This window comes from Parazoarcus communis (genome assembly GCF_003111665.1).
GTDB lineage: Bacteria > Pseudomonadota > Gammaproteobacteria > Burkholderiales > Rhodocyclaceae > Parazoarcus > Parazoarcus communis_B.
This window is the reverse complement of the sequence record NZ_CP022188.1, coordinates 1016043-1071377: the sequence shown is the minus strand read 5'-3', so window position 1 is coordinate 1071377 and position 55335 is coordinate 1016043. Positions and strand designations below refer to the sequence as shown.

Here is a 55335-nt window from a genome sequence, read left to right as displayed (position 1 = left end):
TGCCGGCAACGAAGGCAAGCAGGGGCTTTGATGAAAGGACCGGCGATCGTCATCTGACGCTTGCCGGTGCCCGCTGCGCATGTGTCGCGCCGGGCTGTGCTCCGGGGATGTGCCCGGAGCCGTGTTTTCCGGCCAGGGGACTCACCTTGGCCCGGCCGTAATTGATTGTTCCGACTTCGCCCTGTTTGGGCGGATGATCCGATGGAGCCTGCAATGAACCGATTGCTGATGCGGCTCGCGCTGCTCTTCGCCACCCTTGTCGCCCTCTCCAGTCCCGCCCGCGCCGCGCTCGATCCTGCGCTGGTCGCCGGCTTTGCCGGTGACTTCTCTAGCCGCATCAGTACGATTGAAGCACTTGGCGTGGATGGCAGCGAGGATGCCCGCCGTGTGGTGAACGCGCTTGAGGCCGGCAATCTGGGCGTGGCAGCTGACAAGGTCGTGATTCTCGATGGCGAGACCGTGCGCGATGCCGCCAGCGGTGAAGCCCTCGAAATCGCCGTCGCCGATGTCGATACCATTACCGTGAATAACCGAGTGCGGCGCTCGATCGCCACCGCGAACGCTGCGTTCGAGCTGGTTTCACCCGATGCAGCAACGCGTCTGGCCAGCGCCAACGTGCTGATCGAGAACGCCAGCGAAGCGCTGTTGCCGCTGTTCGAGCGTACCCTCGCCAGCGAACAGGATGAGGCTGTACGCAGCGTGATCAGCCGCGCCGCAGCCCGGATCAACCTGGGTTCTGCCGATGCGGCCAAGCGCCTGAAGGCGGTCGAGGCCCTCGGCGAATCGTCCGATCCCGCCGTCAAGAACATGCTCGCCGCGCTGCTTGAGAAGCAGGGCGAGGGCAAGCAAGCCACCTGGGTCGAGCCCGACGCCAAGGTCCGTGACGCGGCCGAAGAGGCCATCCGCGCCATCGAGGGCCGCATCGCCACCGCGCAGACGATCGGTACCGTGTTCTCCGGTTTGTCGCTGGGCTCCATCCTGCTGCTTGCGGCGCTGGGCCTCGCCATCACCTACGGCGTGATGGGCATCATCAACATGGCCCATGGCGAGCTGCTGATGGTCGGCGCTTACGCCACCTTCATGGTGCAGGGGCTGTTTCGCAATTATCTTCCTGCCTATGTCGACTGGTACGTGGTCGCGGCCGTCCCCGCAGCCTTCTTCGCTGCTGCACTGGTAGGCATCGCGATGGAGCGCCTGGTGCTGCGCCACCTCTATGGCCGCCCGCTGGAGAGCCTGCTCGCGACCTGGGGTCTGTCGCTGGTGCTGATCCAGGCTGCGCGCGTGATCTTCGGGCCGCAGAACCTCGAGCTGGCCAACCCGAGCTGGATGTCGGGCGGGATCGAGCTCGCAGCCGGCGTGGTGCTGCCGTTCAACCGTATCGTGATCATCGGTTTTGCCGGCTTCGTGCTGGTGCTGATCTGGCTGATGATGCAGAAGACCCGGCTCGGCATGTTCGTCCGCGCCGTGACCCAGAACCGTCCGATGGCGGGTTGTGTCGGGGTGCCGACCGCACGTGTCGATACGCTGGCTTTTGCCATCGGTTCGGGCGTGGCCGGTCTTGGTGGCCTGGCCCTGTCGCAGATTGCCAACGTCGGTCCGGCCATGGGCACGGGCTACATCGTCGATGCTTTCATGGTGGTGGTGCTCGGCGGTGTCGGCCAGCTGGCCGGTGCAGTGTGGGCGGCGCTTGGTCTGGGCATCGTGGCCAAATTCCTCGAAGGCTGGGCGGGCGCGGTGATCGCGAAGATTCTGGTGCTGGTGTTCATCATCATCTTCATCCAGAAGCGGCCTCAGGGGATCTTTGCGCTGAAGGGGCGGTTTGCGGATAGCTGATTCTGGTGCAGTGCCACGAGTGAGAAGGTCGGGTGTATTTGCTCCAGGGCTGCGGAACTCGCTCGTGTCACTCGCTCGGACAGTCCTCGCCCTTACGCAAACACACCCGACCTTCTCCAGCAGTGGAGCATCACCCCGCCCGTCGCAATCGCAGGCACGACCGTCTGCTTGCCGACGGTTTGATTGAAAACTCAAGGAGTCGCTCATGCGCACCCCATTTACCGTAAGACTGATCCAGAGCATGCCGAGAAGCGGCTGGATTGCGCTCGCGATCTTCGCCGCCATCACCTGGATCGGCATTCCGGCAGCTCACCTGATGCTGCCCGAATCGAGTCCGCTGCATCTCTCGGCCTATACCATCAGCCTGCTCGGCAAGATCCTGTGCTACATGGTAGTTGCCGTGGCGATGGACCTGATCTGGGGGTATGCGGGCATCCTCAGCCTCGGTCACGGGCTGTTCTTCGCCCTCGGTGGTTACGCCTTCGGCATGTACCTGATGCGCCAGATCGGTCGTGACGGCAGTTACGGCTCCGATCTGCCCGACTTCATGGTCTTTCTCGACTGGAAGGAACTGCCCTGGTACTGGGCCGGTTCGGATTCCTTCCTGTGGGCCATCTTCCTTGCCATGGCGCTGCCCGGCGTGGTCGCCTTCATCTTTGGCTACTTTGCCTTCCGCTCGCGCATCAAGGGGGTGTATTTCTCCATCATCACCCAGGCGCTCACCTACGCCGCGATGCTGCTCTTCTTCCGCAATGAAACCGGCTTTGGTGGCAACAACGGCTTTACCGACTTCAAGCGCATCCTCGGCTACAGCATCACCTCCCCGGAAATGCGCGTCACCCTTTTCGCGTTGTCGGCCGCACTGCTGGTCGCCTGCCTGATCCTCGGCCGCTACCTGGTGAGTTCGCGGTTCGGCCGCGTGCTTGCCGCGATTCGCGATGCCGAATCCCGCGTCATGTTCATCGGCTACAACCCGCTGCACTACAAGCTCTTCATCTGGACGCTGTCGGCCGTGCTGTGCGGTCTGGCCGGTGCGCTGTATGTGCCGCAGGTGGGCATCATCAACCCGTCGGAGATGAGCCCGGCCAACTCCATCGAGCTGGCAGTCTGGGTGGCTGTAGGCGGGCGCGGCACGCTGATCGGTGCGGTGCTCGGCGCGGGTATCGTCAATCTGGCCAAGAGTTACTTCACCGTCACCGTCCCGGAATACTGGCCGTTCTTCCTCGGTTTCCTCTTCATCGCAGTCACGCTCTACCTGCCGGATGGCGTGGTCGGTCTGTGGCGCAAGCTGCGCGCGCGAAAGGGGCCGGACAGCGCGGTGGCGAGTGAAGCGGCCGTTCGCCCGCAGACTGAAACCGATCACACCACGCCGGCCAATTCCTCAGCCAAGGGAGCAAGGGCATGATGCCGACCACCGATATCGAGCGCGCCGCAAACGAAGCCACGGCCAACGCAGGCAACCTTCGCGAGCAATGGGAGAGCGAGGCAACGACCAGTCACCTGGTGACCGGCGAGCTCGATCTTTCGCACAACGTCATCCTGTATCTGGACGACATCACGGTCAGTTTTGATGGCTTTCGGGCGCTGAACAAGCTCTCGCTCACCATCGATGCCGGCGAGCTGCGCTGCATCATCGGCCCCAATGGCGCGGGCAAGACCACGATGATGGATGTGATCACCGGCAAGACGCGGCCGGACGAGGGCAAGGCGTTCTTTGGCCAGACCATCGACCTGACGCGCATGACCGAGCCGCAGATCGCGCACGCCGGTATTGGCCGGAAGTTCCAGAAACCAACGATTTTTGAGAAGCATACCGCGTTCGAGAACCTCGAACTGGCGATGAAGGCGGACAAGCGCGTGCGCCGCAGCCTGTTCGCGAGTCTGTTCGACGACGAGCGCGACCGTATCAGCGATGTGCTGAAGCAGATCCGGCTGGACAAGGAGGCCGACCGCAGCGCCGGCCTGCTCTCGCACGGTCAGAAGCAGTGGCTGGAGATCGGCATGCTGCTGATGCAGGAGCCGCGCCTCCTGTTGCTGGACGAGCCGGTCGCCGGCATGACCGACGATGAAACCGAACGCACCGCCGAGCTCTTTGTCAGCCTCGCAGGCAAGCACTCGCTGATGGTGGTCGAGCACGACATGGCCTTCGTCGAGGCACTGGGCGGCAAGGTCACCGTGTTGTGTGAAGGCTCTGTGCTGGCTGAGGGCGACTTGGCTACCGTGCAGGCGGATCCGCGGGTGATTGAGGTTTATCTGGGGCGTTAGTGTTCTGTTTCTGTTTTGGTGTGTGTGGAGTGTGCTGCTAACGGCGGTCACGCGGGGTATTTCTTCCATGGGCTGCGGAACTCGCTCGTGTCACTCGCTCGGACAGTCCTCGCCCACTGCACAAACACCCGGCATAGCTGGCGTTAGTAGCACGGCCGGCATCCAACCAAGAATTTATTTTGAATCCAGAAAACCGCGCCCGATTCTTGCTAATAAAACCCTGACCCAAGGCCCCAGGCCATAAGCCAGGAAGCGCCGAAAGGAAAATATCATGCTGAAAGTCGACAACCTGAATCAGTACTACGGTGGCAGTCACATCCTGCGCGGTCTCTCGTTTGAGGTCCCGGTGGGCAAGGTGACGACCCTGCTTGGGCGCAACGGTGTGGGCAAAACCACGCTGCTCAAGACACTGATGGGCCTCGTCCCGGCAGCCAGCGGTTCGATCCACTTTGGTGCGCAGGACATCACCCGCGCACCATCGTATAACCGCGTGCGCGCCGGCATCGGCTATGTACCCCAGGGCCGCGAGATCTTTCCGCGCCTCACCGTCGAAGAAAACCTGCACATGGGGCTGGCCACCCGCCCCAGCGGCGAAAGCATTCCCGCGCGCATCTTCGACATGTTTCCGGTCCTCAAGCAGATGATGGGCCGGCGCGGCGGCGACCTCTCCGGTGGTCAGCAACAACAGCTTGCCATCGGCCGGGCGCTTGCCTTCGGCCCCAAACTGCTCATCCTTGACGAGCCTACAGAGGGCATTCAGCCCTCCATCATCAAGGATATCGAACGCGCCATCCGCAGCCTGGCCGCCACCGGCGAAATGGCCATCCTGCTGGTGGAACAGTATTACGATTTTGCACGTGCGCTGTCCGACCAGTATCTTGTCATGGAACGTGGCGAAATCGTCATGCGTGGCGCGGGTGAAAACATGGACGTCGACGGCGTGCGCGAGGCGCTCGCCGTCTAACACCGGGCCCAGGTGGCCCGTACAGGAGAATCACTATGGCCAACGGATGCACCTGGGATTCACTCGACGCACACCTGCTGCGCGTACTGCATGTACTGCTCACCGAAGGCAGCGTGTCGCGCGCCGCGCGCCGTCTCAACCTGTCGCAACCGGCGGTCAGCACCGCACTCAAGCGCCTGCGTGACATCACCGGCGACCCGCTGCTGGTGCGCTCGCGTGGCGGCATGACGCCGACCGAGCGCGGCGCCGAACTGCTCGAGCCGATCCGCATCGTGCTCGAACAGATCGAGCGCATCGCCGAAGGCCCGACCGGATTCGACCCCGCGAGCACCCGCCGCAGCTTCAACGTGGCCACCCCTGACTACCTCAACGCCATGCTGCTGGGCGAAGTCGTCACCGACGTGCACAAGCTGGCGCCCAAGGCGCAGATTGCCTTCCACTCGATGACGCAAAACTCGGACTACCCGCGTGCGCTCGAATCCGGCGAGCTCGACCTCGTCATTGGCAACTGGCCCAACCCCCCCGATCACCTGCGCACGGCCCCGCTGTTTGAAGACCGCATGGTGGTGATGATGCGCACCGGCCATCCGCTCGCCACCGGCCAGCTCAGCATGTCCGACTGGCTGGGGGCGGATCATGTCGTGCCCACGCCGTATTCGGTCGGGCAGCGTGGCGTGGTCGATGTTTTCCTCGCGCGCGAGCGTATGCGTCGCAACGTGGTGGCCCATGTGCCGTAGTTTCACATGGCGCCCTTCATGCTGATCAACTCCGACCTGATCTTCACCGCACCCGCGCGCTTCGCCGAGCACTACACCACCATGCTGCCGCTCAGCATCGTGCCCGCGCCGGTCGAACTACCGTCGATGGCTTACTACCTGTTGTGGCACGACCGCACCCAGCACTCCGCCGAATGCCGCTGGTTCCGCGAACGGATCGTGCGTGCGGCCCGTGCGGCACCGGCAACCCCTAGCTTGCGGCGCGTGGCCTGAGCTCAGGGCGTGTTGCCCCTGAAGCGACGGAAATGATTCTTGCCCGTGCGCTTCACTGCATACATGCTCTGATCCGCGTGTTCCAGCAGCGTCTGGGCCGGCACGTCGTCGTCCGGGTACACGGTGAACCCGATGCTCGCGCCGATGCCATCCACAGTGCCCGCCTTCAATGCGTATGGATGCCTGACCGTATCCAGAATGCGACGGAGGATCTCGTCGAAGTTGCCGGATGAGGGGAGCCCGGGGAGCAGAATCGCAAATTCGTCGCCCCCAAGCCGGCCAACCGTGTCGCTCCCCCGCACGGCCGCCACCAATCTGTTCGCCGCTTCGACCAGAACGTCATCTCCTGCCTGATGCCCGAGCCGGTCATTGACCTCCTTGAAACCGTCAAGGTCGAGATAACAAACGGCCAAGGGTGAAGCGTTCTGCCGCGCTTGCGTCATGGCCTGATTCAGACGCTCGAGAAACAGTCGCCGGTTGGGCAGGCCGGTCAGCGCATCGTGCTCGGACAGCGAGCGCAGATGCGCGCCCTGACGGGCTTCCTCGGTTACGTCGCGCACGTCCGTCATCAGAAAACGTTTCCCGCAGACGTCGATGGTCCTGCCCGTGAGCACGACTTGTGCGACGCTGCCGTCCCGGCGCAATGCCTCGCCTTCGAACCTGACCGTCTCGCCCATGGCCGCTTCAGCCGCGGCACGATACTGTGCGCGTTGGCCGAGATCGGACCAGAACTTTAGTCCGTCCGGCCCCGTGCGCTTGCCGACCATCTCCGCCGGTCGATAGCCGAAGAAGTCGGCAAAGCTTCGGCTGACCTTCAGCAAGGTGGCGTCTTGCATCGACGACAGGGCGACCGGATTGGGCATCAGGTCGAAAATTGCCTGAAACAGGGCATTGGATTCATCCAGCGCCCGGTTTGTGGTTTCAAGCCTGTGCAGTGCGGCGCGGAGTTCCTGTGTGCGACTGCGTACCTGGTCTTCGAGCAGCAAGGTGGCCTGGAAAACCCCGAAATCGGAGTTCGTGAGATCGGACGCGTTTTCGGCGCGTGCAACCAGTGCTGCAACCACTTTCTTGAGACGGGCCACTTCGCCCTGAAGGGCAACGAGTTCACTGGCGTTGGGATCGCTATGCATCGCACTTGACCTCCGTCTTGCCAATCGCGACCCCGGTCATGGTCTGATTGACGTGAATGCCCATGAACTGCTCCCCGTAGCTGCTGAACCCGACGACGTGATTGTCCATGAACAGCTTCTCGATCGCGCCATGGAACTCACCGACCTGTGCTTCGAGCTTGCAGTGAAGACAGTCGAATCCCAGCACCATCGAAGGTTCGCCCACGTGTTGCCGCAGTTCTTCAAACAAGGCCCGGCGAATCTCCGTCATTCCCACGCTGTGGGCGACGCGCAGGACCACGCCGGGTTCGATGGCGCTGAACAGCTGCAAGCTGCCGTCGGCATTGACTCTGCCGACCGCCCGTACATAGTCGTTGCCCCTGATTCGCACGACCAGCGGCGTCCGCACAAAGCGCGTCGTGTTCAGATCGGCGGTACCGAGGCCTGCCGCGCGTGCGTACTCGGCAGCGGCGGGGAGGCCATTGATCTCGCTGACGATGCGCCGTTCGGCGTCGGCTTCGGTCACGACGAGCGCTTCGTCGCCCCCTGCAAAATGATGGCTGCGAAACACCTTGAACGGCAGTGATGTCCTCAGCACAACGAATGCAGCGGAGTCGCTTCTGAACGCTCCGTCGGCGAACACGTGGGTCGCAGCCAGGCGCTGGTCGTCACCGGCCGAAGCGCCAACCATCGGAACGTCACCGAGTGCGGCCTGAAACGCGTGGGCGATGGGCTCTTCGCGACCGGACAAGCCGTCTGTCAGGAGCAGGGCAAAGCTGTTCCCGCGGCCATTGCCGACTTGCTCGCGCAGTTCGGTAGCGACCGCCTCGATCTGCTCGGGCACGACCGCTTTCAGGCCGTCAATGTGCGCGCTGCCGGCAACGAAGGACGCCGACGAAAAACTGGCGCCACTCAGGCTGCCTTCACAAATGCCTGCCGGGCCGATTTCGCCCGCGGTGGTGCAGCCGATGACGGGAGTGTCGCCAAAATGATGATTGATCGCGGTGGCAAGCTCATCGAGTTCGAAACGGCTGGAGCAGAAGAACAGAACCAGTGCCATGTCTGGCTGCGCAATCGCTCGATGCAGCTCCCGCACTGCCTGAAGCGGGTCGGACGAAGTGGATTGACCTGTGCGCAGACTCACGATCTTTTGTCCCGGGGCAAAGGGTGATTCAACCGATCACGCTTTTACCAAAGGATAGTTTAAGACGATCGACTTGCGGGCATTATCGGTCCGGGTTCGTGACGTATGCCGGATTGGGTATTCTTTCGCTCGGTGAGATCACCGGGTTTGCGGAGGACTGCAGGTTCCGGTCGCCCCCGATGGCCGGGGGCGACTAAGCGACGTCATGCGGATTACATTGCCCCGTTCGGATTGCGGTGCGCCCACCCGGTGAGCTTGCGTTCGACCAGTGCAAACAGTTCGTACATCACCACGCCCATGATGCCGATCACGATCAGGCCGGCGAATACCAACGCCATGTCCATTGACGAACTCGCCGCCATCATCAGATAGCCAATGCCAAGGTTGGAGGCGACCGTCTCCGAGATCACCGAGCCGACGAAGGCGAGCGTGATCGCGACCTTCAACGAGGCGAAGAAGTAGGGCATGGCACGCGGCAGGCCGACCTTCTTCAGGATATCGAGGCGGGATGCGCCCAGCGAGCGCAGTACATCCTCCATCTCGGGCTCCAGCGTCGCCAGGCCGGTGGCCACGTTCACCACCACCGGGAAGAAGGAGATCAGGAAGGCAGTGAGGATCGCTGGAATGGTGCCGATGCCGAACCACACTACCAGCACCGGTACGAAGGCGACCTTGGGAATCGAGTTGAAGCCCACCAGCAGGGGGTAGAGCGCCTTGTAAATGATGGGCGAGGAGCCCACCGCGGCACCGACCACGAGCCCGAATACCACCGCGATGGCGAAACCGGCCAGGGTGGTGAGGAAGGTCTGGGTGGCGTGCATCATGATCGGGTCCCAGTGCATCACCGTTGAATGCCAGACGGAAGATACCGAGGGAAACAGGAACTCCGGCACATCGAAGGCAACGACGATGCCTTCCCACAACAGGCCGAAGAACAGCACGACCAGCCAGGGGGCGAGCCGGATCAGGGTTTTCTGTGACAGCATGAAGGCCTCCCGGCTCAGGATTCGCGAATGTGGCCGATGTGCTCGCGCAGTTCGTGCACGTAGTTGGCAAAAGGCTCGGTGTAGGTCACGTCGAGGTCACGTGGGCGCGGCAGGTCGATTTCGCGTCGTACCAGGATGCGGCCCGGGCGCTTGCTCATCACGTACACCGTGTCGGCCAGAAACACCGCTTCGCGCAGGTCGTGGGTGACCAGCACCACGGTGAACGGCTCTTCCTGCCACAGGTCGCGCACCATGCACCACAACTCTTCGCGGGTGAAGGCATCGAGCGCGCCGAACGGCTCGTCGAGCATCAGCAGGCGTGGCTTGTGAATCAGGGCGCGGCAGATCGAGGCGCGCTGCTGCATGCCACCGGAGAGCTCCCACGGGAATTTGTCCTCGAAACCTGCGAGGCCGACACGCTTGATCAGGGCACGTGCCTGCTCCTCGTATTCGGCACGCTTCGCACGCAGCGTGGAACGATAGGGTTCGACGATCTCCATCGGCAGCATCACGTTCTGCAAGGTGGTGCGCCAGGGCAGCAGGTTCGAGGCCTGGAAGGCCATGCCGACGCACTTCTGCGGTCCGCCGACCTCGCGCCCGTCGACATAGACATAGCCCTTCGAGGGGGGCTTGAGGCCAGTGACCAGCTTCATCACCGTCGACTTGCCGCAGCCTGAGGGGCCGACCAGCGAGATGAACTCGTTTTCGCGGATCGACAGGCTGACATCTTCGATCGCAAACGGACTGCCGGGCTGGTAGGCCAGGCTCACATCTTCAAAGCGGACGAAGTCCATGAATTTTCCGGCGGGCAACGACGAATGGTCGCCGCCCGCACACTCCTTGGTACGGTACTTACTTGATTGCGCGGTCGGCTGCGGACGGCAGGTAGGCGGAGGTGAACAGCGCGCCGGCATCAGGCGTGGCGGGCAGACCGAAAGCAGTGGCCGCTTCTGCCACCGAGCGCTTCAGGCGTTCGGGATTGACTGCGCCCAAACCGATCGAACGGGTTTCGGGCGTGATCACCACAGAGTTGATAGCGAGCTTCAGACGCTGGCTTTCGAGCGCCACATTGATCAGCGGATCGCGCTCCTTCACAGCCAGCACGGCGGTGTCGGGGTCAGCGATGGTGTCCTTCAGCGCCTTGTTGAAGGCACGCACGAAACCTTCGACGGCCTTGGGCTGTTCGCTCAGCATCTTCGGGCTGGCGATCAGGGTGTTGCCGTAGAACTCGACGCCGTGGTCGGGGTACTTCAGTGCGACGATCTGGTCGGCCGGGACGCCGCGTGCCTGGAGATTGAGGAGGCTGGTGAAGTAGAAGCCGGTAATGCCGTCGACATCGCCGCGTGCAAGCAGGGTTTCACGAATGGCAGGTTCGACCGTCTGCCACTTCACTGCGTCGAGCGCCAGGCCGTTGGCCTTGGCGAAGGCCGGCCATGCCTTGCGTCCTGCGTCGAAGATCGGGGCGGCCAAGGTCTTGCCGGCGAGATCGGCGGGCTTGGTGATCCCGGACTTCTTCAGTACGAATACTGCGGCGGGCGTCGAGTTGTAGGCCATGTAGATGCCCTGGATCTTTGAGCCCGGCGTCTTCGCGTCGTATTCGACCAGCGCGTTGAAATCGGCAAAGCCCATGTCGTAGGCACCGGTCACAACCCGCGTCACCGCCCCGGCCGAGCCATTACCGGCATCGATCTCGACGTCGAGGCCTTCGGCTGCGAAATAGCCCTTGCTTTTGGCAAGAAGGAAAGGCGCGGAGGGGCCTTCGAAGCGCCAGTCGAGTGTGAACTTGATCTTCACCGGGTCTGCGGCCTGGGCTTGTCCCAGACCGAGCGCGCAGGCCGTCACGAGCAAGGCGCCGAGAACGCGGCGGCGGCTGCTCTGGGTGATCGATACGTCTTTACGGGTGTGAAACATGGACTGCTCCTGTGTGTCGTTGCAACACACATGGCAAGCGCCATGCCATGCCCGTTTAGCCCGGAAAACAGGCTTTGGCCGCGTTATGCGGTGCATTGGGCACCAAAACGGGGCGACATGTTTCGTGAGTGGATCTCAGAGCCTTGAAAATTATCGTTTTTGCGGCGCACAAATATTGTGCGTCATGGGGGTGAGTAGCGCGAATGTGGTGCTATTTCCGATCGTGCATCAATTGTTTAATACGCTTCATAAACAATAGCTTAGATAGGTGTTCAGTATATCCATTGCGTAATAATCCATATTGATCAAAATCACCGCGAGTCCTGTTAGCTTGAAAAAAACGCGGCGATTCATGTTGCGTTGAATCAATCAATTTTTCCCGTTCAGGAGCCCTCGCATCATGTATCCCACCACCTCGCGAATCATCACCACTGCAGTGCTTGGCGCCTGTCTGGCTGCGCCGATCTCGGCCTCGGCCGCCAACTGGAGCGACACGTCCATCTCCTACCGTTATGGCGAAAAGTTCAACGAACCGGCCATTTCGGACGATGTGTCGAAAGACATCGTTGGCTTTACCCATGTGAGTGGCTATGACTACGGACAGAACTTCCTGAACGTGGATATCCTGATGTCGGACAGCAAGGACCCGGCCAAAGGCGGCGATACCGGCGCGCAGGAAATCTATGTGGTGTATGCCCATCAGCTCTACCTGGGCAAGGTCTTCGACAAGAACCTGTCCTTTGGGCCGGTGAAGGAAGTCGCGCTGACGACCGGTCTCGACTGGAACTCCAAGGACACGGCATTTGCGCCGAAGGTGCGCAAGATTCTGGTTGGTCCGACGCTGAAGTTCGATATTCCCAAGGGCTTCTTCGACGTGAGCTTGCTGTACTACAAGGAGTGGAACAACAACGGCATCGTCGGCAAATCGGTTGAATTCGATCCGACCTACCGTATTGCGATGGCCTGGGGCATTCCCTTCAACGTCGGCTCGGTGCCCCTGTCCTTCGAAGGTTTCCTGAACTACACCGGCAAGAAGGGCAAGGACGGCTTCGGCGTGAAGACCGACCCCGAGACCTGGACTGACATGTTCATCATGGCCGACGTCGGCCAGATGCTGATGGGCAAGCCGCGCACCCTGCGTGCAGGCATCGGCTACGAGTACATCAACAACAAGTTCGGTTCGAAGGAAGGCAGCACCGGCTCTGAAACCTCCACGCCGATGATCAAGGTGCAGTGGCACTTCTGAGTTTGCTGATTGAGGTCTGAGCTTCGGGAAGGGCGGCATGGCCGCCCTTTTTTTTCGTTCACTGCCGTCTGTCTGCCTCTGCTTTCTCATCCCGCTGTGCGGGATTTCTATCGGGCATCGTTATTGCTTTCGTATACAACGAAGGCGCGTGGCAGACCCGCTTGCGCCATTCTTGTCAGGCGGTTCGCATCAACACGCCTGTGTGAAGACAGTCCTGTCCCAGGAGGAGGTGTGCGGTGTTGTATACAGCAAGCCATATAAGAACCGGTGATCGTCGTCGTGCCGCAGACAGCGGCGAGCAGCCCTGGTGGGGTCGCTTACCGATGGAGTGGCGCGACATGGTGGTGGTGCCCCTGTCCTTTGATCTGTTTCGCGAGGCCGAACTCGATGCCGAGCGGGTCTTCGGCTACGACCCTGACGGGGACGCCTGCTACTACGCACACCGCTACGTATTGCGCGAGCCGCGCTCGGATGACGGCGAAGAGTTCTATGCGGCAGCGGCTTACGCGGAGTCAGTCGCGGCCTGGCGCTTGCGCGACCAGCGCTGGCTGATCCACCGCACCGTGCAGCCCGGTCAGGACTGCGCCGGGCAGTCCTTCTACAGCTTCAGCGAAAGCATGCCGCGCTGAGTTCCTGCAGCGACACGAATGTCCCTGCGTGCACGTTCAGGCGGGGACCCCAAGAATGACGTTCGACGCCTTGATGACTGCGGTGACCGGAACGCCGGGCCTGAGTCCCAGCTCTGCGGCTGCTTCCTTGGTCACGACTGACGCGACCTCGCTGCCGCCCGGAAGACTGATGGTGACCTCGGCGTTGACGGTGCCGACCTCGACCGATTTGACCGTGCCGGTCAGGCTGTTGCGCGCTGACAGGCGGATGTCGCTGCCTTCGCTCATCAGCATGACCCAGGGCGCCTTCACCAGCGCGACGACGTCCTTCCCCATCTTGAGTTCAAGGGTGTTGAGGCTTTCCATTGTGACGACGGCGACGAGCGTGTCGTTTCCGCCAATCGAAACCGCGACCTCTGCATTCACGATGCCGGTCTTGATTGCACTGATGGGGCCTTTGAAGATGTTGCGGGCACTGACTTTCATGCTGTTCTCCAGAACGATTTTGCAATTGAAGGAAAAGAAACACGTTGTAGCTTTAGCTACATATAATTGTCAGGTAATCAACAAATGTCCCCGGGGTGCACTGTAGTTTCAAGGGTTATTCCTATGCAACCATAGTAAATGCCGCCTGGCATGGTTTTGGCTTTATATAAAACGGAATACATAATGCCTTCTCAGACGATGACAGCTACCCGTTTCCTCGCCCGCATGTCGCTCGAAACCGAGATCGGTGCAGCGCTATCCGATACGCGTATCCGGTTGCTGGAAGAGATCGGGCACAAGGGCTCGATCAACCAGGCGGCGAAAGCGGTACCCCTGTCGTACAAGGCGGCCTGGGACGCGATCGACACCATGAACAATCTGGCGCCCGAGCCCTTGGTCGTTCGTGTCACCGGCGGACGACAGGGTGGAGGCACCCAGCTCACCGAATACGGCCAGAAGATGGTGGCGATGTATCGCGCGCTGGAAATCGAGTATCAGGCCGCGCTCGACCGCCTGTCCGAACGATTGAACCAGGCGGGTGGGTGCGACATTCGCGGCTTCCAGAAGCTGATGCACCGGATGAGCCTGAAGACCAGTGCCCGAAACCAGTTTTCCGGGTCGATTACGGGCTTGCGCGATGGTGGGGTCGATTACGAGGTGCGGGTGCGCATCGATGAAGAAACCGAGATCGCCGCCATCATCACCAAGGCCAGCGCCGAGAATCTCGGGCTGACGATCGGCAAGGAGGTCTTTGCACTGGTGAAGTCGTCCTCAGTGATGTTGTCGGTCGATCAGACGATGCGGCTCACCGCGCGCAACCAGCTGTGGGGCAAGGTCGCCGAAGTGCATGCAGGGCCGGTGAACAACGAGGTCACGCTGGTGCTGCCATCGGGTCGCAGTGTGACCTGCGTGGTGACCGGCGAGAGCTGCAAGGCATTGGGTATTGAGGTCGGCGTGCCGGCCTGTGCCTTTTTCAAGTCATCCAGCGTCATTCTTGCGATCTACGACTGAGGCTGGCCTTTTTCGTCATCATCTACTGGAGTTGAATCATGAAGCCGCCCGTTTCCTGCCTTGTCATTGCACTCAGTCTTGGTGTGTTCGCCACTGGCGCGAACGCGGCCGACGTTCAGGTCGCCGTTGCCGCCAACTTCACCGCGCCCATCAAGGAGATCGCACTGCAGTTCGAGAAGGATACGGGGCACAAGGTGCTGGCGGCATTCGGCCCGACCGGTGGGCTTTACACCCAGATCAGGAACGGTGCGCCTTTCGAGGTCTTCCTTGCCGCAGACAGCACGACGCCGGCCAGGCTTGAGGCGGAAGGCGAGATCGTGCCGGGTTCGCGTTTCACTTATGCGGTGGGCAAGCTTGTGCTGTGGTCGGCTACCGCAGGCTATGTGGATGATCAGGGAGAGGTGCTGAAGAAGAACGCATTCAAGCACTTGTCGATCGCCAACCCGAAGATTGCCGCGTACGGACTCGCGGGAACCCAGGTGCTCGACAGGCTCGGCCTGACGGCCGCGGTTGGACCGAAACTGGTCGAGGGCACCAACATTACGCAGAGTTTCCAGTTCGTTTCCACCGGCAATGCAGAGCTCGGATTCGTGGCCCTGTCGCAGGTGTTCAAGGACGGCGCGATCACCTCGGGTTCTGCCTGGATGGTGCCTGCTGCGCTGTATGACCCGATCCGTCAGGATGCAGTGATCCTTAAAAAGGGCAAAGACAGCGAGGCAGCGAAGGTGCTGGTCGATTACCTCAAGGGGCCGAAGGCTGCGGCGGTGATCCGCGCCTACGGCTACGATCTATAAGGAGCGGGGCGGGCATGTCACTCACTGCGCTCGATCTCTCGGCAATCTGGCTCACGCTGGAGCTGGCGGGCCTGACCACGGTGTTGCTGTTGCTGATTGGTACGCCAATCGCCTGGTGGCTGGCACGCACGCGTTCGTGGCTCAAGGGACCGATCGGGGCGGTGGTGGCATTGCCGCTGGTGTTGCCGCCGACGGTGATCGGCTTCTACCTGCTGGTGACCATGGGTCCGCATGGCCCGATTGGTCAGATGACGACCGCGCTGGGTCTGGGCACGCTGCCCTTCACCTTTGCCGGACTCGTCGTCGGTTCGGTGTTCTACTCCATGCCCTTCGTCATTCAGCCCTTGCAGAACGCCTTCGAAGCGATTGGAGAGCGCCCGCTGGAAGTCGCCGCCACCCTGCGCGCCAGTCCGTGGGACACCTTCTTTTCGGTGGTGCTGCCGCTGGCGCGACCGGGCTTCGTCACCGCGTCGATTCTGGGGTTCGCACATACCGTGGGCGAGTTTGGCGTGGTGCTGATGATCGGCGGCAATATTCCAGGTAGCACGCGCACGGTGTCGGTGCAGATCTTCGATCACGTCGAGGCCATGGAGTACGCACAGGCGCACTGGCTCGCCGGCGGCATGGTCGTATTCTCCTTCTTCGTCCTGCTCGCGCTGTACACCAGTCGCCGCTTCAAGCCGGGGATGGGCACATGACGGCAGAAGGCATACAGGCCCGCTTTCGCCTCGACTACAGTGGTTTTTCACTCGACGTCGATCTGCAACTGCCCGGGCGCGGCGTCACCGCACTGTTCGGTCATTCGGGGTCGGGCAAGACGACCTGCCTGCGCTGCGTCGCCGGTCTTGAGCGCGCACCGCTGGGCCGGCTCATCGTCAATGGCGAGCACTGGCAGGATGCCGACGCCGGGATCTTCGTGCCGACGCACGAGCGTGCGATCGGCTATGTCTTCCAGGAGGCCAGTCTGTTTCCGCATCTGTCGGTGCGGCGCAATCTCGAGTTCGGCATGAAGCGGGTCGCAGCAGCAACGCGACGCGTGGCCTGGGATCAGGCCGTCGAGCTGCTGGGGATCGGCCATCTGCTGGACCGCATGCCGGAGCGCCTGTCGGGCGGCGAGCGGCAGAGAGTGGGCATGGCGCGGGCGCTGCTGACCAGCCCGCGACTGCTGCTGATGGATGAGCCGCTGGCTGCGCTGGATCTCAAACGCAAGCAGGAAATCCTGCCCTACCTCGAGCGTCTGCACGACGAGCTCGACATCCCGGTGCTCTACGTCAGCCACTCACCCGACGAGGTGGCGCGGCTGGCGGATCATGTGGTGTTGCTTGATCAGGGGAAGGTGATTGCACAGGGCGGGCTGGTGGAGACGCTGGCCCGCCTGGATCTGCCGACGGCATTTACCGAGGATGCAGGGGTCGTCATTGAGTCGGTCATCGCCGAGCATGATGAACGCTACCACCTGACGCGGCTCGATTTTGCCGGTGGCAGCGTAATGGTCGCGCGGCGTCCGGAAGCCATCGGCCACCGTCTGCGTTTTCGCGTGCATGCGCGCGACGTCAGCCTTGCCGAGGCGCGCAACGAAAACAGCAGCATTACCAACCTGCTGCAAGTCATCGTGCAGGAGGTGGTCGTGGCCGATACGCCGGCGCATGTGCTGGTCCGGCTCGATGCGGGCGGCACCCCGCTGATCGCGCGCATCACCCGGCGCTCGTGCGACCAGCTCGGCATCGTGGCCAATCGACGAATGTGGGCGCAGATCAAGACGGTGGCCCTGCTGGGGTGATCCCGCGCGCAGGGATTGCCGGTGCCGTTTGGAATTGCCCTTGTGCAGATGTCTTCTGGAGTTCGAGTCATGCCCTGCTGTCTGTCCGATCACGCCCTGTCCGAACTGCTCGCCGATGATGTGCCGGCGGGCGACCTGACCACAGAGGCCCTGGCCATCGAGAATGCGCGCGGGCATGTGTCCTTCCATGCTCGCGGTACGATGCGGGTGTGCGGCAGTGAAGAGGCGGTGCGCCTGTTTCAGCTCACAGGTGCTACCGCGCGGCTTCATGTCGCGTCGGCGACGGCGGTCGAGGCGGGGGCCTTGTTGCTCGAGGCCGAAGGTGGGGCGGGCGAGCTTCACCGTGCGTGGAAGGTGGCGCAGACCCTGATGGAGTGGTCCAGCGGCATCGCCACCGCAGCGGCCGCCATCGTCGCGGCTGCGGCGCCGGTTGCCGTCGCCTGCACACGCAAGAACGTGCCCGGCACCAAGGCGATGTCGGCCAAGGCGGTGAAGGCGAGCGGTGCGATCATGCACCGGCTGGGGCTGTCGGAAACCCTGCTGATCTTCGCCGAGCACCGGCTGTTCCTGGAAGAGGCGCCGCAGGACACCGTGGCCCGTCTGCGACGCCTTCAGCCTGAGCGCAAGCTCACGGTGGAGGTGGCCTCGGTCGAGGAGGCGCTGGTCTGGGCGCGTGCGGGGGCCGGTGTGTTGCAGCTGGAGAAATTCCCGCCCGAGGCGGTGGCAGCGTGCAAGGCGCGGATTGCAGCAGAGGGCCTCGGCGCGGTGCTGGTCGCCGCCGGCGGCGTGCGCGCCGACAACGCCGCAGACTACGTGGCGGCCGGGGCGGATCTCATTGCCACCTCGGCCGCGTATACGGCGCCGCCCTGCGACGTAAAGGTGCGCTTCGCGCTGACGTGAGCGCGAAGCGCGCTGCGTGTCGGCTTTTCAGCCCCGCAGCAGCAGTGTCGGAATGGTGGCGGTGCGCAACAGGTCGGTGGTCTTGCTGCCAAACAGCAGGCTGCGCAGCGGCGAGTGGGCGTAGGCGCCCATGATCAGCAGATCGATGCCCTGTGCCTTCACCGTTTTCTCGATGACCTGCTCCGCGTCGCCGGGAATCAATGAGGCTGGGGCTTCGAAGCCTGCCGCCTCGAGCGTGTTCTTGGCCCACTCCAGCTGCTTGGGTGCGCTCTGGCTTTCCTTGCCCGACATCAGCAGATGGATGGGCAGGCCGCGGAACAGCGGGCTGTTTGCCACCATCTCCACGCCGCGACGGGTGACGATGCCGCCGTCAAAGGCGATCAGGATCCGGCGCGGTTCGCTAAAACCCTCGGTCACGGTCAGTGCAGGTTTGTGCAGGGCACGCACCACGCGCTCGACGTTGCTGCCGATGCTCTGGCTGCTGGTCCCGGCCGAGGCGCCGCGACGACCGAAGACGAACATGCGTACGCCGTCTTCCTGTTCAGCCAGGGTGTCGTCGAGCGCGCCGTGGCGCTGGCGCATGTCCGGTGCCGGCACGCCGGCGGCGATCGCGCGCTCGCGCAGGCGGTTGAGGAAGATGCGTCCCTGTTCGCGTGCCGCGCGGCTGAGCGCCGCATCCTTGTCGCTGAGGGTATGCAGCAACTGCTCCTGGGCGTTGAAGCCGATGGCGCCGCTATGGTCGTCGCCGGAGCCGAGTTCCGGATGGCGGTCGATGACATGGAGAAACTCGAGCGGCGCCTCCATGCGCGTCGCGGCCCAGGCTGCGTAGTCGGCCACCGTGTCGGCAAAACGGGACTGATCCACGCAGGCAAGAATCTTGTTGTCTTTGCTCATGGTCTGCTCCTCAGTGGCCCATCAGGTTTTCGACGGCTTCAGGCTTGTCGTGCACCGCGAAGCGGTCGACCATGGTCGCACTGGCTTCGTTGAGGCCGATGACCTCGACTTCGGTGCCTTCGCGGCGGAACTTGACCACCACCTTGTCGAGCGCACTGATGGCAGTAACGTCCCAGAAATGGGCGCGGGAGACGTCGATGCTGACCTTGTCGATGACTTCCTTGAAGTCGAAGGAGGCGATGAAGCGGTCGGCCGAGGCAAAGAACACCTGGCCAGTGACGGCATAGCGCCGCATCCGGCCTTCATCTTCCGCGCGCGAACCGACGTGCAGCACCTTGCCGACCTTGTGCGCAAAGAAGAAGCCCGACAGCAGCACCCCGACCAGCACCCCGCGGGCAAGGTCGTGCGTGGCGACGGTGACCGCAACGGTGGCGATCATGACCACGCTGGAGCTGGGCGGATTCTCGCGCAGCTTGAGTACCGAGTCCCAGCTGAAGGTACCGATCGAAACCATGATCATCACCGCGACCAGGGCCGCCATCGGGATCTGGCGCACCCAGTCGCCGAGGAAGACCACCAGGATCAGCAGCACCACGCCGGCGGTCAGCGTCGACAGGCGTCCGCGGCCGCCGGACTTCACGTTGATCACCGACTGCCCGATCATCGCGCAGCCGGCCATGCCGCCGAGGAAGCCGGAGGCGATATTGGCCACGCCCTGACCGACGCATTCGCGGCTCTTGTTGCTAGTGGTGTCGGTGAGGTCGTCGACGATGGTGGCGGTCATCAGCGATTCGAGCAGGCCCACGACCATCATGGTCAGTGCGTAGGGGAAGATGATCCCGAGCGTCTCGAAGTTGAGTGGCACATCGGGCAGCAGGAACACCGGCAGGCTGTCCGGCAGTTCGCCCATGTCGCCCACCGTGCGGATGTCGAGATCAAGCACCATGTATACCGCGGTCAGTACCACGATGGTGACCAGCGGCGACGGCACGGCACGGGTGATGTAGGGGAAGAGGTAGATGATGCCGAGCCCGGCTGCGGTCATGGCATACACATGCCAGCTGACGTTGGTCAGCTCCGGGAGCTGGGCCATGAAGATCAGGATCGCCAGCGCATTGACGAAGCCGGTCACCACCGAGCGCGACACGAAGCGCATCAGCACGCCCAGGCGCAGCCAGCCGGCGAGGATCTGAAGCACGCCGGTGAGCAGGGTGGCGGCGAGCAGATACTGCAGGCCGTGGTCCTTGACCAGGGTCACCATCACCAGGGCCATGGCACCGGTTGCGGCCGAGATCATGCCCGGGCGACCGCCGGCGAAGGCGATCACGGTGGCGATGCAGAAGGAGGCATAGAGCCCGACCTTGGGATCGACCCCGGCGATGATGGAGAAGGCGATGGCCTCGGGGATGAGGGCAAGCGCGACCACCAGGCCGGCGAGCAAGTCGTTGCGGACGTTGGAGAACCAGTCCTGCTGAAGGGATTTCATTGTCTGTTTTGATCCGTCTTGGGCTGCGTGGCAGGCGCGGCCTTGCTGCTGATGTGCCGGATGGAGTGTCGCAGGGCGTCCGGGTGCGGCCTTGCGGGCGGCGACGTGGCCTGCAGCCTGTCGTCTGATGCCGCGTCTGCGGGTGTTGCGGGAAAGCGCGTCCGTAAACGCATTGACCGGTGATTTTACTATTCATGCTGCAACGCAGCAACAGCGTATCGTGCGCGCTTCTTTTACAATCATACAGATGAACGATACATCCCCTCTCCGCCATGGTGCCGAAGCCTCACCGCTCGGCAAGCCTGTTGCCTATCGCGATACCTATGCGCCCGAGCTTCTGTTTCCGATCGAACGTCAGCTCAAGCGCGACGAGATCGGCGTGCGCGGCGATGCCTTGCCCTTCGTCGGTGAGGATCTGTGGAATGCCTATGAGCTGTCGTGGCTGAACGCGCGCGGCAAGCCGGTGGTGGCGCTCGCACGCTTCCGGGTGCGAGCCGATACGCCGCGGCTGATCGAGTCGAAATCGCTCAAGCTTTACCTCAATGCCTTCAACCAGAGTCGTTTTGCCGATGCGGGCACCGTGCGCGAAACGATTGCTCGCGACCTGTCCGCGGCGGCAGGCGGCGCGGTGGCGGTTGAGCTGATGCCGCTCGGCGAGCGCCCCCTGCGCCAGATCGGCTACCCGCAGGGTGTCTGTCTGGACGATCTCGACATCGATATCGATACCTATCAGCCGGCCCCGGCCCTGCTGGCAGCCCGTGGTGAAATCGTCAGCGAGACCCTGTATTCCCACCTGCTCAAGTCCAACTGTCTGGTGACCGGTCAGCCCGACTGGGGCATGGTCGTCGTGCGCTACACCGGGCCTGCGATCGAGCGTGAGGGCCTGCTGCGCTACATCGTGTCCTTTCGCGAGCACAACGAGTTTCACGAACAATGCGTGGAGCGGGTGTTCTGCGACATCATGGCGCGCTGCCACCCGCAGGCGCTTGCGGTGTGGGCACGCTACACGCGGCGCGGTGGTCTGGACATCAACCCGTTCCGTGCGACTCCCGGTGTGGGCAAGGCCGACGAATTCGACGAGTGCGACGAAGTGCGCCAGTAAGCGCGGGAGGGCGTTCATGCACTGTACTGGTGCATCCGGCCGGTGTTTTCATGGGCGGCCGGCACAGGGCGTGCGCCTGCAAGCCTTGTCTGCACAGAATAGTCAGTCTAAACAGTCGTATATCGGGTCGGCCTATGAGCTGGAACATTGCTTGCTAATGGAAGCTCCATGAATGCTGTGACAGCCCCTGAATCCCGTTCGCTCGGCGCGCCTGCCTGTAATGCTGCCGCCGGGCGCAGCTGGCGTGCCGAGTTGCGGCTGGCGTATGAACGCCGTGGCGAGCGTACCGTGCTTGCGGAGCGCGCGCATGTCGGTCCGCTGGTGGTGCAGCGTCCGCTTTATCCCGAGGGCCATGAGGTGTGCCACACCATTCTGGTACACCCGCCCGCGGGTATCGCCAGTGGCGACAGCCTCAGCGTCGATGTCGATGTCAGGGCAGGCGCCCATGCGCTGCTGACGACACCGGGTGCGGGCAAGTGGTATCGCAGCGCCGGCGCACGCGGCGGGCTGACACAGCGTATTGCGGTGGCCGCAGGCGCCGTGTGCGAGTGGCTGCCTCAGGAAAGCCTGGTGTTCGACGGCGCCTTCGGTGACCTCGTGACCGAGGTCAGCCTGTCCGGAGATGCCTGTTTCATCGGGGCGGAGATGCTGTGTTTCGGTCGCACGGGCTCGGGTGAGCGCTTTACCCGAGGTGAGCTTGCGATGCGCACCAGGATAGTGCGAGACGGGCGTCCGCTGTGGCTGGAGCGCGGCAGGGTGGGTGGTGGCAGCGCCCTGCTTGCTGCCGGCATCGGGCTGCAGGGCGAGCCGGTGAGCGGCAGTCTGCTGGTCGCTTCGCCGCTGGTGAATGTCGAACTCCTCAAGGCCTGGCGCGAGATCGCGCCGACGCACGGGACGGGCGGCGTCACCTTGTTGCCCGGCTTGCTGGTAGCGCGTTATCTCGGGCCCGCATGCGAGCCGGGACGCGAGTGGTTTGCGCGGCTTTGGGCTGCGGTCAGGCCGACCGTAGCCGGGCGCCCGATGCAGACGCCGAGAATCTGGAATACCTGATCAACTGATGGCGGCGCCACTGGCGCCGTGGAGAAATCGATGGAACTGAGCCCACGCGAGAAGGACAAGCTGCTGATTTTCACCGCCGGACTGCTCGCCGAGCGACGTCGGGCGCGCGGCCTGAAGCTGAACTACCCGGAGTCGGTCGCCTTCATCACCTGCGCGATCCTCGAAGGTGCGCGCGACGGCAAAACCGTGGCCGAGCTGATGAGCTACGGCGCCACCCTGCTCACACGCGACGACGTGATGGACGGCGTGGCCGAGATGATTCCCGATATTCAGGTCGAGGCCACCTTCCCGGACGGCACGAAACTGGTCACCGTGCATAACCCCATCATCTGACGCATTGGCGGCGACCATCATGAGCGAAGCCGAAATCGAACTGGCAAGGTTGCTGGCCCGCTTCAAGCTGCAGGTGAAGCGTACGCTGGGGCGCAGCGTGAATCTGACGGCGATGACGACCGATCCGGCGTATGCAAAGGCGACGCTGGACGAGATCGAAGAGCTCGCCGACGACGAGGCGTTCTTGCTGCTCGTCATCTGTTTGCGCGAAAAGCTGGCACCGGCTGCAGTGGTCGAACCCGTCGTACCCGCGCCGGCCCCCGAGGCTGCGCCGGTGCGCTCACAGGCCATGCGCGATTATCGCTTCGGCGCCCGTGGCGGTTGATCCGCCAGGCACATCAGGAGAAGAAAATGATTCCAGGCGAACTCATGCCGCTCGACGGCGAGATCGAACTCAATGTCGGACGCTCGACGCTGACGCTGTCAGTCACGAATACCGGCGACCGTCCGATCCAGGTCGGCTCGCACTACCACTTTGCCGAAACCAATGCCGCGCTCGACTTCGATCGCACGGCTGCACGCGGTTTCCGCCTCAACATTGCCGCCGGGACGGCGGTGCGTTTCGAGCCGGGACAGTCGCGCACGATCGAACTGGTCGCACTCGACGGTGCGCGCAAGGTGTTCGGCTTCAACGCCCAGGTCATGGGAGCGCTCTGATATGGCAAAGATTACACGCCGCGCCTATGCGGAAATGTTCGGCCCCACCGTGGGAGACCGCGTGCGACTGGCCGACACCGGGCTGATTCTCGAAGTCGAACAGGACCACACCATCTACGGTGAAGAGGTGAAGTTCGGCGGCGGCAAGGTCATCCGCGACGGCATGGGTCAGGGGCAGCAGCTCTCGGCCGAGGTGGCCGACACCATCATCACCAACGCGCTGATCGTCGATGCCGTCACCGGCATCGTCAAGGCGGACGTCGGCCTCAAGGACGGCAAGATCTGGAAGATCGGCAAGGGCGGCAACCCGGACATCCAGCCCGGCGTCACCATTCCGGTCGGTGCGGGCACCGAGGTCATCGCCGGCGAGGGCATGATCCTCACCGCCGGGGGCATCGACAGCCACATCCACTGGATCTGCCCGCAGCAGATCGAAGAGGCGCTGATGTCGGGCGTCACCACCATGCTCGGGGGCGGCACCGGGCCGGCGACCGGCACCTACGCCACCACGTGCACGCCAGGGCCGTGGCACATCCATCGCATGCTCGAGGCGGCTGAAGCCTTCCCGATGAACCTCGGCTTCTTCGGCAAGGGCAACGCCAGCCTGCCGGGGCCGCTCAACGAGCAGGTCGAAGCGGGCGTGATCGGCCTCAAGCTGCACGAGGACTGGGGCACGACGCCGGCGGCGATCGACAACTGTCTGAATGTGGCCGAGCAGCACGACGTGCAGGTCGCGATCCACACCGACACCCTGAACGAATCCGGCTTCGTCGAAACCACGCTGGCCGCGTTCAAGGGCCGCACCATCCACACCTTCCACACCGAAGGTGCGGGTGGTGGTCACGCGCCCGACATCATCAAGGCGGTGGGATCGCCGAACGTGCTGCCGTCCTCGACCAACCCGACGCGGCCATTCACGGTCAACACCATCGACGAGCATCTCGACATGCTGATGGTGTGTCATCACCTCGACCCGGCGATTGCCGAGGACGTGGCCTTTGCCGAGTCGCGCATCCGGCGCGAGACGATTGCGGCCGAAGACATCCTGCACGACACCGGCGCCTTCTCCATGATGTCGTCTGACTCGCAGGCGATGGGGCGGGTCGGCGAGGTCATCATCCGCACCTGGCAGACCGCGCACAAGATGAAGGTGCAGCGCGGCGCACTGCCCGAGGATGGCGAGCGTGGCGACGGCAAGGCGGACAACTTCCGCATCCGGCGCTACATCGCCAAGTACACCATCAACCCCGCGATCACCCACGGCATCTCGCACGTCGTGGGCTCGATCGAGCCCGGCAAGCTGGCCGACCTGGTGTTGTGGCGGCCGGCCTTCTTTGGCGTCAAGCCCAGCCTGATTCTGAAGGGCGGCATGATCGCGGCGGCGGCAATGGGCGATCCCAACGCGTCGATCCCCACGCCGCAACCGGTGCATTACCGGCCGATGTTCGGCAGTTTCGGCAAGGCGCTCAAGACCTCGGTGACCTTCGTCTCGCAGGCCGCGCTGTCCAACCCGGCGGTCGCCGCGCTTGGCCTGACGAAGCCGCTGGTCGCGGTGAAGGGGTGCCGCGGCGTGCAGAAGTCCGACATGGTGCTCAACGGTGCGATGCCGACCATTGACGTCGATCCCGAAACCTATATCGTGCGCGCCGATGGCGAGTTGCTCACGTGCGAACCCGCGACCGAACTGCCGATGGCGCAGCGCTATTTCCTGTTCTGACGCAATCCGCCATGATCGTCGTCGAACCTCGTGTCGCGTCAAGCAGGCCCTGGAAACTGAACTGACATGCTGCTGATTGAATCGCTTTACACCGGCGTACGCGCCGCAACGGAAACCCTGGAACTCGATTTTGGCTACCGCACCAAGAGCCGTTTGCGCGCCAAACTGAGCTCGGGCGAGGAAGTCGGTCTGTTCCTCCCCCGCGGCACCATCCTGCGCGGCGGTCAGAAACTCCACGCCCAGGACGGACGGATCGTCGAAGTCGTGGCTGCGCCGGAATCCCTGCTCGAGGTGCGCTGCGCCGATGCCTTCGAGCTCGCACGCGCGGCCTACCACCTCGGCAACCGTCATGTCGCCGTCGAACTCGGCGAAGGCTGGCTGCGGATTCAGGCCGATCACGTGCTCGAAGGCATGCTGGTCGGGCTGGGCGCGGAAGTGTCGCCGATCTCCGCGCCCTTCGAGCCCGAGGCCGGTGCCTATGCCCATGGTCACCAGCATCCGGGTGACGGCAGTGGCGCGCGCATCCACATGATGAGTGCCAAGTGACGCTGCCCGTATCCGGTGCGGCGGTCGGGGGCGGGCTGCTGCCGCTGGTGCGTCTGCTTCAACTGGCCAGCCCGGCACTGCCGGTCGGCGCCTACACCTACTCGCAGGGGCTGGAGTGGGCGGTCGAATGCGGCCGGGTCAAGACCGAGGCCGACACCCAGCGCTGGATCGGCGACCTGCTCGAATGGAGCGTGGCGCGCTTCGAGGCGCCGCTGGTGGCGTGTCTGCTCGAAGCCTGGGCGCAGGGCGACGATGACGCGGTGCGACGCCTCAACGACGATTTCGTCGCCAGTCGCGAGACCTCGGAGCTGCGTGCCGAAACCGTGCAGATGGGCTATTCGCTGGTCCGCATGCTGGTCGAGCTCGACGCCTGGTCCTCACTGCCCGGCTGGCGGGCGCGGTTGCAGGCGCTCGACACCCCGGCGTTTCCGACTGCATGGACCGCTGCTGCCGCGGCCTGGAAGGTGCCGGTGGCCGATGCGCTCGCCGCCTACCTGTGGGCATGGCTGGAGAATCAGGTGATGGCGGCGGTCAAGACCGTGCCGCTCGGCCAGAGCGCGGGGCAACGCATGCTGGCAGTGCTCGGCGCGCGCATTCCCGATCTGGTGCCACTTGCGATCGCGCTCCCGGAAGACGACTGGAGCAACTACACCCCCGGCCTGGCGCTTGCCAGCAGCCACCACGAAACGCAGTATTCACGGCTCTTCAGAAGCTGAACGACGGAAACCACAGAATCATGACTACTCCTGCATCCCAGGCACTTCGTGTCGGCATCGGCGGCCCCGTCGGTTCCGGCAAGACCGCGCTCACGCTCGCCCTGTGTCAGGCCTTGCGTGACAAGTACAACATCGCCGTGGTCACCAACGACATCTACACGGCGGAAGACGCGCAGTTTCTGGTGCGCAACGAGGCGCTGGCGGCAGATCGCATCATCGGCGTCGAAACCGGCGGCTGCCCGCACACCGCCATCCGCGAGGACGCCTCGATCAACCTCGAAGCGGTCGATCGCCTCAACCGCAGCTTTCCGGGGCTGGAGATCATTTTCGTCGAGTCGGGCGGCGACAACCTCGCTGCCACCTTCTCACCTGAACTGTCGGATCTGACGCTCTACGTCATCGACGTTTCGGCCGGCGACAAGATCCCGCGCAAGGGCGGGCCCGGCATTACCAAGAGCGATCTGCTGGTGATCAACAAGATCGATCTCGCACCGCTGGTCGGTGCCTCGCTCGAGGTCATGGACCGCGATGCGCGCAAGATGCGTGGCGAGCGGCCCTTCATTTTCTCCAATCTGAAGACGGGCCAGGGTCTGGCCGAGATCATCGACTTCGTCGAGCGCCAGGGGCTGTTGCGCACAGTGGAGGCCTGACCCGGCGGATGGGCGTCGTCCAGTCCGGCGTGCTGACCCGGGCCATCGTGCCGCGGCGGAGGGCCCGGCAGCTGAAATGAAAACGGGGACGGGTCTTGCGACCTGTCCCCGTTTGATCCTCGACTGATCGAGGATCAGGGCTTCTTGGCCCAGGCAACACAGGTGCCGTTCGGGTTCACTTCCGTGTCGCCGGCGAACAGCTTACAGCCGCCCAGCGGAGAGCCGGCTACGAAGTGCATGCAGCCCGAGCAAACCTTGGCCGCGTCGGTCGACTTGTCGACGTACTTCATGCTGGTACGCATTGCGTCGTTCTTGGCTGCGAAAGCAACGACCGGAATCATGGCCACGACTGCGCCGCTGGCCTTCATGAACGTGCGACGGGTTTGGTTGATGCTGTCAGACATATTCCCTCCTTGATTTGAAAACGCTCCACCCAGGACCGAACCTTCGCTCCGGGATATGCGGGTGCCATTCCGTTACCGCAGGGCGAATAGTATGCCACTCCTCCGAGAATAAATAATCGAAAGCTAATATGGCTTTTTTATTCAGCTATTGATTCGATTGTTTGTACGTCCTGCATCCGCTTTGTCTCGAGCGGCAGTTTTGCTAACAACCTGACGGCAACAGCTGAAGACACGATGCTGGCGCCGGACTTCTGGATTCAGGCGTCCGGTTCGGTCAGTGCGTCGGGGGTGCCGGGGTCCGCAAGGGGGGCGGCGTCGCTGTTGTCTTTCAGGGCTACGCCAGTCAGGCCGAGCTGGCGACCGGCCTGACACAGCCACCACAGCTTGCGCGCGGTCGCCGGGTAGGCGAGGCCTGCTGGGCGCACGTTCGAGATGCAGTTGCGTTCGGCATCCATGCGTCCGGGGCGTGGGCCCAGGGTCAGGTAGATGCCGAGGCTGTCCGGTGCGCTCAGCCCGGGGCGCTCGCCCACCAGCACGGCGACCATCGGCGCGTGCAGGGCGGCACCGATCTCGTCGCCGAGTGCCACCCGCGCCTGTCGGGCGAGGACCACAGGGCCGAGACGCCAGCCCTCGGGCCGGCTTGCGCAGATGGCGTCCACCAGCGGCAGGGCATGGCGCTCGATGGCCATGGAGGATAGCCCGTCGGCGATGACCAGCAGCAGTTCGAAGGGCGCATCCTGGCGTTCGGCCAGCCGTTTCGCGTCTGCCGGATCGAGCCGGCGGCCGAGGTCGGGGCGCAGCAGATAGGCCGCGCGGTCCGTCGCCTGGCTGGCGACCGTTACCGAGGCCAGGCCGCGTTGCGTAAGGCCTTCGGCCAGGGCGGCGAGGTCGAGCGGCAGGTGCACTGCGTCCCGGGCCTGGGCGTGGGCAAGACCGAAGCCGAGCACTTCACGCGTGGGCAGGCTGGCGCCGGTCCGGCCGAGGGCGAGGCGTGCGGCGGTGTAGCGGCGCAGCCCGGACCACGGGTCCTGAGCGACGCGCTCGGGTGCGGTGTCGTGGCGTGGGTCGATGTCCTTCGATGCCATCAGAGTCTCCGGTGGATCAGGGCAGCAGGCGCAGACGCTGCATGGTGCCCAGCAGCGCTGGGTCGCCCACAGCCGGACGCAAGCGGCCGTCGGCGTCGGTCAGGCCCGCGGCGGCGAGCCAGCTTTCGAACTCGGGGGCACGCTTCAGACCGAGCACCTCGCGCACGTAGAGGGCATCGTGAAAGGAGGTGCTCTGGTAGTTGAGCATGATGTCGTCGGCGCCCGGCACCCCCATGATGAAGTTCACCCCGGCCACGCCCAGCAAGGTCACCAGGGTGTCCATGTCGTCCTGGTCGGCCTCGGCGTGGTTGGTGTAGCACACGTCGCAGCCCAGGGGCACGCCCAGCAGCTTGCCGCAGAAATGATCCTCCAGCCCGGCGCGGATGATCTGCTTGCCGTCGTAGAGGTATTCCGGGCCAATGAAGCCGACCACGGTGTTGGTCAGCAAAGGCTTGAACTCGCGGGCCACGGCGTAGGCGCGTGCCTCGCAGGTCTGCTGGTCGACGCCGTGATGGGCATTGGCAGACAGGGCGCTGCCCTGGCCGGTCTCGAAGTACATGACGTTCTCGCCCACGGTGCCACGTCCGAGGCTCAGTGCGGCTTCGCGCGCTTCGCGCAGGAGCGCCAGGTCGATGCCGAATCCGGCATTGGCCTGTTCGGTGCCGGCAATGGACTGGAACACCAGGTCCACTGGCGCACCGCCCTCGATCATCCCGAGCGTGTTGGTTACATGCGTCAGCACGCAGCTTTGAGTGGGGATATCCAGGGTAGCGATGACCTCGTCGAGCATGTGGTTGAGACGGGAGAGCAGGGGCAGGCTGTCGCTGGCCGGATTGATGCCGATCACTGCGTCGCCGGCACCGTAGAGCAGGCCGTCGACGATGCTCGCGGCGATGCCGCGCAGGTCGTCGGTCGGATGATTGGGCTGCAGACGCACCGCCATCCGGCCGGGCAGGCCGATGGTGTTGCGAAAGCGCGTGATCACCCGGCATTTCTTCGCAACCAGGATCAGGTCCTGGTTGCGCATGAGCTTGCTGACGGCAGCCACCATCTCCGGGGTGAGTCCGGCCTGCACCCGGGTCAGTGCCTCGGTGTCGGTGGATTCGGCCAGCAGCCAGTCGCGCAGACCAGCGACGTCGAGGTGTGCAATGGGGGCGAAGGCGGCAGGGTCGTGGCGGTCGATGATTAGCCGCGTGATCTCGTCTGTCTCGTAGGGGATCAGGGCCTCGTCGAGGAAGCGGCGCAGTGGCACCTCGGCGAGGCACAGGCGCGCGGCCATGCGTTCGACGGCGGTGTCGGCCGCCAGGCCGGCGAGGACGTCGCCCGAGCGCAGCGGGCTGGCCTTGGCCATCAGGGCCTTGAGGTCGGCAAACTGCCAGGTGTGGCCGGCAACGGTGTGTCGATAAGCCATGGTTGTTTCTCGTCAGGGCATGGGCGGGTGTTGCGTGCTCATGCGAGCACGACCTCAATGCCGGTGTCGGCGAAACCCGCGAACTCGGGGTGCTTTCGGGCGGCCTGATTGGTCACCAGCACGTCGATCCGTTTCGCCGGGCAGAAGCAGCGCCGGCTGCGCATGCCGATCTTGCTGTGATCGGCGAGGATGATCCGGCGCTCTGCGGCATCGCACATGGCCTGGGCCACGGCAGCTTCGTCCAGATCGAAATCGCTCGCGCCCTCGGACGGGTGCACCGCCACCGGCGAGAGCAGGGCGAGGTCGGCGCGGTAGCGTCCGATCTCGGCCACGGTGGCCGCGCCGCAGGTTGCCGGGACGCCGCGCATCAGCTCACCGCCGAGCACGATGACCCGATTGCCGCGCTCAGCGCCGCCGGCGGCAGCCATCCGGGTGGCGATTTCCAGGCCGTTGGTGAGGACGGTCAGCCCGCTCAAAGAGACCAGTTCCTCGGTCATGATCAGGGTGGTGGAGCCGGCGTCGAGAAACACCGTGTGACCGCTCTTGAGCAGGCGCACCGCGGCCTTGGCAATGGCGCGCTTTTCCCGGTGATGGCTCTTGAGACGGCGCTCGAACGGCGGCTCGGCCTCGGGCTGGTTGAGCACCACGCCACCATGGATGCGGCGCAGTTCGCCGAGGGCTTCCAGCGCGACCAGATCGCGCCGCGTGGTCTCGCGCGACACACCCAGATCCTTGGCGATGCGCTCAGCGCTCAGGCGGGTGAAGCTGGCGAGCAGGGCGCGGATGCGTTGATAGCGTTCTTCCTGAAGCATGATCGGTCCGGGTGATGGTTCAGTGGCCGCCGGCGCGGCGGTTGGCGAGGTGCAGACCCAGCGATACGGTGCCCACCACCAGCATGATCAGCGACGAGAAGGCTGCCGCCTGCGAGGTGAAGCCGGCTTCATCCAGGCGCATCACGGTCACCGCCGACAGCGACAGCGTGGGCGTGATCAGGAAGATCACCGCCGAGAGCGTCACCATCGAACGCATGAAGAGGAAGGCCGCAACGGTCCACAAGGTGTTGCGCGCCGCGGGCAGATACACGTCGCGCAGCAGGCGCATGGTGCCGCCGCCGAGCACGCCCACTGCGTCCTCGAGCGCCGACGGCACGTTGCGCAGACCGGTCATCATGGTGACGTAGCCCTGGGTGTGATAGTGGTAGAAGTTGCACATGGCGAGCAGCCACACGGTACCGTAAAACACCGTCCACGGCATGTCCGGCGCGTTGAAGGCGAACACGTAGCCAAGGCCGAGCACCAGCCCCGGAACCCCCACCGGCAGGGCAGCGAGCAGGGTCACCAGCCGGGCTGACCAGCCGCCAAGGCGGCGCACCGAGAAGCTCAGCAGGAACAGGAGCGCGGTGCCTGCGGCGGCTGCCAGCAGCGACACGGCCAGCGAGGTCCACAGGCTGTCGTAGCCTCCCGATACGGTGATGTCGTAATGCTTCAGGGTGAAGTCGAGACGGTAGGGCCACAGGCGGATGAAGCCGGCGACCACCACCGTGGCGACCACGAAGAAGATGCTTGCCGCAATGCCGATGCCGATCACCGTGTAGGCGGCGTCGCGCGCGGGCGCGCGCACCGGCTGAGGCGGACTGGCCGACTCGGCGCCAATGCCGGCCTGGCGGCGGGCGGCGACGCGCTCGATCCAGACCGACAGGGCGGCTGGCAGCAGCAGCAACAGGCCGACCACCGCGCCCATGCCGAACCGCATCTGACCGCTGACCTGGTTGTAGATCTCGGTGGCGAGAACCGAAAAGTCGCCGCCGATGACCACCGCGTTACCGAAGTCGGTAATCGTGATAGTGAAAACCACCAAGCCGGCGCTGAGCAGGCCGTAGCGCATGCCCGGCAGGGTCAGGTCCATGAACTGGCGCCAGGGGCTCGCGCCGAGCACCTCGGCGGCTTCGTACTGGCGGGCATCGGCCTGGGACAGGGCGACGCGCAGGATCATCACCGCCTGGGGCAGGGCGTAGAGCACGTCGGCGATCAGCAGGCCCCAGAAGCCATACATCTCGGGGCGGATGTCCAGCACCTTGCCGACGATGCCGTTGCGCCCGAGGATGAAGATCAGGCCGAGACCAAGCACCAGCGAAGGAGCCAGCATGGGCAGGCTCAGGCACAGGCCGACGAAGCGCTTGCCGGCCATGCAGGTGCGCTCCAGCCCGTAGGCGAGGAAGAAGGCCAGCACCAGGGTGACGACCGTGGTGGCGAGTCCCAGCCACAGGCTGTTGAGTGTGGCGCGCCAGACGCCAGGGGTGTCGAGCAGGGCCAGGTAGTTGCCCAGACCGACGCCACCGCCGTCGATCATGAAGCTGCGCGCGCCGATGTAGAGCATGGGCAGGGCGAAGAACAGCAACAGCGCACCCAGGGGGATCCACAGGCTGACCCGCAGCAGCCAGCGGTCTGCCGGCATCAGGGGGATTTGGGCGGCGGCACTCATGGGGCAATCCAGGCGCAGGCGTGGGGTGCGATGGCGACCCGGGCGGCATCGCCCGGGCGCAGGGGGGTGTGGGCCGGGACTTCGGCCAGCAGGGTGCGGCCGAGCCAGTCCAGGCGCAGACGCTTGAAGTTGCCCAGGAACAACTGATCGAGCACGCGCGCGTGGCCATCGGTTGCAGCCGTCACGGTCAAGGCTTCGGGGCGCACGCAGGCCAGTGCGGCTTCACCCAGTTCGGTCGGTGCGGTGGCCGCCAGGGCGGGCTCGACCTGTTGCAGCCAGTCGCGCGGCAACAGATTGCTCTGCCCCATGAACTCGGCCACGAAGCGGGTCTTCGGCTGCTGGTAGAGCACCTCCGGTGAGCCTACCTGCTCGATCCGGCCATGGTTCATGCACACCACCTTGTCTGCGAGCACCATGGCCTCTTCCTGGTCATGGGTCACCATCAGGGTCGGAATGCCCAGGCTGCGCTGAACCTCGCGCAACTCCTCGCGCAAGGCGGCGCGCACCCGCGCGTCCAGAGCCGAGAGCGGCTCGTCGAGCAGGAGCAGGGCGGGGTTGACCGCCAGTGCGCGGGCAATCGCCACCCGCTGCTGCTGGCCGCCGGACAGTTCGCCCGGGTAGCGGCCGGCGAACTCGGAGAGCTTGACCGTCGACAGCAGTTCCGCCACACGCGCCTCGACCTGGGCCTTGGGCGTGCGGCGGATGGACAGACCGTAACCCACGTTCTGGGCTACGGTCAGGTTTGGAAACAGGGAGTAGGACTGGAACACGATCCCGAAGCCGCGCTCGCGAGTGGGCACCGCCGACAGGTCACGCCCATCGAGCAGGATACGCCCCCGGTCGGCGCCCAGCAGCCCGGCGATGATGCGCAGCAAGGTTGTCTTGCCGCAGCCGCTGGGGCCGAGCAGGCAGACGAACTCGGAGGCCTCGATCGTCAGGTTGATACGTTCGAGGGCGGGTACGCCGCCGAAGCTCTTGTTCAGGTCTCGTATTTCCAGTGCCATGATGCTTTCCCGTTGTGTCCTGTTTCAGCGGCCGATGGTGGTCTGCCAGGTCTTCAGGATGGTGTCGCGGTCCAGTGCCGACTTGGCGAAGTCCATCGGGTACAGCACCTTGCTCAGATCCTTGGGCAGGCCGGCAGCGGCGGCGGCCTTGGACTGCGGGGTGCCCGGAATGGTCACGACCGCCTTGTACTTGGTGTAAAGCGCCGCGGCCGAGGGTGACAGCGTCCAGTCGAGGAAGCGCTTGGCATCGGCCTTGTTCTTCGAGCCGGTCATCAGGGCCGTGGCCTCGAGCTCATAGCCGGCACCGTCGTTGGGGATCACCATCTTGAGCGGATAGCCTTCCTCGATGGACTGCATGGCGGCGAAGGCGAGGGACGTTCCGATGGCGTACTCACCAGCGCGGGCGGCCTTGCACGGGCGCGAGCCTGACTTGATGTACTGGGCGACGTTGCCGTCGAGGGTCTTCAGAAAGGTCCAGCCAGCCTCGTCGCCCTTGGACTGCAGCAAGGCGGCGATCTGAAGGTAGCCCGTGCCCGAGGAGACCGGGTTGGGCATGACCACCTCGCCCTTGTAGATCGGGTTGCTCAGGTCCTTCCAGGATGTGGGCATGGGCAGGTTCTTGCGCTTGAGCACTTCCGTGTTCACGCAGAACGCACCCATGTAACCGGTGGCGGCGAACCACTTGCCGTCGGCGGCCTTGTTGGCGGCAGCGAGCTTGTCCTCGCCCTTGGCGGTGTAGGGCTCGACCAGTGCCTGCACGCGCGGGTCGAGCATGTTGGTCAGTGCCCAGCCCCAGATCACGTCATGCTGCGGATTGGCGGCCTCGGCCAGGATGCGCGCACCCAGATCGCCGGTGGACAGGCGCAGGACCTTGATGTCGAGGTCGGGCATGTCCTTGTTGGCAGCGGCAACATATTCCTTGATCTCGTCTTCCTCGAGCGCGGTATAGACCACGATGGTGCCGGCATGGGCGGCGCCCGCGACAGTGAAGGCGGCTGCAAGGGCGGCGAGAGGGCGCAGGGCGAAGCGGGACGATTTCATCATTTTCTCCAAAAGGGTGTGCGCGATGAACCAAGGTGGTGCATGAACCACGCGCTCAAATCAGAAAGCTTGTGGATTTTTGGGTAAATGTGCATAGTTTTGCTATTACACGTCAAGAGCCGAGCAATAATCATGCCTTACACCGACAACCCCGAGTCCTTACTCAGCACGGCGGTCGCGCTGGCCCACCGGCTGGCGGACGAGGCCCGGCGCATCGCCCTGCCACGCTTTCGCACCCCGCTCGATGTCTTCGTCAAGGACGACGAGAGTCCGGTGACGGTGGCAGACCGCGAGGTGGAAGCCGCCTTGCGCACGCTGATCGGCGAGACCTTTCCGGATCACGGCATCCTCGGAGAGGAGCAGGGCAGGGAGAACATGGATGCCGAGTACGTGTGGGTGATCGACCCCATCGACGGGACCAAGAGCTTCATCACCGGCTCGCCCTTGTGGGGAGCATTGATCGCGCTGCTGCACCGGGGGCGTCCTGTGCTCGGGCTCATCGACATCCCGTACACAGGCGAGCGCTGGAGTGCCGCCGGTGGTGCACAGACGCTCTTCAACGGTCAGCAGGCCCGCACGCGCGGGTGTGCCGAGCTGGGCGCGGCCTGCATCTACACGACCTCGCCAGATGCTTTTGAACCCGCCGACTGGGCACGCTTTGACGCCTTGAGCCGGCGGACGGCCCTGCGTCGTTTCGGTGGTGACAGCTACTGCTATGGCCTGCTCGCCAGCGGCCATGTGGATCTGGTGGTGGAAGCCGGTCTGCAGCCTTACGACTACCTGGCCCTCGTGCCAGTGATCGAAGGGGCGGGCGGGGTGATCACCGACTGGCAGGGTCGGCCGCTTGGCGTGGACTCCGATGGTCGCGTGGTTGCGGCGGCGACGGCGTCATTGCACGCCGCGGCACTGGCCGGGCTGGGGGCCTGAGGCGACGCGCACGGCGCTCCCGCAACGGGCGGGCGATCGGCGCTGTACGCATGGTGGGCTGTCGCCCTCTGTGGCGTCTGCTGCCCGGCGCGTCCGCGCTGGTGCGGCAGATTGCCGTGCGCGCGCAACGCGGTCATGACGGTGCGCAACCATGAGGGAAAACCGGGGAAACAGGCCAGCCCACCGCGGTGTCGGTGCGGCATTCCTGCTTTGCGTCAGCCTGCCAAAGGCGGTGCGCCCTCGCATGGCGCCCCCTTGCCGACAACACAATCCGCCAGTGCCGCCAGGGGAACCAAGTGACAGTTCCTAGCATCTATCGGGTACTCTGTCTCTGACCTATTGGGTAGCATAGCCCCGCCCCATGGGTTAGTATCTTGCGGTGTTTAAGATCATCATAATGAGGAAGACAACATGAAGGCTCTTGTTGCTGTTGTGGTCGCTGCTGGTCTCCTTTCTGTCGCTCCGGCATTCGCCTCTGCAGATCTGGCGAAGGCCAAGAACTGCATGGCCTGTCATGCTGTCGACAAGAAACTGGTTGGTCCGGCTTACAAGGACGTGGCTGCCAAGTACGCTGGCCAGAAAGACGCCGCTGCCATGCTCGCGACCAAGATTCAGAAGGGTGGTGTAGGCGCTTGGGGTCAGATCCCGATGCCCCCCAACCCGCAGGTGTCGGCCGAAGAAGCCGCTACGCTGGTGACTTGGGTTCTGTCGCAGAAGTAAGTGTTTCCGGAGCGGTCTTACCGCCCACTGCAATCAAAAGCCGGCTGATGCCGGCTTTTTTCGTATCGAGTCAGCGCTGAAGATCGGGCTGAGGTGCCACTTCCAGCCAGCCCTTCGCCTGTGCCGCGGTGCCTGGGCGGGCAAACAGATAGCCCTGCATGACGTCGCAACCGAGGATGCGCAGGGTTTCCGCCTGTTCGGCATGTTCCACGCCTTCGGCGATCAGGTGGAGCCCGAATCCCCGCGCAATGCCGGTGATGGCCGAAATGATCGGATTGGTCGAAGGGCCGTCGAGGTCGCGCACGAAACTGCGATCGATCTTGAGCGTACTGACCGGAAACTTCTGCAGGTAGGCCAGCGCCGAGTAGCCCGTGCCGAAATCATCGATCGCCACGCTCAGACCGGCTTCGCGCATCGCCTTTACCTTGGCAGCGACGCCGGCCGTGTCCTGCATCATCATGCTTTCGGTGATCTCGAGTTCGACCTGTGCCGGCGGCAACTGATTGCGGCTCACGCACTCGATCACCATGTCCACGATGTCCGGGCGGCTGAAATCGTGCGGTGAAAGGTTGAGCGACATGCGCAGGTCTTCAAAGCCGTCAGCGCGCCAGCGTGCCAGTTGTGCGCAGGCCTCTTCGAGCACCCAGTGGCTGATGTCGCCGATCAGCCCCATCTCCTCGGCCACCGGGATGAAAGTGGCCGGTCCGATCTGTCCGTGGGTGGGGTGATTCCAGCGCAGCAGCGCCTCCATGCCGACCACGCGCGCGGCCTTCATGCTGACCTGGGGCTGGTAGTACAGCTCGAACTCCGAGCGCTCGAGCGCAAGCCGGAGGTCGTTTTCGAGTGCAATGCGTTCGCGGTAGTGCGCGTTGAGTTCAGGGTCGAAGAAGCGGAAGGCGTTCTTGCCCGAGCGCTTCACCTGGTACATCGCGATATCGGCGTGCCGGGTCAGGTCTTCAGCGGTATCGCCGTCGCGCGGGAAGAGCGAAATGCCGATGCTGACCGTGGCCCGGAAGTCGCCGTGGTCGAGGCGGAAGGGCGGTGCCAGCGCATCGAGGATCTTGCGCGCGATGATCTCGGCATCTTCCGGGTGGTTGATGTCGGGAAGCAGGACGGTGAATTCGTCGCCGCCGAGGCGGGCAAGGGTGTCGCCGCGACGCAAGGTCGTCGACAGGCGGGCAGCGATGCCGCGCAGCAGGGCGTCGCCCTCCGCATGGCCGAAGGTGTCGTTCACCAGCTTGAAGCGGTCGACGTCGATGAACATCACCGCCAGCGCGCCGGTGCGACGCTGTGCCTGGGCAATCGCAAGCTCCAGCCTGTCCTTGAACAGGACCCGGTTGGGCAGGCGGGTCAGTTGATCGTGATAGGCCTGAAAGGTGATGATCTCTTCGGCGCGCTTGCGCTCCGAGATGTCGCGCGCCACGCCGTAGAGGCCGTTTGACGTGCGACCGCCGCTGCCGGGCATGGGAATGCCGGTGAGCGATACAGTGGTGCTTTCCGGTCCGCCCTCTACCAGGGTTTCGCGATTTCGCCGCAGACGCAGTTCGATGTTGAAGCTCTCGCCCGGGGTATTGCCGCGCGCAAACATCAGGCTGTTGATGCGGTCGACGTCCTCCGCCACTACGAGAGTGGAGAAGGGGCGCCGCATCAATGCTGCCCGCTCGTAGCCGAGCATCTGGCGCACGCGCGGGTTGATGTAGCTGAAGCGGCCCTCGGGGTCGAGGGTGAAGATCATGTCGGGCGAGCTCTCGACCAGGAAGCGATGCAGGCGTTCCGACGCCCGCAGACGCTGGCTCATGGTCCGGTTGGCCCGTTCCAGCGTGGTCTTGTGCAGGGTGCTGTCGACCGCGCGCTGCAATTGGGCGACATGATAGGGCTTGCGCACGTAATCGTCTGCGCCGCCGCGCAAGGCGCCGATGGCAGCATCAATGGCGTCTTCGCCACTGATGACGATGACGGCCTCTTCGCGCTCATGATTGGTCAGCCAGTCGAGCAGATCGAGGCCGGTGGCATCGGGCAGACGGTAGTCGAGCAGGATCAGATCGAAGTGTTCGCGCTCAAGCGCAGCAACCGCCTCGGAGATGCTGGCGCACTCGTCGAATACGCGCCCCTCGCGCGCAAGCACAAGCGGCAGGGTACGACGCAAGGACGCATCGTCATCAACGACGAGAATGCGGCAGACGTCTGCGTCCGGTTGCGATCCGGCGATACTCGCGTAGAAGGGCTGTTCTCCCGGTATGACCATGCGCTCCCGGTTTGCGGCGTTCCGCTATAGCACTTTCAGGATAATGCAACACTCAGGCGGAATGTTCCAGTGGGATGAAGATCTGGAAGCTGGTGCCGCTGCCTGGCTGGCTCCGACAGAGTATGGATGCGTGCCATTTCGTCAGGATTTCACGCACGATCGACAGGCCCACGCCCTGGTGCTGTCCCCCTTTCTGACTGGTCGCCGGGGCGAACAGATTGGCGGCGCGCTCGGGCGGAAGCCCGGGGCCGTTGTCGATCAGGCGCAGTTCGGCGCAGGCGCGACCATCGGCAATGATCTGGCCTGCAAATGAAAGCGAAAGGCGGCTACCTGGCTGCAAGGCCTCGGACGCGTTGCGCAACAGGTTGAGCAGAACCTGTTTCAGTGCTGAAGCCGGCATTGCGACGGTGGGGGCGCCCGCCACGGCGCGGAGCTCGAACTGTATGTCGCGCTGTGCGAAGAGTGTGTCGGCGTACAGCGCCCGCATTTCGTGCAGAAGATCAACGATGCGGCAGCTCGGTGCCTCGGCGCCCTCTTGCGGCAGATTGCCCGCCGAGCGCAGCAGATTGCCGATGCGATCGAGTTCGGCATTGAGCAGGCTCATGTCTTCCTGCAGCGAACTGTCATCCGCATGGCTCTGAACGAGCAGGCTGAGGCGGTTCTTGATCACGGTCAGCGGATTGGTGGCTTCGTGAGCAATGCGACGAACGTGCTCGCGGAAGCGTGCATGTAGTTCGGCTTCGCGGGCGGCGACGGCGGCATGCTGGCGCTGGGTGGAGAGAATGTTGCGTGCGGCCGCAGAGAGCAGCTCCCCGATCATCCAGCGCGCCGCACCGCCCAGCGCGTGTTCGTGCGCCAGGCCGATCAGTGCTACGCCCCGCAGCGGGCCGAGTTGAAGGGGCTGACAGCAGAATCCGCGTTGCCCGAGCCAGCGCACCAGGTGCCAGTCGGCCATGCTGCGCCCGGGGGCATTGCTGGCGGGAAAGCAGCTTGTCGGTTCGCCGCTGCGCAGTGCAAGTGAAATGCAGCTGGCTTCGTCATCTTCGCGCAGTGACAGCTCCTGCAGCCACGCGGCGGCAGAGCCGGGTGCAGCCTTGAGCAGCGGCAGCAGCACGCCCTTCTCGTTTGGAATCAGCACGATGGGCATTTCGCAGCGGCCGAGCAGGGCGCACGCAATCGCCAGTCGCGCGCCGGCGGAGTCCACGTCGAGATCGGTAAAGCCAGCGACGATCAGTCCATGCAGAGCGGCCGCCCGAAAGGGTTCGTCCTCCATCAGAGCTGGCAGTCCCCGGCTTGCCTCCAGCGCCGTGGTGTTGCCCGGGGGGGCCGGGTAGGCCGCGTGACCGGCGACGATGTAGCCGACATCCGAGCGCAGGCTGATGAGGCTTGTCGATGGCAGCCCGGTCAGGGATTCAATCCGGGGGATGCGGTCTTCCCAGCCATCGCCGGCGAGGCGGTGTGCGGCTGCCAGCAGACCGACGAGCGGGTGGGCGCCGTGCAGTTGCTCGTCGAGCAAATCGCCAAGTTCGAGCGCATCGGCGAGGGTGCCGGGGAGCCCGCAATTGCGGACGAGCTGGGCAAGATGCTGACGGTCGTTGTCGGGCTGCAGCGCACCGGGCGTGGTGAACGTTTCGCGCCGGTGGGCAAATAGCGTATGCCACAGCCCGCCCAGATAGGCTTCGTCAGGCCTTGGGTAGTGAGTTTCAAGTGCAAGATGGAGTGCACATTCAGCCACGACCAGCGCCTGGACGCCGCCCGTGCTGACATCGGCGCACGCCTGGCTCAGCAGCCAGGCACGCAGCAGGTCTGGCCCAAGGGTTTCGAGCCGGCGTCGCAGCGCGGTATTCAGCCCTTGTTCAAGCTCATCCTGCTCCAGCGGTGCGGACGACAGCAGCATCAGACACAAGGCCGGGTCGCGCGCAGCCACCAGCGCCACCTCGGGCCAGTTCGGCGAGTTGGCTGCGAGCAGGCGCAACACGGTCGCGCCGCTTTCTGGCAGGGGGTGCAGGCTGGACGGTCCGGGCAAAGCCTGGGTCATGAATACGGGCGAACTGGATTGGCTGCGGTGAGGCGCATTCTAGAGCCTGCGCGCACGCTTGGATGTGAACGAATGCGCGCTGCGATCAGGCTTGCAGACTGTCTGCAAAGCCCAGCGCGACGAGCTGGGCACGGTTGATCTGCTCAGCAGACAGGTGCAGCTCGGCCGCAGCCTTGATCAGACCGCTGCCATCGAAATTTTCGCAGTGGCGTGCGAGTCTGAGAAAGGGGGCGAAGTCACCTTCATCGGAGAGCAGGGCGTCCGTTACCGATGCCGGCAGATGCATCTCGTCGAGCAGGGCCTGCATCGATGTGCCCAACAGGACGTGCAGCAGCGAAAAGGCACCGGTAATGAAGAGGTTATCGCGCTCCGATTTGTCGAAGAAGCCGGCGCCGATCTCCTCCATCAGCCGTCCGCGGGCAATTGCGGTCTGCATCATCGCGGGTGCGCCGGGGTCGCGGCTGGCGGTGACCAGCAGCAGAGACAGCCACTTGTGCAGGTTCGAGTAACCGAGAATGCTGACCGCGTGGCGGAAAGACTGGATTTCGCACATCAGGCCGAAACCGGCCGAATTGATATAGCGCAGCAGCTTGTAGGACAGTGCGACGTCCTGTTTGAGCACGGCTTCGATATCGCGGATTTCGCCGTTGTTGCGCACCAGGTTGAGCAGCCTGACGATCTGCGCGTGGCCGGGCGAGAGCTCCTGGGCCGGCGGATTGCCGTGCAGGAAGAACCAGCCCGAGGCGCCATCGTATCCAGCCCCCACAGCCTGGCGGAAGGCCGGGACATCCTTGAGCCCCCAGGCCATGCTGAGGCCAGGCGAGCCGGTGGGTGCCGGATGCTTGCGTGCATCCATCAGGACGAAGCGCCAGTCGATGCCCGGCGGCAGGGCGGTGCCACTGGAAAACCAGGTCAGACAGACGCTGATACCGGCTTCCTGCAGCTTTGGCAGCAGCGCCTGGGTCTGCGGATGGGCCAGGGCCTGAGCGGGAATCTCGATCATTGCGTTCGCTGGCGCCGCCCAGTCCATGAGTGCCGGCGTCGGTACGAGGCGACCGAGGCTGACAAAGACCGGGTGGTGGGTCGGCCACTGGTCGACGAGCTCATTCAGGGTCTCGACCACCTCGCCGATATTCGGGCCATGCGCGATCAGGCGGTTCGCGGTGATCGCCCGGCTCTTGTTGACCACGGGTTCTCGGGTAATGAAGGTGGTCTGGCTCATGATCCTGGCTCAGGCGTTCTGCGTGGCGAAGGTGAAAGCGTCGGCGAAGAAGGCATCCTCGGCAAGGCCGCGTGCCTCCACGAAACTGCTGCGCGCGGCATCGATCATCGGTGGTGCCCCGCAGGCATAGACCTCATGGGCGGACAGATCCGCGAAGTCGGCCAGCACGGCTTCGTGCACCAGTCCGCGGCGACCGTCCCAGCCGTCGTCGGGGAGGCCGTCGGAAATCACCGGGACATAGCTGAAACCGGGCAGGCTTTCGCTCCAACTGCGTGCAAGCGCGTCCATGTACAGCCCCTCGGGCTGGCGCGCGCCCCAGTAAAGCGTGATCGGGCGCGTGATGCCGGCGTGAATGGCGTGTTCGATCATGCCCTTGATGGGGGCGAAGCCGGTGCCCCCGGCCACCATTACGATCGGGCGTGCGCTGTCGCGCAGCCAGAAGCTGCCGAGCGGTCCCTCGAAGCGCAGGATGTCGCGCTCCTTCATGGTGCTGAACACCTGTCCGGTGAAGCGGCCGCCCGCGATCAGGCGCACATGGAGCTCGATGTGGCCGTTGTCGTGCGGGGCATTGGCAATCGAGAAGCTGCGGCGTGCGCCATCGGGAAGCAGGATGTCCACGTACTGACCGGCATTGAAGCGGAATGGCTCGCTGGCCGGCAGCTTGAGCTCAAGCACGATGACGTCGTCGGCGACGCGGGTGAGCTTCTGTACCCTGCACGGCAGCTTCTTGACCGGGATGTCGCCCGCGCGGCTGACGTTGCGCGCCTCGAGCACCATGTTTGAGCGCGCCCGCGTCCGGCAGAACAGGGTCGTGCCGGCGTCACGCTCGGTGTCGGACAGGGCGCTGGCGGAGTAAGCGTCGACGTCAAACTCGCCGCTGACCACCCGGCCCTTGCAGGCACCGCAGGCGCCGTCGCGGCAACTGTAGGGCAGCAGCAGGCCGGCCTCGAGTGCCGCTTCGAGGATGGTCTGGTCGGCATCGGCGGAGAAGGTCTGGCCACCGGGCTGGAGCGAAATCTGATACGGCATGGGGCGTGAGATAATGTGCGAATGAAAAGAATTCTTGTCGTCGGATGCGGCGATGTTGCCCTGCGCGCGATTCCCTGGCTGGTGCGGCGGTTCCGCGTGTTCGCCCTTGTCCGCCGGACTGAGGCCGCCGAGGACATGCGCCGGCTGGGTGCCGTGCCACTGCTGGCCGATCTCGATGACCGCCGCAGCCTGGCCCGGTTGGCCGGCATTGCCGACGCCGTGCTGCATTTTGCCCCCCCGCCGGCTCAGGGAAAAACCGATCCCCGTACCCGCCATCTTCTCGCTGCGCTAGCAAGCCGGACGAGTCTACCACAGCACCTCATATACATAAGCACGACAGGGGTTTACGGCGACTGTGGCGGCGCCCATATCGACGAGACCCGTCCCGCCAGGCCGCGTTCGCCACGTGCTGCGCGCAGGGTCGATGCCGAACGCCAGTTGCGTGCCTTCGGGCGTCGCTGCGGCGTGGGTGTCAGCGTGCTGCGGGCGCCGGGCATCTATGCGAGCGAGCGCCTGCCGCTGGAGCGAATCCGTCGCGGCGATCCGGTGTTGCGCGCCGAGGATGATGTCTACACCAATCACATCCATGCTGACGATCTCGCACGGCTTGCGGTGCTGGCCCTGTTCCGTGGTCGCACTTGCCGGGTGTACAACGCAGTCGACGATACCGAGTTTCCGATGGGCGAATACTTCGACGCCGTTGCCGACGCCTTCGGGCTGGCGCGCCCGCAGCGCCTGAGTCGCGAAGAGATCGCGCTCAGGCTGCCGGCAATGACGCTTTCGTTCATGGCGGAGTCGCGTCGCATCGGCAATCGCCGCATGTACCGGGAACTGCGCGCCCACCTGCGTTATCCGACGGTGAGTGCCGGCCTGCTGGCGGCGCGCCAGTCCTCTGCTCTTCAATCCCCCTTGCCCACCTGATTTTCCGGAGATATTTCGATGCTTACCGTGAAGGCGCTGCACATCATTCTTGTTACCAGCTGGTTCGCCGGTCTTTTCTATCTACCCCGCCTGTTCGTCAACCATGCGATGGTCGAGGATGCGGCGACCCGCGAGCGTCTCGCGCTGATGGAATTCAAGCTGTACCGCTTCATGACCCCGCTGGGCATTCTTGCCGTCGGTCTCGGCTTCTGGTTGTGGTTCGGCTACGGTTTTGCCGGTGGCTGGCTGCATGCCAAGACCGCGCTGGTGGTGGGCCTCATTGGCTACCACCTCTATTGCGGCAAGCTGATGCGCGACTTTGCGGCGGGCAAGAACACGAAGAGCCATGTCTGGTTCCGGGTATTCAACGAGATTCCCGTCGTGGTGCTGCTAGTGGTCGTTTTCCTGGTTGTGCTCAAGCCGTTCTGAAGGGGGTAGCCGCAGGTGATGAGGAGACATGATGCAGCCTGAGACTGCAGTGCCGGCAACGGAGCCGGCGGACAAGCACGAGTTCAGCTGGCAGGCCCATTCGGTGCTGATCGTCGACGACGAGGAGGGCATGCGCCACTTCCTCGAGCGCACGCTCAAGCGCCGTTGCGGCATGGTGGAAGCCGCGGGCTGTGTCGAGCAGGCGGTCGAACTGATGGCGCGTCTGCACTTCGATCTGATCATTCTCGACATCGCCCTGCCGGGCAAGTCGGGCATCGAATGGCTGCACGAGCTGCGTGAGCAGGGCTTTGGCGGCGACGTGATCCTGATCACCGCCTTTGCCGACATGGAAACCGCGATCGACGCACTGCGCGGCGGCGCGTCCGATTTCATCCTCAAGCCGTTCCGCATCGACCAGATCCTGAATTCGATCAAGCGCTGTTTCGAGCGCGCCCATCTGGCACGTGAGAACTTCGTGCTGCGCCGCGAGCTGGCCGAGCGTGCGACCGACGTCATCGGACTGGTCGGGCATTCGCCGGCCATCCAGCAGTTGAGCGCGATGATCCGGCGGGTCGGGCAGACGCCGAGTACGGTGCTGTTGCTCGGCGAATCCGGCACCGGCAAGGAGGTTGTTGCGCGAGCGCTGCATCAGACCAGCCCGCGTGCGCAGCGCCCCTTCGTGCCGCTCAATTGCGCGGCGATCTCGTCGGAACTGATCGAGAGCGAGCTTTTCGGTCATGTGAAAGGGGCCTTCACCGGCGCGAGCGAGAGTCGCAACGGCCTGTTCTATTACGCCCATGGCGGCACCCTGTTCCTGGACGAGATCAGCGAGCTGCCACTGCCGATGCAGACCCGGCTGTTGCGCGTGCTCGAGGAGCGCAAGCTGCGTCCGGTTGGCTCCGAGCGCGAGATTCCGGTGGATGTGCGCATCATCGCCGCATCCAACCGTGACCTGGCCGCCGAGGTGGCCGCAGGACGTTTCCGCCAGGACCTCTACTTCCGCCTGGCGGTGGTCGATATCCGCATTCCGCCGCTGCGCGAGCGGGTGGAGGACATCCCCGACCTGATGCGGCACTTCATGGAGATGCTGTCGCTGCAGCTTGGGGTTGCGCCGCTGCCGCTGTCGCACGGGCTGGTGAGCGGGCTTGCCGCCTATGCGTGGCCAGGGAACGTGCGCGAGTTGCGCAACTTCGTCGAGCGCTCCCTGATTCTCGGCGCCTTTCCCGCCGCGTCGCTGTCTTCGGCCAGCACGGCCGCGACGTCCGCAGACGATGACAGCCTGCCGCTGGAGGTGGTGGAGAAGCGCCACATCCTGCGGGTGGTCGAAGCCTGCGGCGGCAACAAGTCCGAAGCCGCGCGCCGTCTGGGCGTGTCGCGCAAGACGCTGGAGCGCAAGTTTGCCGACTGGGGCGAGGACACGCGTCCTGCGGCTGCCGAAGTCTGACGCCGTCACGCTCGATGCAAGTTCCCCGTTTTCTGAGGCCGCCGCTGGCGTATTTCCTCGGCTCGGTCCGTGCCAAGCTGCTCTTCCTCGTGCTGGCGCCGCTGATGCTCGGCTTTCCGATCATCATGGGCCTCACCTGGTACTGGAGTCACACCTATTACAACAAGCTGCTGGTGTTCAAGGTCGGCAGCGACCTGGTCACGGCCAATGAGTATTTTGACCGGGTCGTGGAAGGGGTCGGCATCCGGGTGGGCGGGCTTGCGACTTCGCGGCAGCTGGCGCAGGCGCTTGCCGAAGGCGGCTCAGAGGGCTTGCTGAAGGCCGCTCAGGGCGAACTCGGGCTCGATTTCATCAATGTGCTCGACGTCAATGGCCGGGTTCTGCATTCCACCGGGCATCTGCCCGCAGGCGCGGAGCGTGGCGAGTGGGCCATCGTGTCGCGCGCGATCCGCGAGGGTGCGGGCGAGCGCAGCGTGGTCGAGGTCTTCAGCGCCGACGCACTGGCCGCGATTTCTCCGGAGCTGCGTGACCGTGCGCGCCTCGCGCTGGTCGATACGCCGCGGGCGGCGCCCGATTCGCGGACCCGGGAAGAACGCGGCATGGTGATTCACGCTGCGGCGCCGGTGTTCGACGCCCGTGGCAACCTGGCCGGCGTGATCGAGGGCGGGGTGCTGCTCAACGGCAACCTCGGCATCGTCGACACCATCAATGCCATCGTCTATCGCGAGGATTCCCTGCCGCTTGGCAGCAAGGGCACGGCAACGCTCTTCCTTGGCGATGCCCGCATTGCCACCAACGTGCGTCTTTTCGAGGGTGAACGCGCGCTTGGCACCCGGGCCTCGGCCGAGGTGAGCAAGCACGTCCTCACCGATGGGAAGCCCTGGCTGGAGCGGGCTTTCGTCGTCAACGACTGGTATGTGTCGGGCTATGAGCCGATCGTCGATAGCCAGGGGACGCGAGTCGGCATGCTTTACGTCGGCTTTCTCGAGGCGCCTTTCAGTGCGGCGAAGACGGTTGCCCTGCTGGTGATCTTCTGTCTCTTCCTCGCCATCAGCATCATCGGTGCGGTGTGGTCGCTGCATTGGGCTCGCAGCATTTTTCGGCCGATCGAGCGCATGCACGGCGCAATTCGCAGTATCGGCCGGGGTGACAATTCGGCGCGGGTCGGCCCGGTCGACAGTCGCGACGAGCTCGGTCTGCTGGCACGCGAGTTCGATCGCCTGCTCGATGTGCTCGCGCTCAAGCGTGACCAGCTTGAGCAGCTTGCCGCTTCGCTCGACCGCAAGGTGGAGGCGCGCACCCGCGACCTTGAAACGGCCAACACCGAGTTGCGCGCTGCCCAGCGCCAGTTGCTGATGAGCGAGAAGCTCGCCGCGATTGGCGAGCTGACCGCAGGCGTGGCGCACGAGATCAGCAATCCGACGGCGGTCATCCAGGGCAACCTCGATCTCTTGCGCGAAGAGCTCGGGCCGCAGGCTGCGCCGGTGATGAGCGAGATCCGCCTGATCGACGAGCAGGTCAACCGCATCCGGTTGATCGTGACCAAGCTGCTGCAGTTTGCCCGCCCCGGGGAGTTCGCGGGCTATGTCGAAACGGTCGACCCGGCCACGGTGATTGCCGATTGCCTGGTGCTCACCCGGCAGCATCTGACCAGCCGCGGGGTGAAAGTGGTGCAGCACCTGCAGACCACGCGGCGGGTGGAGATCAACACTCAGGAACTGCAGCAGGTCCTGATCAATCTGATCGTCAACGCGGTGCAGGCGATGCCCGATGGCGGCACGCTGACCCTGAGTTCGACGCCGTGGGATGAACATGACATGCCCTGCGGGGTGTGCATCACGGTGAGCGACACCGGTCAGGGTATCCGCGAGGACGATCTCGCGCGTATATTCGACCCCTTTTTCACCACCAAGAAGACGCAGGGCACCGGGCTTGGGCTGTCGATCAGCTATTCATTGATCGAACGCTACGGTGGCCGCATCACGGTGGATAGCATCTATGGCAAGGGGGCGGCCTTCACCCTGTGGATTCGCGCCGAGCCGATGTATCGCAACGAACACGCAGAAGCGGCCCGCAACAGCGGTGGCTGACAGGAAAGAGACGATGAAAGTGATCGGATTCGCCGGCTGGTCCGGCAGTGGCAAGACGACGCTGGTCGAGCAGGTGATCGGCATCCTGTCGCAGCGCGGTCTCGCGGTGTCATTGGTCAAGCACGCCCACCACACCTTCGATATCGACCACCAGGGCAAGGATTCCTGGCGTCACCGCCACGCTGGTTGCCGCGAGGTGCTGATCAGCTCCGGTCTGCGCTGGTCGCTGATGCACGAGCTACGCGGCGAGGACGAGATGTCGCTGGACGATCTGCTCGGAAAGCTGTCGCACTGTGATCTGGTGCTGGTCGAGGGCTTCAAGCGCGCGGCGATCCCGAAGATCGAGGTGCATCGTGACGCGGTCCCCGAGCCGCTGCTGTTTCCGGACGACCCCAACATCGTTGCGGTGGCAACTGACGTGGCGGTGAGCACGACCTTGCCTTGTCTCGACATCAACGATCCGCAGGCGGTGGCCGACTTCGTCGTAGACTTCGCTTTTAATCGCTGCCCAGCACCTGCCCCAGCGGGCTGAGGTCGTAGCCGCCCAGGCGCGTGGCCAGGCGCTGCATGTCGGCGCTGCCGTAGCACTGCAGCAGTTGCTGGAACAGTTTGCGAAACACGATTTCGCGTGGCAATGCGAGGTCGAAGGCTTCCCAGCCGAGGCTGATGAAGCCGAGACCGAACTCGGCCGCGGCGGCGCGGGTGCCGGGGGCGCAGTCGGCCTCTTCGCGTGCCAGCAGGCCGGCGGCCTCGCGTTCGGTGCGGGCTTCGGCGACCACGCTGCAGTCATCGGGTCGAAAGCCGCGGCTGGCCAGTGCCGATTCAAGAAAGTGACGTGAGCCGGCGCCGGGCTGGCGCATCGCCCAGCGGTAGTCGAAGGCGGCGAGCGTCTCAATGCCGTCGATGCTGAGCTCGCGGCGCAGCATCACGCCCTGCTCGCGGTGCGCCAGACGCACCAGAGTCCATTGCGGGTGCTGACTGAAGCGGCGCAGCAGCATGCTGTGCTGGGCTGCGCTGGTATCGACGCCGCCCCAGTGCAGGGCGCAGATGTTGGCACGGCGCCGGGCCAGCAGCTCCAGTCCCGGCAGGGTGCCGGTGGGGCTGTAGGCCACATAGGCTTCGCCGCCGAGTTGCGGGACCAGCGAGGTGACGACGGCCGCGAGCAGCGGGTCGTCGCTGCCGGTGATCAGCAGGCGATCGGTGAGCACACCGCCGTGCGCCTGTTCGCGCAGCCACTCCTCCAGCAAGGGGCGCGGGAAAAGCCATTTCCCGCCGACGCGCACCGCGGGAATCTCGCGTGCATTGGCGAGCTCGTAGAGCTTCTTCTCGTTCAGGTGCAGGTAGGCCGCGGCCTGACGCGCGGTCAGGTTGGGGCTGTCTGCTGCAGCATCGCCGGCCGGGCGGGGCAGGTCGCGATCAGTCACGGCCACCGGACAGGGTGCCGCTTGCGGCTGCGCTGAGTTCATCGCGGGTATTGATGTTGCGAAACGCTGCTTCCTCGTCGTCGAAGGGGACTTCGACGATGTTGAGACTGCCGTACCAGCGGTCGATCTTGCGCCCGCCCCCGGCAAGGAAGGCGTGCAGGTGATCGGCCAGCGTGCGCCGGCACAGGGCGAACACCGGATGCGCCTGGTCGAAGGTCTTGGCGACAGCGAGGTCGGCTGCCTTGGCGTGCAGCGCGGTCGCGAGCCGGGCAACGAGATCGGCGGGCAGAAAGGGCGAGTCGCAGGGGGCGGTGACCACCAGCGGATGGCTGGCGCGCACCAGCGCCGCATGCAGACCGGCGAGCGGGCCGGCAAAGTCGGGGATGTCGTCGCCGAACACGGGGTGGCCGAAGGCCGCGTAAGCCTCGGTGTTCTGGTTGGCGTTGATCATCAGCTCATCGACCTGAGGGGCGAGCCGTGCCAGCACATGGGCAGCCATCGGTTTGCCGTCGAGTTCGACCAGGCCCTTGTCCACGCCACCCATGCGACGGCCCATGCCGCCGGCAAGAACGACGCCGGTGATTTTCTCGGCGCTCATCGCTTGAAGTACTCCTCGCCGCTGAACAGCAGATAGTGTTTGCCCTGGGCGCGACCGATCATGGTCAGGCCGAGTTTCTGCGCGATGTCCCAGCCCATCTTCGTGAGACCGGAGCGTGAAACCAGGAAGGGGATGCCCATCTGTGCCGTCTTGATCACCATCTCTGAGGTGAGGCGGCCGGTGGTGTAGAAGATCTTGTCGCTGCCGTCGAGCCCGTCCAGCCACATGTGGCCGGCGATCGCGTCCACCGCGTTGTGGCGGCCGACGTCTTCGACAAACATCAGCACTTCGCTGCCTTCGGGCGTGGCGTGTGCGAGGGCACAGCCGTGTACGGCGCCGGCCTGTTTGTAGATGGACTCGTGATGCCGCACGGCGTCCATCAGTGCATAGAGCGTGGCCTGCGACAGGCTGCGCTGGGCAGGCAGCCGGATGCTGTCGATCTCGTCCATCAGCCCGCCGAAGACCGTGCCCTGGCCGCAGCCGGTGGTGACCGTGCGGGTGCCGAGGCGTTCGTCAGCGTCCTGCAGTCCGTTGCGGGTGGTGATGGAGACGGCTTCGACGTCCCAGTCCACTTGTACCGAGGCGATCTCGTCCAGGCTCTTGACCAGGCGCTGGTTGCGCAGCCAACCGATGGCCAGCGCTTCGGGGGCGGCGCCCAGGGTCATCAGGGTGACGATCTCGCGCTTGTCGACGTAGAGCGTGAGCGGGTGCTCGCCGGCAATCGCGGTGGGCACCTGTTCGCCGTGCTCGTTGACGGCGGGAATAGTGACGGTGAGCGGTCGGCTGGCGCTGCTGAGCACAGGGCGTCGGGCGGTCGGGAGATTCATGCGGGCCTTGCCATGGGGTGGAGCGGGGATTGTAGCCTCATCGTTCAAAGGGGTCAGAGTCGTTTGATCGGCGTTCAAACGACTCTGACCCCTTTGAACTGCCTGAGATGTCGGCGCGGGTGAGGCCGTTTTCGGGTGGGGCGAGACCGAGCGCCACCAGCGACAGCACCCGGTAGGCTTCGCCAAGGTCGGGGTCCAGGTCTGTGGTCGCGTCGATCTCGTCGCGGATGGTCTGTTTGTCGCCGCGTGCCACCGGCCCGGTCAGTGCGGCACGGGTGCCGTTGCGGTCGACGTTGGTCAGCGTGCCGGCGACCAGTGGTTGCAGTGCGGACCATGCGGTGTCGCGGTTCACGCCGGCGCCTTCCATGCAGCGCAGTGCGGCCTCCATCAGCGCGACGAGGTGGTTGCAGGCCAGTACTGCGGCGGCGTGGTAGCGCAGCTTGTGTTCGGACGCCACTGCAAAACGGCGTGCGCCGATGGCGTCGAACAGGGGGGCGAGGCGCTGCAAGGCTTCGGGCTCGCCCTCGCAGGCGCAGAATGTGCCGTCGAAGCTTGTGATTGCGGTATCCGGGCTGGCGAAGGACTTGAGTGGGTGGATGCTCGCAGTGTGGGCGCCGCTTGTCTGCAGAGGGGCGAGTACGGCTGAGGCGAGCGCGCCACTGCAGTGAAATGCGATGTCGCCCGGGCGCAGTGCAGCGTCTGCTGCGAGACGAGTAGCGATGCCGGCGATGGCGTCGTCCGGTGTCGCGATCAGCCACAGTTCGGCGGCTGGCAGCGGGCCCTCGACGATGGGCGTGCCTCCGCCGATGAATTGGCATGCGCTACTGCAGCGTCCGGCATCGCGGCCGGCGACGGCGCCAATCCGCACCAGGCCCTTGTCCTGCCACAGACGGGCGAGGGTGCGCCCGAGGCGGCCGGGACCAATCAGGTTGAGCGTTGGAATGAGCATGGATCGATTGTATGTGAGGGCGGTCCACAATGCAGGGCAGTGGCGGCGGTGCGGAGTCTGCGCCGCGATGCGCGCGGCCGCTGGCTGACGTATTCTGTAAACGAGATTCGTACCCATCCAAGGAATGCCCGCATGCACCACTTTCCCGTAGCCGTGATCATGGAGCGTCGACGCTTGCAGAATCGCTGGGTCGATGAGGCCTGGGAGGCTGTGGGGGTGGTGCCGGCGTTCGATGCCGAGGCGCAGTCCGAGCCGGGCGCGCCGAGGCCGGCGCCGCGCCAGATCCTGAACGAAGACGATCGCGATCAGTGGCTGTTTGACGGCTTCCGGCTGGAGCTTTTTCGCGACGAGGTCGACAACTACTTTCTCAACATGAGTTCGCCGATTCCCAAGGTCTTCGTGATGTGGCGCAAGGAGGGCGAGATTGCAGCGCCCGAGGTCACTTCCGTAAGTTATGGAGAGGCGGCGCGCTGGCTGGATTCCGGCGAGCAGGTGGATGGCATTCCGATGTCGCGCGAGGTGGCTGACTGGGTGGGCGACTTCGTCAACACGCATTACAAGCCGGCGCCGCGCAGGAAGGTGCGGCGCAATGATCCGCTGGCGCAGGACAGGGGGCGGGCATGAGCACACCGGGACGGTTCCTGTCGCGCTGGTCACGCCTGAAGCTGGCGCCGGTGGCGGAGACCAGGGCCGAGGCGGAACAGCAGGCCCCCGCGGCAACTGTTCCGCCCGCGGCCGCTGCGGCTGTCGAGGGTGGGTCGCCGGCAGGCGTCGATCAGGTGGCGGAGCCGGCTGCGTTGCCGGATATCGCCTCGCTTGCACTCGACTCCGATTTCACCGCCTTCCTCAAGGATGAGGTGAGCGAGGGGCTGCGTCGGCAGGCGCTGAAGAAGCTGTTCAATGACCCGCACTTCAATGTGATGGACGGGCTGGACATCTACATCGACGACTACTCCGTGTCGACGCCGATTCCGCCGGAACTGCTGGCCAAGCTGCGCTCGGCGGCCGAGTGGCTGGCCGACCGCGATGAGAAGGAGGACGCCGCTGCCGAGTCGACGTCGCAGCAGGTGGCGCAGACCCCGGACGAGGCGTCAGCGGGCGACGCCTTGCTGCCGGAAGCGGGCGCGGCCGAGCCTGCGCCGAGCGCGCCGTCCCAGCCTTGCCCAGCGATAGCGGGGGGCGAAGCATCTCCTGCCGGGGGTGTCGAAGCCGCGCCCATGGAGCAATCTGCTTCTTCCGGTCGCTGAGGGGCCATCGCCGGTTTCCCGGTGCTGCCCTGCGTTTGCTGTCGATGATGCGGGGAAATGGCTGAATCATGCGGCATGAACTGCGCATTCCAATATTGCGTCGCAATAAATTGAGTTGATGCGACATATTGGCCTGGATGGGACATTTTGTCCTTGCAGTGCGTTGATTTCCGTTCTGCTCAGGTGTTCTGGTTTCTTTTTGCGCTTATGAGGTGGTTTGCATAGGCCCGGAGACTGCTTTAAGTCCACACCTCAAAGGATGTGGGCCAATGCGCAATAGCAGCAAACAGATCCGTCTTTGCGATTGCAATCGCAGCTTCGACCTCGACGCCGAGCGGCTGAGCGGACTTTCGTCCGGCGCCGGTGTCTCGGTTCATCACGAACTCTGCCGCCGCGAACTGCCGGTGCTGGAGGCCGACCTTGCCGCCGGGTGCGACGTGGCGGTTTCCTGTACGCAGGAGTCGGCCCTGTTCTCCGAACTCGCCGACTCGATCGATTCTGCCCGCCCGATCCGCTTTTTCAATCTGCGCGAGAACGCCGGCTGGTCGGATGAGCGCGCAGCGGTGACGCCGAAGATGGCAGCCCTGATCGCAGCGGCGACCACCCTGCCCGACGTCGAGCCGGTGACCGGCGTGCAGATGCATGCCGGACGCGCGCTGCTGATCGTCGGCGAAGCGGGCGCAGCACTGGGCTGGGCGGAGCGTCTGGCGTCCAGCTTCGATGTCTCGGTGCTGATGACCGAGCGCGCGGGCGAAGTCGAGCTGCCGGCCGAGAACACCTGTCAGGTGTGGTCAGGTCGTCCGCTGGCGCTCAAGGGCCACCTGGGCGCGTTCGAACTGAGCTGGGCGCAGCAGAACCCGATCGATCTCGATCTGTGCGTGCGCTGCAATGCCTGTATCAAGGCCTGTCCGGAAGGTGCGATCGGTTTCGATTTTCAGGTCGATGCGAACAAGTGCAAGAGTCATCGCGCCTGTGTCACTGCCTGTGGAGAGATTGGCGCGATTGATTTTTCCCGCAAGGATGTTGCACGCAGCGAGCAGTTCGATCTGGTGCTCGATCTGCAGGCCGAGCCTCTGCTCAAGCGCGTCGAGCTGCCCGACGGCTATGCCGCGCCCGGTCGCGATCCTTTCGATCAGGCGCTGGCGGTTCAGGCCCTCGGCGAATGCGTCGGCGAGTTCGAAAAGCCGCGTTATGTGGCGTTCGAGTCCGGGCTGTGCGCACACAGCCGCTCGCGCAAGTCGGGCTGCAACAACTGTATCGAGGTCTGCTCCACCGAGGCGATCCGCAGCAACGGTGACGTGATCGCGGTCGATCCCTATCTGTGCAAGGGCTGCGGCACCTGCAGCACGGTGTGCCCGTCGGGTGCGCTGTCCTTCCAGTATCCACGGGTGCCTGACGTCGGCCTGCAGGTCAAAACCGTACTGGCCGAATATGCGCGCGCCGGTGGCAGCGATGCCTGCGTGCTCTTTCACGCGGCTGACGCCGGCGGCAAGCTCATCGAGCGGCTGGCGCGCCGCGGTCGCGGCCTGCCGGCACGGGTGATTCCGGTTGAAATCTGGAGTGCGGATGCGATCGGCCTCGACCTGATGCTTGGCACCCTGGCGCTGGGCGCCTGTCAGGTGGCGGTGCTGACGGCCGGCAGTCACGATCCCGCGCCGCTTCAGGCTCAGGCCGGACACGCTGCGGCGATTCTCGGTGCGCTCGGCTATGCCGGCGAGCCGGTGCGTATCGTCGATGCAGCCGATGCCGACGACTGGAAAAAGCTCGAGCGCGCGCTGTGGGACTGGACTCCGGCAACTGCCGTGAGCCGGCCGGCGAGTTTCCGCCTGCTGCCGAAGAAGCGCGAAACCCTTGATCTGGCGCTGCGACATCTGGTCGCCGAAGCGCCGGCGGCGCGCACCGAAGCCGGTGTGCCGGCAATGGTGGCACTCAAGGCCGGGGCGCCCTTCGGGCAGGTCATGGCGAGCGATGCGTGCACCTTGTGCATGGCCTGTACCGGTGCCTGTCCGGCCGGTGCGCTGCGCGCGTCCAACGACTCCTACCGCCTCGATTTCATCGAACGCAACTGCCTGCAGTGCGGACTGTGCGTGAATGCCTGTCCGGAGTCGGCGCTCAGTCTCGAACCGCGCTTGCTGTTCGGTGACGAGGCCCGCCGCGCGCGCAAGCTGCGCGAAGCCGACACCTTCCACTGCGTGAGCTGCGGCAAGGCGATGGGCGCTTCGCCGATGATCGAGGCCATGATCTCCCGCCTCACCGGCCACTCGATGTTTGCCTCGGCCACCGAACTCGGCCGCCTGCGCATGTGCGGCGACTGCAGGGTGATCGACCTGATGAAGAACGAGAAGAGCACCAAAGCCTGGGACATGACCGAATGAATGCACCGATGAGTACCGATGCCCGCAGTCTGCAGCCCGCACCGGCGTGGTCGGATGAGGACCGTGCCCGTGCCGAACACTATGCGCTGCTTGCGCGCCTGTACTTTGCTGCGCCGGATGCGGCCCTGCTCGAAGGGCTGAGCCGGACTGCGCAGGTGCTGGGTGCAGGCAAGGGTGCCTTCCCGGAGGCCTGGGCGGCCCTTGGCGAAGCCGCGGCAGCGACCACGGCCGAGGCGGT

General features: G+C 64.5%; 57 protein-coding genes (2 of these 57 running past the window's edge). 34 read left to right on the top strand and 23 right to left on the bottom strand.

Annotated elements, in window-relative coordinates:
- From urtA to CEW87_RS22680, 7 genes are all read left to right on the top strand, one after another.
- A protein-coding gene (gene urtA / locus CEW87_RS05015; protein WP_108949837.1) for an urea ABC transporter substrate-binding protein crosses the window boundary here: on the top strand, window positions 1–31 show its final stretch. The gene continues 1226 nt to the left of window position 1, outside the view; the window shows 31 of its 1257 coding nt (coding positions 1227–1257); its start codon lies off the left edge, out of view; its stop codon occupies window positions 29–31.
- A 182-nt stretch (window positions 32–213) separates the two neighbouring features.
- Entirely contained in the window at window positions 214–1833 is a 1620-nt protein-coding gene (urtB, locus tag CEW87_RS05010; protein WP_234421673.1) for an urea ABC transporter permease subunit UrtB, read from the top strand.
- A 205-nt stretch (window positions 1834–2038) separates the two neighbouring features.
- Entirely contained in the window at window positions 2039–3238 is a 1200-nt protein-coding gene (urtC, locus tag CEW87_RS05005; RefSeq protein ID WP_234421672.1) for an urea ABC transporter permease subunit UrtC, read from the top strand.
- Window positions 3235–4098, top strand: coding sequence for an urea ABC transporter ATP-binding protein UrtD (urtD, locus tag CEW87_RS05000; protein ID WP_108971715.1), 864 nt, complete (start codon window positions 3235–3237; stop codon window positions 4096–4098). The genes urtC and urtD overlap by 4 nt, the downstream gene beginning before the upstream one ends.
- A 271-nt stretch (window positions 4099–4369) precedes the next feature.
- Window positions 4370–5062: an urea ABC transporter ATP-binding subunit UrtE gene (gene urtE / locus CEW87_RS04995; protein WP_108971714.1), complete on the top strand. Its 693-nt coding sequence runs from the start codon at window positions 4370–4372 to the stop codon at window positions 5060–5062.
- 35 nt (window positions 5063–5097) lie between these two features.
- Entirely contained in the window at window positions 5098–5799 is a 702-nt protein-coding gene (locus CEW87_RS04990; RefSeq protein ID WP_234421671.1) for a LysR family transcriptional regulator, read from the top strand.
- 18 nt (window positions 5800–5817) lie between these two features.
- Window positions 5818–6051 (top strand): hypothetical protein, encoded by a 234-nt coding sequence (locus tag CEW87_RS22680; RefSeq protein ID WP_234421670.1) that lies wholly within the window; start codon window positions 5818–5820, stop codon window positions 6049–6051.
- Window positions 6052–6053: 2 nt separating this feature from the next.
- On the opposite strand, the gene CEW87_RS22920 is transcribed toward CEW87_RS22680, so the two are convergent.
- The 5 genes from CEW87_RS22920 to CEW87_RS04965 form a co-directional block, all read right to left on the bottom strand.
- Complete coding sequence (locus tag CEW87_RS22920) at window positions 6054–7181, bottom strand: sensor domain-containing diguanylate cyclase (protein ID WP_108971713.1); 1128 nt, start codon at window positions 7179–7181, stop codon at window positions 6054–6056.
- A complete protein-coding gene (locus tag CEW87_RS04980) occupies window positions 7174–8220 on the bottom strand; it encodes an FIST N-terminal domain-containing protein (protein WP_332871697.1) in 1047 nt (348 codons plus the stop codon). The genes CEW87_RS22920 and CEW87_RS04980 overlap by 8 nt, the downstream gene beginning before the upstream one ends.
- Window positions 8221–8516: 296 nt before the next feature.
- Window positions 8517–9290 (bottom strand): ABC transporter permease, encoded by a 774-nt coding sequence (locus CEW87_RS04975; protein WP_108971712.1) that lies wholly within the window; start codon window positions 9288–9290, stop codon window positions 8517–8519.
- 14 nt (window positions 9291–9304) lie between these two features.
- Window positions 9305–10084 carry an ABC transporter ATP-binding protein gene (locus CEW87_RS04970; protein WP_199917121.1) on the bottom strand — a complete coding sequence of 260 codons (780 nt, stop codon included), beginning with the start codon at window positions 10082–10084 and terminating at the stop codon, window positions 9305–9307.
- 58 nt (window positions 10085–10142) lie between these two features.
- Window positions 10143–11201, bottom strand: coding sequence for an ABC transporter substrate-binding protein (locus CEW87_RS04965; RefSeq protein ID WP_108971710.1), 1059 nt, complete (start codon window positions 11199–11201; stop codon window positions 10143–10145).
- Window positions 11202–11601: 400 nt separating this feature from the next.
- Here CEW87_RS04965 and CEW87_RS04960 point away from each other — a divergent pair, with 400 nt between their 5' ends.
- Window positions 11602–12447 carry a hypothetical protein gene (locus CEW87_RS04960; protein WP_108971709.1) on the top strand — a complete coding sequence of 282 codons (846 nt, stop codon included), beginning with the start codon at window positions 11602–11604 and terminating at the stop codon, window positions 12445–12447.
- A 323-nt stretch (window positions 12448–12770) separates the two neighbouring features.
- Window positions 12771–13076: a hypothetical protein gene (locus CEW87_RS04955; protein ID WP_199917120.1), complete on the top strand. Its 306-nt coding sequence runs from the start codon at window positions 12771–12773 to the stop codon at window positions 13074–13076.
- A gap of 36 nt (window positions 13077–13112) precedes the next feature.
- Here the strand turns inward: CEW87_RS04955 and CEW87_RS04950 are convergent, their stop codons facing one another.
- A complete protein-coding gene (locus tag CEW87_RS04950; protein ID WP_108971707.1) occupies window positions 13113–13541 on the bottom strand; it encodes a TOBE domain-containing protein in 429 nt (142 codons plus the stop codon).
- A 183-nt stretch (window positions 13542–13724) separates the two neighbouring features.
- Here CEW87_RS04950 and CEW87_RS04945 point away from each other — a divergent pair, with 183 nt between their 5' ends.
- The 5 genes from CEW87_RS04945 (at window position 13725) to modD (ending at window position 18026) form a co-directional block, all read left to right on the top strand.
- Window positions 13725–14552 (top strand): TOBE domain-containing protein, encoded by an 828-nt coding sequence (locus CEW87_RS04945; protein WP_199917119.1) that lies wholly within the window; start codon window positions 13725–13727, stop codon window positions 14550–14552.
- A 38-nt stretch (window positions 14553–14590) separates the two neighbouring features.
- Complete coding sequence (gene modA, locus CEW87_RS04940) at window positions 14591–15346, top strand: molybdate ABC transporter substrate-binding protein (RefSeq protein WP_108971705.1); 756 nt, start codon at window positions 14591–14593, stop codon at window positions 15344–15346.
- 14 nt (window positions 15347–15360) lie between these two features.
- Window positions 15361–16044 carry a molybdate ABC transporter permease subunit gene (modB, locus tag CEW87_RS04935; protein ID WP_108949824.1) on the top strand — a complete coding sequence of 228 codons (684 nt, stop codon included), beginning with the start codon at window positions 15361–15363 and terminating at the stop codon, window positions 16042–16044.
- Window positions 16041–17126: a molybdenum ABC transporter ATP-binding protein gene (gene modC, locus CEW87_RS04930; protein ID WP_108971704.1), complete on the top strand. Its 1086-nt coding sequence runs from the start codon at window positions 16041–16043 to the stop codon at window positions 17124–17126. Before modB ends, modC begins: the two co-directional genes overlap by 4 nt.
- A 69-nt stretch (window positions 17127–17195) precedes the next feature.
- Window positions 17196–18026, top strand: a complete 831-nt coding sequence (modD, locus tag CEW87_RS04925) for a ModD protein (RefSeq protein ID WP_108971703.1) — start codon at window positions 17196–17198, stop codon at window positions 18024–18026.
- Between the two features lie 27 nt (window positions 18027–18053).
- Here the strand turns inward: modD and CEW87_RS04920 are convergent, their stop codons facing one another.
- Together CEW87_RS04920 and CEW87_RS04915 are read right to left on the bottom strand one after the other, a co-directional pair.
- Window positions 18054–18920, bottom strand: coding sequence for a universal stress protein (locus CEW87_RS04920; RefSeq protein WP_108971702.1), 867 nt, complete (start codon window positions 18918–18920; stop codon window positions 18054–18056).
- 10 nt (window positions 18921–18930) lie between these two features.
- Window positions 18931–20406 carry a SulP family inorganic anion transporter gene (locus tag CEW87_RS04915; protein ID WP_108971701.1) on the bottom strand — a complete coding sequence of 492 codons (1476 nt, stop codon included), beginning with the start codon at window positions 20404–20406 and terminating at the stop codon, window positions 18931–18933.
- 247 nt (window positions 20407–20653) lie between these two features.
- Between CEW87_RS04915 and queF the strand changes: the two genes are divergently transcribed.
- The 9 genes from queF to ureG all read left to right on the top strand — a co-directional run bounded on the left by queF (window position 20654) and on the right by ureG (window position 27186).
- Window positions 20654–21508, top strand: a complete 855-nt coding sequence (gene queF, locus CEW87_RS04910; protein WP_108971700.1) for an NADPH-dependent 7-cyano-7-deazaguanine reductase QueF — start codon at window positions 20654–20656, stop codon at window positions 21506–21508.
- 168 nt (window positions 21509–21676) lie between these two features.
- Complete coding sequence (locus tag CEW87_RS04905) at window positions 21677–22558, top strand: urease accessory protein UreD (RefSeq protein WP_108971699.1); 882 nt, start codon at window positions 21677–21679, stop codon at window positions 22556–22558.
- A gap of 39 nt (window positions 22559–22597) precedes the next feature.
- Window positions 22598–22900: an urease subunit gamma gene (gene ureA / locus CEW87_RS04900; protein WP_108949818.1), complete on the top strand. Its 303-nt coding sequence runs from the start codon at window positions 22598–22600 to the stop codon at window positions 22898–22900.
- Between the two features lie 19 nt (window positions 22901–22919).
- The gene (locus tag CEW87_RS04895) at window positions 22920–23225 is read left to right on the top strand and encodes a hypothetical protein (RefSeq protein ID WP_108976933.1); all 306 of its coding nucleotides are present in this window, start codon (window positions 22920–22922) and stop codon (window positions 23223–23225) included.
- A gap of 26 nt (window positions 23226–23251) precedes the next feature.
- Window positions 23252–23557 carry an urease subunit beta gene (locus CEW87_RS04890; RefSeq protein ID WP_108951403.1) on the top strand — a complete coding sequence of 102 codons (306 nt, stop codon included), beginning with the start codon at window positions 23252–23254 and terminating at the stop codon, window positions 23555–23557.
- 1 nt (window position 23558) lies between these two features.
- Entirely contained in the window at window positions 23559–25274 is a 1716-nt protein-coding gene (gene ureC / locus CEW87_RS04885) for an urease subunit alpha (RefSeq protein ID WP_108971698.1), read from the top strand.
- A gap of 66 nt (window positions 25275–25340) precedes the next feature.
- Entirely contained in the window at window positions 25341–25820 is a 480-nt protein-coding gene (ureE, locus tag CEW87_RS04880; protein WP_108971697.1) for an urease accessory protein UreE, read from the top strand.
- On the top strand, window positions 25817–26536 hold the full coding sequence (locus CEW87_RS04875) for an urease accessory protein UreF (protein WP_234421668.1): 720 nt from the start codon (window positions 25817–25819) through the stop codon (window positions 26534–26536). Before ureE ends, CEW87_RS04875 begins: the two co-directional genes overlap by 4 nt.
- A gap of 20 nt (window positions 26537–26556) precedes the next feature.
- Window positions 26557–27186, top strand: a complete 630-nt coding sequence (ureG, locus tag CEW87_RS04870; RefSeq protein WP_108971696.1) for an urease accessory protein UreG — start codon at window positions 26557–26559, stop codon at window positions 27184–27186.
- A 134-nt stretch (window positions 27187–27320) separates the two neighbouring features.
- Here ureG and CEW87_RS04865 read toward each other — a convergent pair whose 3' ends face one another.
- The 7 genes from CEW87_RS04865 to CEW87_RS04835 all read right to left on the bottom strand — a co-directional run bounded on the left by CEW87_RS04865 (window position 27321) and on the right by CEW87_RS04835 (window position 34615).
- Window positions 27321–27590, bottom strand: a complete 270-nt coding sequence (locus CEW87_RS04865; protein WP_108971695.1) for a high-potential iron-sulfur protein — start codon at window positions 27588–27590, stop codon at window positions 27321–27323.
- A 257-nt stretch (window positions 27591–27847) separates the two neighbouring features.
- The gene (gene eutC / locus CEW87_RS04860) at window positions 27848–28675 is read right to left on the bottom strand and encodes an ethanolamine ammonia-lyase subunit EutC (protein ID WP_108971694.1); all 828 of its coding nucleotides are present in this window, start codon (window positions 28673–28675) and stop codon (window positions 27848–27850) included.
- A gap of 16 nt (window positions 28676–28691) precedes the next feature.
- Window positions 28692–30086, bottom strand: a complete 1395-nt coding sequence (locus CEW87_RS04855) for an ethanolamine ammonia-lyase subunit EutB (protein WP_108971693.1) — start codon at window positions 30084–30086, stop codon at window positions 28692–28694.
- A gap of 38 nt (window positions 30087–30124) precedes the next feature.
- Window positions 30125–30898 carry a DeoR/GlpR family DNA-binding transcription regulator gene (locus tag CEW87_RS04850; protein ID WP_108971692.1) on the bottom strand — a complete coding sequence of 258 codons (774 nt, stop codon included), beginning with the start codon at window positions 30896–30898 and terminating at the stop codon, window positions 30125–30127.
- Between the two features lie 19 nt (window positions 30899–30917).
- Entirely contained in the window at window positions 30918–32567 is a 1650-nt protein-coding gene (locus tag CEW87_RS04845) for an ABC transporter permease subunit (RefSeq protein ID WP_108971691.1), read from the bottom strand.
- Window positions 32564–33571, bottom strand: a complete 1008-nt coding sequence (locus tag CEW87_RS04840; protein ID WP_108971690.1) for an ABC transporter ATP-binding protein — start codon at window positions 33569–33571, stop codon at window positions 32564–32566. Before CEW87_RS04840 ends, CEW87_RS04845 begins: the two co-directional genes overlap by 4 nt.
- 24 nt (window positions 33572–33595) lie before the next feature.
- Window positions 33596–34615 carry an ABC transporter substrate-binding protein gene (locus tag CEW87_RS04835; protein WP_199917118.1) on the bottom strand — a complete coding sequence of 340 codons (1020 nt, stop codon included), beginning with the start codon at window positions 34613–34615 and terminating at the stop codon, window positions 33596–33598.
- Window positions 34616–34744: 129 nt separating this feature from the next.
- On the opposite strand from CEW87_RS04835, the gene hisN reads away from it, so the two are divergent.
- Complete coding sequence (gene hisN / locus CEW87_RS04830) at window positions 34745–35539, top strand: histidinol-phosphatase (protein ID WP_108971688.1); 795 nt, start codon at window positions 34745–34747, stop codon at window positions 35537–35539.
- Between the two features lie 411 nt (window positions 35540–35950).
- Window positions 35951–36259, top strand: a complete 309-nt coding sequence (locus CEW87_RS04825) for a c-type cytochrome (RefSeq protein WP_108949810.1) — start codon at window positions 35951–35953, stop codon at window positions 36257–36259.
- Window positions 36260–36329: 70 nt separating this feature from the next.
- Here CEW87_RS04825 and CEW87_RS04820 read toward each other — a convergent pair whose 3' ends face one another.
- From CEW87_RS04820 to CEW87_RS04805, 4 genes are all read right to left on the bottom strand, one after another.
- Window positions 36330–38504: a putative bifunctional diguanylate cyclase/phosphodiesterase gene (locus CEW87_RS04820; RefSeq protein ID WP_108971687.1), complete on the bottom strand. Its 2175-nt coding sequence runs from the start codon at window positions 38502–38504 to the stop codon at window positions 36330–36332.
- Window positions 38505–38556: 52 nt separating this feature from the next.
- Entirely contained in the window at window positions 38557–40542 is a 1986-nt protein-coding gene (locus CEW87_RS04815) for an ATP-binding protein (protein WP_108971686.1), read from the bottom strand.
- Window positions 40543–40627: 85 nt separating this feature from the next.
- Entirely contained in the window at window positions 40628–41764 is a 1137-nt protein-coding gene (locus tag CEW87_RS04810) for an EAL and HDOD domain-containing protein (protein ID WP_108971685.1), read from the bottom strand.
- A gap of 9 nt (window positions 41765–41773) precedes the next feature.
- A complete protein-coding gene (locus CEW87_RS04805; RefSeq protein WP_108971684.1) occupies window positions 41774–42793 on the bottom strand; it encodes a CDP-6-deoxy-delta-3,4-glucoseen reductase in 1020 nt (339 codons plus the stop codon).
- A gap of 21 nt (window positions 42794–42814) precedes the next feature.
- Between CEW87_RS04805 and CEW87_RS04800 the strand changes: the two genes are divergently transcribed.
- Genes CEW87_RS04800 through mobB form a run of 5 tightly spaced genes read left to right on the top strand, consistent with a single transcriptional unit; the run spans window position 42815 to window position 48209 of the window.
- Window positions 42815–43714, top strand: a complete 900-nt coding sequence (locus tag CEW87_RS04800; protein WP_108971683.1) for an NAD-dependent epimerase/dehydratase family protein — start codon at window positions 42815–42817, stop codon at window positions 43712–43714.
- Between the two features lie 18 nt (window positions 43715–43732).
- Window positions 43733–44143, top strand: a complete 411-nt coding sequence (locus CEW87_RS04795) for a CopD family protein (protein WP_108949804.1) — start codon at window positions 43733–43735, stop codon at window positions 44141–44143.
- A 31-nt stretch (window positions 44144–44174) separates the two neighbouring features.
- Window positions 44175–45587, top strand: a complete 1413-nt coding sequence (locus CEW87_RS04790) for a sigma-54-dependent transcriptional regulator (RefSeq protein WP_108976929.1) — start codon at window positions 44175–44177, stop codon at window positions 45585–45587.
- 14 nt (window positions 45588–45601) lie between these two features.
- On the top strand, window positions 45602–47677 hold the full coding sequence (locus tag CEW87_RS04785; RefSeq protein ID WP_108971682.1) for a sensor histidine kinase: 2076 nt from the start codon (window positions 45602–45604) through the stop codon (window positions 47675–47677).
- 13 nt (window positions 47678–47690) lie between these two features.
- Entirely contained in the window at window positions 47691–48209 is a 519-nt protein-coding gene (mobB, locus tag CEW87_RS04780) for a molybdopterin-guanine dinucleotide biosynthesis protein B (protein ID WP_108971681.1), read from the top strand.
- Here mobB and CEW87_RS04775 read toward each other — a convergent pair.
- Genes CEW87_RS04775 through CEW87_RS04760 form a run of 4 tightly spaced genes read right to left on the bottom strand, consistent with a single transcriptional unit; the run spans window position 48175 to window position 51475 of the window.
- Window positions 48175–49101: a helix-turn-helix transcriptional regulator gene (locus CEW87_RS04775; protein ID WP_234421667.1), complete on the bottom strand. Its 927-nt coding sequence runs from the start codon at window positions 49099–49101 to the stop codon at window positions 48175–48177. The genes mobB and CEW87_RS04775 overlap by 35 nt on opposite strands.
- Window positions 49094–49699, bottom strand: coding sequence for a molybdenum cofactor guanylyltransferase MobA (gene mobA / locus CEW87_RS04770; protein ID WP_108971679.1), 606 nt, complete (start codon window positions 49697–49699; stop codon window positions 49094–49096). The genes CEW87_RS04775 and mobA overlap by 8 nt, the downstream gene beginning before the upstream one ends.
- A complete protein-coding gene (locus CEW87_RS04765; RefSeq protein ID WP_108971678.1) occupies window positions 49696–50526 on the bottom strand; it encodes a formate dehydrogenase accessory sulfurtransferase FdhD in 831 nt (276 codons plus the stop codon). The genes mobA and CEW87_RS04765 overlap by 4 nt, the downstream gene beginning before the upstream one ends.
- Before the next feature lie 37 nt (window positions 50527–50563).
- Window positions 50564–51475 carry a Rossmann-like and DUF2520 domain-containing protein gene (locus CEW87_RS04760; RefSeq protein ID WP_159098082.1) on the bottom strand — a complete coding sequence of 304 codons (912 nt, stop codon included), beginning with the start codon at window positions 51473–51475 and terminating at the stop codon, window positions 50564–50566.
- Window positions 51476–51607: 132 nt separating this feature from the next.
- On the opposite strand from CEW87_RS04760, the gene CEW87_RS04755 reads away from it, so the two are divergent.
- From CEW87_RS04755 to CEW87_RS04740, 4 genes are all read left to right on the top strand, one after another.
- Window positions 51608–52099 carry a DUF3305 domain-containing protein gene (locus CEW87_RS04755; protein ID WP_108971676.1) on the top strand — a complete coding sequence of 164 codons (492 nt, stop codon included), beginning with the start codon at window positions 51608–51610 and terminating at the stop codon, window positions 52097–52099.
- Entirely contained in the window at window positions 52096–52722 is a 627-nt protein-coding gene (locus CEW87_RS04750) for a DUF3306 domain-containing protein (protein WP_108971675.1), read from the top strand. Before CEW87_RS04755 ends, CEW87_RS04750 begins: the two co-directional genes overlap by 4 nt.
- Window positions 52723–52991: 269 nt before the next feature.
- The gene (locus CEW87_RS04745; RefSeq protein ID WP_108971674.1) at window positions 52992–55097 is read left to right on the top strand and encodes a 4Fe-4S binding protein; all 2106 of its coding nucleotides are present in this window, start codon (window positions 52992–52994) and stop codon (window positions 55095–55097) included.
- An 8-nt stretch (window positions 55098–55105) separates the two neighbouring features.
- Window positions 55106–55335, top strand: partial view of a TorD/DmsD family molecular chaperone gene (locus tag CEW87_RS04740; protein ID WP_234421666.1) — the beginning only. 394 nt of this gene lie beyond the right edge of the window; the window shows 230 of its 624 coding nt (coding positions 1–230); the start codon lies at window positions 55106–55108; its stop codon lies beyond the right edge, outside the window.

Bases quoted from the DNA above. Each gene is read 5' to 3' on its own strand.
- urtC (WP_234421672.1), top strand. From the start codon at position 2,039: ATGCGCACCCCATTTACCGTAAGACTGATCCAGAGCATGCCGAGAAGC.
- urtB (WP_234421673.1), top strand. From the start codon at position 214: ATGAACCGATTGCTGATGCGGCTCGCGCTGCTCTTCGCCACCCTTGTC.
- CEW87_RS04755 (WP_108971676.1), top strand. From the start codon at position 51,608: ATGCACCACTTTCCCGTAGCCGTGATCATGGAGCGTCGACGCTTGCAG.
- CEW87_RS04825 (WP_108949810.1), top strand. From the start codon at position 35,951: ATGAAGGCTCTTGTTGCTGTTGTGGTCGCTGCTGGTCTCCTTTCTGTC.
- CEW87_RS04960 (WP_108971709.1), top strand. From the start codon at position 11,602: ATGTATCCCACCACCTCGCGAATCATCACCACTGCAGTGCTTGGCGCC.
- ureE (WP_108971697.1), top strand. From the start codon at position 25,341: ATGCTGCTGATTGAATCGCTTTACACCGGCGTACGCGCCGCAACGGAA.
- CEW87_RS04750 (WP_108971675.1), top strand. From the start codon at position 52,096: ATGAGCACACCGGGACGGTTCCTGTCGCGCTGGTCACGCCTGAAGCTG.
- CEW87_RS04805 (WP_108971684.1), bottom strand. From the start codon at position 42,793: ATGCCGTATCAGATTTCGCTCCAGCCCGGTGGCCAGACCTTCTCCGCC.
- CEW87_RS04895 (WP_108976933.1), top strand. From the start codon at position 22,920: ATGAGCGAAGCCGAAATCGAACTGGCAAGGTTGCTGGCCCGCTTCAAG.
- urtE (WP_108971714.1), top strand. From the start codon at position 4,370: ATGCTGAAAGTCGACAACCTGAATCAGTACTACGGTGGCAGTCACATC.
- CEW87_RS04955 (WP_199917120.1), top strand. From the start codon at position 12,771: ATGGAGTGGCGCGACATGGTGGTGGTGCCCCTGTCCTTTGATCTGTTT.
- CEW87_RS04945 (WP_199917119.1), top strand. From the start codon at position 13,725: ATGCCTTCTCAGACGATGACAGCTACCCGTTTCCTCGCCCGCATGTCG.
- mobA (WP_108971679.1), bottom strand. From the start codon at position 49,699: ATGAGCGCCGAGAAAATCACCGGCGTCGTTCTTGCCGGCGGCATGGGC.
- CEW87_RS04765 (WP_108971678.1), bottom strand. From the start codon at position 50,526: ATGAATCTCCCGACCGCCCGACGCCCTGTGCTCAGCAGCGCCAGCCGA.
- CEW87_RS04800 (WP_108971683.1), top strand. From the start codon at position 42,815: ATGAAAAGAATTCTTGTCGTCGGATGCGGCGATGTTGCCCTGCGCGCG.
- CEW87_RS04835 (WP_199917118.1), bottom strand. From the start codon at position 34,615: ATGATGAAATCGTCCCGCTTCGCCCTGCGCCCTCTCGCCGCCCTTGCA.
- CEW87_RS04855 (WP_108971693.1), bottom strand. From the start codon at position 30,086: ATGGCTTATCGACACACCGTTGCCGGCCACACCTGGCAGTTTGCCGAC.
- ureC (WP_108971698.1), top strand. From the start codon at position 23,559: ATGGCAAAGATTACACGCCGCGCCTATGCGGAAATGTTCGGCCCCACC.
- CEW87_RS22680 (WP_234421670.1), top strand. From the start codon at position 5,818: ATGCTGATCAACTCCGACCTGATCTTCACCGCACCCGCGCGCTTCGCC.
- queF (WP_108971700.1), top strand. From the start codon at position 20,654: ATGAACGATACATCCCCTCTCCGCCATGGTGCCGAAGCCTCACCGCTC.
- CEW87_RS04845 (WP_108971691.1), bottom strand. From the start codon at position 32,567: ATGAGTGCCGCCGCCCAAATCCCCCTGATGCCGGCAGACCGCTGGCTG.
- modD (WP_108971703.1), top strand. From the start codon at position 17,196: ATGCCCTGCTGTCTGTCCGATCACGCCCTGTCCGAACTGCTCGCCGAT.
- CEW87_RS04950 (WP_108971707.1), bottom strand. From the start codon at position 13,541: ATGAAAGTCAGTGCCCGCAACATCTTCAAAGGCCCCATCAGTGCAATC.
- CEW87_RS04905 (WP_108971699.1), top strand. From the start codon at position 21,677: ATGAATGCTGTGACAGCCCCTGAATCCCGTTCGCTCGGCGCGCCTGCC.
- mobB (WP_108971681.1), top strand. From the start codon at position 47,691: ATGAAAGTGATCGGATTCGCCGGCTGGTCCGGCAGTGGCAAGACGACG.
- hisN (WP_108971688.1), top strand. From the start codon at position 34,745: ATGCCTTACACCGACAACCCCGAGTCCTTACTCAGCACGGCGGTCGCG.
- CEW87_RS22920 (WP_108971713.1), bottom strand. From the start codon at position 7,181: ATGCATAGCGATCCCAACGCCAGTGAACTCGTTGCCCTTCAGGGCGAA.
- ureA (WP_108949818.1), top strand. From the start codon at position 22,598: ATGGAACTGAGCCCACGCGAGAAGGACAAGCTGCTGATTTTCACCGCC.
- CEW87_RS04850 (WP_108971692.1), bottom strand. From the start codon at position 30,898: ATGCTTCAGGAAGAACGCTATCAACGCATCCGCGCCCTGCTCGCCAGC.
- CEW87_RS04920 (WP_108971702.1), bottom strand. From the start codon at position 18,920: ATGAGCAAAGACAACAAGATTCTTGCCTGCGTGGATCAGTCCCGTTTT.
- CEW87_RS04795 (WP_108949804.1), top strand. From the start codon at position 43,733: ATGCTTACCGTGAAGGCGCTGCACATCATTCTTGTTACCAGCTGGTTC.
- CEW87_RS04890 (WP_108951403.1), top strand. From the start codon at position 23,252: ATGATTCCAGGCGAACTCATGCCGCTCGACGGCGAGATCGAACTCAAT.
- CEW87_RS04745 (WP_108971674.1), top strand. From the start codon at position 52,992: ATGCGCAATAGCAGCAAACAGATCCGTCTTTGCGATTGCAATCGCAGC.
- CEW87_RS04790 (WP_108976929.1), top strand. From the start codon at position 44,175: ATGCAGCCTGAGACTGCAGTGCCGGCAACGGAGCCGGCGGACAAGCAC.
- ureG (WP_108971696.1), top strand. From the start codon at position 26,557: ATGACTACTCCTGCATCCCAGGCACTTCGTGTCGGCATCGGCGGCCCC.
- CEW87_RS04965 (WP_108971710.1), bottom strand. From the start codon at position 11,201: ATGTTTCACACCCGTAAAGACGTATCGATCACCCAGAGCAGCCGCCGC.
- CEW87_RS04865 (WP_108971695.1), bottom strand. From the start codon at position 27,590: ATGTCTGACAGCATCAACCAAACCCGTCGCACGTTCATGAAGGCCAGC.
- eutC (WP_108971694.1), bottom strand. From the start codon at position 28,675: ATGGCATCGAAGGACATCGACCCACGCCACGACACCGCACCCGAGCGC.
- modC (WP_108971704.1), top strand. From the start codon at position 16,041: ATGACGGCAGAAGGCATACAGGCCCGCTTTCGCCTCGACTACAGTGGT.
- CEW87_RS04810 (WP_108971685.1), bottom strand. From the start codon at position 41,764: ATGAGCCAGACCACCTTCATTACCCGAGAACCCGTGGTCAACAAGAGC.
- CEW87_RS04975 (WP_108971712.1), bottom strand. From the start codon at position 9,290: ATGCTGTCACAGAAAACCCTGATCCGGCTCGCCCCCTGGCTGGTCGTG.
- CEW87_RS04990 (WP_234421671.1), top strand. From the start codon at position 5,098: ATGGCCAACGGATGCACCTGGGATTCACTCGACGCACACCTGCTGCGC.
- CEW87_RS04840 (WP_108971690.1), bottom strand. From the start codon at position 33,571: ATGGCACTGGAAATACGAGACCTGAACAAGAGCTTCGGCGGCGTACCC.
- CEW87_RS04820 (WP_108971687.1), bottom strand. From the start codon at position 38,504: ATGGTCATACCGGGAGAACAGCCCTTCTACGCGAGTATCGCCGGATCG.
- CEW87_RS04760 (WP_159098082.1), bottom strand. From the start codon at position 51,475: ATGCTCATTCCAACGCTCAACCTGATTGGTCCCGGCCGCCTCGGGCGC.
- modA (WP_108971705.1), top strand. From the start codon at position 14,591: ATGAAGCCGCCCGTTTCCTGCCTTGTCATTGCACTCAGTCTTGGTGTG.
- urtD (WP_108971715.1), top strand. From the start codon at position 3,235: ATGATGCCGACCACCGATATCGAGCGCGCCGCAAACGAAGCCACGGCC.
- CEW87_RS04980 (WP_332871697.1), bottom strand. From the start codon at position 8,220: ATGGCACTGGTTCTGTTCTTCTGCTCCAGCCGTTTCGAACTCGATGAG.
- CEW87_RS04915 (WP_108971701.1), bottom strand. From the start codon at position 20,406: ATGAAATCCCTTCAGCAGGACTGGTTCTCCAACGTCCGCAACGACTTG.
- modB (WP_108949824.1), top strand. From the start codon at position 15,361: ATGTCACTCACTGCGCTCGATCTCTCGGCAATCTGGCTCACGCTGGAG.
- CEW87_RS04970 (WP_199917121.1), bottom strand. From the start codon at position 10,084: ATGGACTTCGTCCGCTTTGAAGATGTGAGCCTGGCCTACCAGCCCGGC.
- CEW87_RS04815 (WP_108971686.1), bottom strand. From the start codon at position 40,542: ATGACCCAGGCTTTGCCCGGACCGTCCAGCCTGCACCCCCTGCCAGAA.
- CEW87_RS04785 (WP_108971682.1), top strand. From the start codon at position 45,602: ATGCAAGTTCCCCGTTTTCTGAGGCCGCCGCTGGCGTATTTCCTCGGC.